The organism is Acidimicrobiales bacterium (assembly GCA_036491125.1).
Classification (GTDB): Bacteria; Actinomycetota; Acidimicrobiia; order Acidimicrobiales; family AC-9; genus AC-9.
In genome coordinates, this window is record DASXCO010000170.1 from 1 (window position 1) to 57,671 (window position 57,671).

General features: G+C 70.2%; 48 protein-coding genes (1 of these 48 running past the window's edge). 37 read left to right on the forward strand and 11 right to left on the reverse strand.

The window, feature by feature from the left end:
• Positions 1 to 270: 270 nt before the first annotated feature.
• Positions 271 to 1,344, reverse strand: a complete 1,074-nt coding sequence (locus VGF64_13260) for an acyl-CoA dehydrogenase family protein (protein HEY1635723.1) — start codon at positions 1,342 to 1,344, stop codon at positions 271 to 273.
• Positions 1,345 to 1,429: 85 nt separating this feature from the next.
• On the opposite strand from VGF64_13260, the gene VGF64_13265 reads away from it, so the two are divergent.
• From VGF64_13265 to VGF64_13280, 4 genes are read left to right on the forward strand one after another with little or no spacing between them, the layout of a single operon-like run.
• Positions 1,430 to 2,614 (forward strand): acyl-CoA dehydrogenase family protein, encoded by a 1,185-nt coding sequence (locus VGF64_13265; protein HEY1635724.1) that lies wholly within the window; start codon positions 1,430 to 1,432, stop codon positions 2,612 to 2,614.
• A gap of 45 nt (positions 2,615 to 2,659) precedes the next feature.
• On the forward strand, positions 2,660 to 3,508 hold the full coding sequence (locus VGF64_13270) for an enoyl-CoA hydratase (GenBank protein HEY1635725.1): 849 nt from the start codon (positions 2,660 to 2,662) through the stop codon (positions 3,506 to 3,508).
• Positions 3,508 to 4,695: a CoA transferase gene (locus VGF64_13275; GenBank protein HEY1635726.1), complete on the forward strand. Its 1,188-nt coding sequence runs from the start codon at positions 3,508 to 3,510 to the stop codon at positions 4,693 to 4,695. The genes VGF64_13270 and VGF64_13275 overlap by 1 nt, the downstream gene beginning before the upstream one ends.
• Positions 4,696 to 4,729: 34 nt before the next feature.
• On the forward strand, positions 4,730 to 5,113 hold the full coding sequence (locus VGF64_13280) for a cupin domain-containing protein (GenBank protein ID HEY1635727.1): 384 nt from the start codon (positions 4,730 to 4,732) through the stop codon (positions 5,111 to 5,113).
• An 18-nt stretch (positions 5,114 to 5,131) separates the two neighbouring features.
• On the opposite strand, the gene VGF64_13285 is transcribed toward VGF64_13280, so the two are convergent.
• Together VGF64_13285 and VGF64_13290 are read right to left on the reverse strand one after the other, a co-directional pair.
• Positions 5,132 to 6,880, reverse strand: coding sequence for a CoA-transferase (locus VGF64_13285; protein ID HEY1635728.1), 1,749 nt, complete (start codon positions 6,878 to 6,880; stop codon positions 5,132 to 5,134).
• Positions 6,835 to 7,929: an acyl-CoA dehydrogenase family protein gene (locus VGF64_13290; protein ID HEY1635729.1), complete on the reverse strand. Its 1,095-nt coding sequence runs from the start codon at positions 7,927 to 7,929 to the stop codon at positions 6,835 to 6,837. Before VGF64_13290 ends, VGF64_13285 begins: the two co-directional genes overlap by 46 nt.
• Positions 7,930 to 7,973: 44 nt before the next feature.
• Between VGF64_13290 and VGF64_13295 the strand changes: the two genes are divergently transcribed.
• The gene (locus VGF64_13295) at positions 7,974 to 9,176 is read left to right on the forward strand and encodes an acyl-CoA dehydrogenase family protein (protein HEY1635730.1); all 1,203 of its coding nucleotides are present in this window, start codon (positions 7,974 to 7,976) and stop codon (positions 9,174 to 9,176) included.
• 6 nt (positions 9,177 to 9,182) lie between these two features.
• Entirely contained in the window at positions 9,183 to 10,076 is an 894-nt protein-coding gene (locus tag VGF64_13300) for an LLM class F420-dependent oxidoreductase (protein ID HEY1635731.1), read from the forward strand.
• Here the strand turns inward: VGF64_13300 and VGF64_13305 are convergent.
• Together VGF64_13305 and VGF64_13310 are read right to left on the reverse strand one after the other, a co-directional pair.
• Positions 9,976 to 10,539, reverse strand: coding sequence for an SRPBCC family protein (locus VGF64_13305; GenBank protein ID HEY1635732.1), 564 nt, complete (start codon positions 10,537 to 10,539; stop codon positions 9,976 to 9,978). The two genes, VGF64_13300 and VGF64_13305, sit on opposite strands and share 101 nt — an antisense overlap.
• A 20-nt stretch (positions 10,540 to 10,559) precedes the next feature.
• Positions 10,560 to 11,777, reverse strand: coding sequence for a thiolase family protein (locus VGF64_13310; protein HEY1635733.1), 1,218 nt, complete (start codon positions 11,775 to 11,777; stop codon positions 10,560 to 10,562).
• Positions 11,778 to 11,824: 47 nt separating this feature from the next.
• Here VGF64_13310 and VGF64_13315 point away from each other — a divergent pair, with 47 nt between their 5' ends.
• From VGF64_13315 to VGF64_13325, 3 genes are all read left to right on the forward strand, one after another.
• Positions 11,825 to 13,987, forward strand: coding sequence for an acetate--CoA ligase family protein (locus VGF64_13315; GenBank protein ID HEY1635734.1), 2,163 nt, complete (start codon positions 11,825 to 11,827; stop codon positions 13,985 to 13,987).
• Positions 13,988 to 14,081: 94 nt separating this feature from the next.
• The gene (locus tag VGF64_13320; GenBank protein HEY1635735.1) at positions 14,082 to 14,930 is read left to right on the forward strand and encodes an enoyl-CoA hydratase-related protein; all 849 of its coding nucleotides are present in this window, start codon (positions 14,082 to 14,084) and stop codon (positions 14,928 to 14,930) included.
• A gap of 9 nt (positions 14,931 to 14,939) precedes the next feature.
• On the forward strand, positions 14,940 to 16,091 hold the full coding sequence (locus VGF64_13325; GenBank protein HEY1635736.1) for a hypothetical protein: 1,152 nt from the start codon (positions 14,940 to 14,942) through the stop codon (positions 16,089 to 16,091).
• Positions 16,092 to 16,101: 10 nt separating this feature from the next.
• Here VGF64_13325 and VGF64_13330 read toward each other — a convergent pair whose 3' ends face one another.
• Entirely contained in the window at positions 16,102 to 17,280 is a 1,179-nt protein-coding gene (locus VGF64_13330; GenBank protein ID HEY1635737.1) for an amidohydrolase family protein, read from the reverse strand.
• A gap of 118 nt (positions 17,281 to 17,398) precedes the next feature.
• On the opposite strand from VGF64_13330, the gene VGF64_13335 reads away from it, so the two are divergent.
• Positions 17,399 to 19,723, forward strand: coding sequence for a CoA transferase (locus VGF64_13335; protein HEY1635738.1), 2,325 nt, complete (start codon positions 17,399 to 17,401; stop codon positions 19,721 to 19,723).
• Between the two features lie 16 nt (positions 19,724 to 19,739).
• On the opposite strand, the gene VGF64_13340 is transcribed toward VGF64_13335, so the two are convergent.
• The gene (locus tag VGF64_13340) at positions 19,740 to 20,240 is read right to left on the reverse strand and encodes a MaoC family dehydratase N-terminal domain-containing protein (GenBank protein HEY1635739.1); all 501 of its coding nucleotides are present in this window, start codon (positions 20,238 to 20,240) and stop codon (positions 19,740 to 19,742) included.
• 140 nt (positions 20,241 to 20,380) lie between these two features.
• On the opposite strand from VGF64_13340, the gene VGF64_13345 reads away from it, so the two are divergent.
• The 3 genes from VGF64_13345 (at position 20,381) to VGF64_13355 (ending at position 23,505) form a co-directional block, all read left to right on the forward strand.
• Positions 20,381 to 21,313 (forward strand): SDR family oxidoreductase, encoded by a 933-nt coding sequence (locus VGF64_13345; protein HEY1635740.1) that lies wholly within the window; start codon positions 20,381 to 20,383, stop codon positions 21,311 to 21,313.
• A gap of 80 nt (positions 21,314 to 21,393) precedes the next feature.
• A complete protein-coding gene (locus tag VGF64_13350) occupies positions 21,394 to 22,311 on the forward strand; it encodes an SDR family oxidoreductase (GenBank protein HEY1635741.1) in 918 nt (305 codons plus the stop codon).
• Positions 22,312 to 22,314: 3 nt separating this feature from the next.
• Positions 22,315 to 23,505: an acyl-CoA dehydrogenase family protein gene (locus VGF64_13355; protein HEY1635742.1), complete on the forward strand. Its 1,191-nt coding sequence runs from the start codon at positions 22,315 to 22,317 to the stop codon at positions 23,503 to 23,505.
• A gap of 38 nt (positions 23,506 to 23,543) precedes the next feature.
• Here the strand turns inward: VGF64_13355 and VGF64_13360 are convergent, their stop codons facing one another.
• Positions 23,544 to 24,239 (reverse strand): TetR/AcrR family transcriptional regulator, encoded by a 696-nt coding sequence (locus tag VGF64_13360; protein HEY1635743.1) that lies wholly within the window; start codon positions 24,237 to 24,239, stop codon positions 23,544 to 23,546.
• A gap of 28 nt (positions 24,240 to 24,267) precedes the next feature.
• Between VGF64_13360 and VGF64_13365 the strand changes: the two genes are divergently transcribed.
• Genes VGF64_13365 through VGF64_13385 form a run of 5 tightly spaced genes read left to right on the forward strand, consistent with a single transcriptional unit; the run spans position 24,268 to position 32,311 of the window.
• Positions 24,268 to 25,776 (forward strand): class I adenylate-forming enzyme family protein, encoded by a 1,509-nt coding sequence (locus tag VGF64_13365; protein ID HEY1635744.1) that lies wholly within the window; start codon positions 24,268 to 24,270, stop codon positions 25,774 to 25,776.
• A gap of 36 nt (positions 25,777 to 25,812) precedes the next feature.
• The gene (locus VGF64_13370; GenBank protein ID HEY1635745.1) at positions 25,813 to 27,003 is read left to right on the forward strand and encodes an amidohydrolase family protein; all 1,191 of its coding nucleotides are present in this window, start codon (positions 25,813 to 25,815) and stop codon (positions 27,001 to 27,003) included.
• A gap of 46 nt (positions 27,004 to 27,049) precedes the next feature.
• A complete protein-coding gene (locus VGF64_13375; protein HEY1635746.1) occupies positions 27,050 to 27,475 on the forward strand; it encodes a hypothetical protein in 426 nt (141 codons plus the stop codon).
• A 25-nt stretch (positions 27,476 to 27,500) separates the two neighbouring features.
• On the forward strand, positions 27,501 to 29,162 hold the full coding sequence (locus VGF64_13380; GenBank protein HEY1635747.1) for an AMP-binding protein: 1,662 nt from the start codon (positions 27,501 to 27,503) through the stop codon (positions 29,160 to 29,162).
• A gap of 11 nt (positions 29,163 to 29,173) precedes the next feature.
• Complete coding sequence (locus VGF64_13385; protein HEY1635748.1) at positions 29,174 to 32,311, forward strand: alpha-mannosidase; 3,138 nt, start codon at positions 29,174 to 29,176, stop codon at positions 32,309 to 32,311.
• A 16-nt stretch (positions 32,312 to 32,327) separates the two neighbouring features.
• Here VGF64_13385 and VGF64_13390 read toward each other — a convergent pair whose 3' ends face one another.
• The gene (locus tag VGF64_13390) at positions 32,328 to 33,827 is read right to left on the reverse strand and encodes an AMP-binding protein (protein HEY1635749.1); all 1,500 of its coding nucleotides are present in this window, start codon (positions 33,825 to 33,827) and stop codon (positions 32,328 to 32,330) included.
• Between the two features lie 238 nt (positions 33,828 to 34,065).
• Here VGF64_13390 and VGF64_13395 point away from each other — a divergent pair, with 238 nt between their 5' ends.
• From VGF64_13395 to VGF64_13410, 4 genes are read left to right on the forward strand one after another with little or no spacing between them, the layout of a single operon-like run.
• Positions 34,066 to 35,394 (forward strand): ABC transporter substrate-binding protein, encoded by a 1,329-nt coding sequence (locus VGF64_13395; GenBank protein ID HEY1635750.1) that lies wholly within the window; start codon positions 34,066 to 34,068, stop codon positions 35,392 to 35,394.
• Between the two features lie 6 nt (positions 35,395 to 35,400).
• Entirely contained in the window at positions 35,401 to 37,485 is a 2,085-nt protein-coding gene (locus VGF64_13400; protein HEY1635751.1) for an ABC transporter permease, read from the forward strand.
• A 1-nt stretch (position 37,486) separates the two neighbouring features.
• Positions 37,487 to 38,245, forward strand: a complete 759-nt coding sequence (locus VGF64_13405; GenBank protein HEY1635752.1) for an ABC transporter ATP-binding protein — start codon at positions 37,487 to 37,489, stop codon at positions 38,243 to 38,245.
• The gene (locus VGF64_13410) at positions 38,242 to 38,991 is read left to right on the forward strand and encodes an ABC transporter ATP-binding protein (GenBank protein ID HEY1635753.1); all 750 of its coding nucleotides are present in this window, start codon (positions 38,242 to 38,244) and stop codon (positions 38,989 to 38,991) included. Before VGF64_13405 ends, VGF64_13410 begins: the two co-directional genes overlap by 4 nt.
• 9 nt (positions 38,992 to 39,000) lie before the next feature.
• Here VGF64_13410 and VGF64_13415 read toward each other — a convergent pair whose 3' ends face one another.
• Positions 39,001 to 39,498: a hypothetical protein gene (locus VGF64_13415; GenBank protein HEY1635754.1), complete on the reverse strand. Its 498-nt coding sequence runs from the start codon at positions 39,496 to 39,498 to the stop codon at positions 39,001 to 39,003.
• A gap of 93 nt (positions 39,499 to 39,591) precedes the next feature.
• Between VGF64_13415 and VGF64_13420 the strand changes: the two genes are divergently transcribed.
• A complete protein-coding gene (locus VGF64_13420) occupies positions 39,592 to 40,767 on the forward strand; it encodes an amidohydrolase family protein (protein HEY1635755.1) in 1,176 nt (391 codons plus the stop codon).
• Here VGF64_13420 and VGF64_13425 read toward each other — a convergent pair.
• Positions 40,764 to 42,266 (reverse strand): ABC transporter substrate-binding protein, encoded by a 1,503-nt coding sequence (locus VGF64_13425; protein HEY1635756.1) that lies wholly within the window; start codon positions 42,264 to 42,266, stop codon positions 40,764 to 40,766. The genes VGF64_13420 and VGF64_13425 overlap by 4 nt on opposite strands.
• 173 nt (positions 42,267 to 42,439) lie before the next feature.
• Here VGF64_13425 and VGF64_13430 point away from each other — a divergent pair, with 173 nt between their 5' ends.
• The 14 genes from VGF64_13430 to VGF64_13495 all read left to right on the forward strand — a co-directional run.
• The gene (locus VGF64_13430) at positions 42,440 to 43,987 is read left to right on the forward strand and encodes a hypothetical protein (protein HEY1635757.1); all 1,548 of its coding nucleotides are present in this window, start codon (positions 42,440 to 42,442) and stop codon (positions 43,985 to 43,987) included.
• 21 nt (positions 43,988 to 44,008) lie between these two features.
• Positions 44,009 to 44,683, forward strand: a complete 675-nt coding sequence (locus tag VGF64_13435; GenBank protein HEY1635758.1) for a hypothetical protein — start codon at positions 44,009 to 44,011, stop codon at positions 44,681 to 44,683.
• A gap of 10 nt (positions 44,684 to 44,693) precedes the next feature.
• Positions 44,694 to 46,853 (forward strand): ABC transporter permease, encoded by a 2,160-nt coding sequence (locus tag VGF64_13440; protein HEY1635759.1) that lies wholly within the window; start codon positions 44,694 to 44,696, stop codon positions 46,851 to 46,853.
• Positions 46,850 to 47,689, forward strand: coding sequence for an ABC transporter ATP-binding protein (locus VGF64_13445; GenBank protein HEY1635760.1), 840 nt, complete (start codon positions 46,850 to 46,852; stop codon positions 47,687 to 47,689). The genes VGF64_13440 and VGF64_13445 overlap by 4 nt, the downstream gene beginning before the upstream one ends.
• The gene (locus tag VGF64_13450; protein HEY1635761.1) at positions 47,667 to 48,389 is read left to right on the forward strand and encodes an ABC transporter ATP-binding protein; all 723 of its coding nucleotides are present in this window, start codon (positions 47,667 to 47,669) and stop codon (positions 48,387 to 48,389) included. Before VGF64_13445 ends, VGF64_13450 begins: the two co-directional genes overlap by 23 nt.
• A 4-nt stretch (positions 48,390 to 48,393) precedes the next feature.
• Complete coding sequence (locus tag VGF64_13455; protein ID HEY1635762.1) at positions 48,394 to 49,788, forward strand: MFS transporter; 1,395 nt, start codon at positions 48,394 to 48,396, stop codon at positions 49,786 to 49,788.
• A 44-nt stretch (positions 49,789 to 49,832) separates the two neighbouring features.
• Complete coding sequence (locus VGF64_13460) at positions 49,833 to 50,825, forward strand: NAD(P)-dependent oxidoreductase (GenBank protein ID HEY1635763.1); 993 nt, start codon at positions 49,833 to 49,835, stop codon at positions 50,823 to 50,825.
• Positions 50,822 to 51,457: a class II aldolase/adducin family protein gene (locus VGF64_13465; GenBank protein HEY1635764.1), complete on the forward strand. Its 636-nt coding sequence runs from the start codon at positions 50,822 to 50,824 to the stop codon at positions 51,455 to 51,457. The genes VGF64_13460 and VGF64_13465 overlap by 4 nt, the downstream gene beginning before the upstream one ends.
• The gene (locus VGF64_13470) at positions 51,457 to 52,506 is read left to right on the forward strand and encodes an alcohol dehydrogenase catalytic domain-containing protein (GenBank protein ID HEY1635765.1); all 1,050 of its coding nucleotides are present in this window, start codon (positions 51,457 to 51,459) and stop codon (positions 52,504 to 52,506) included. The genes VGF64_13465 and VGF64_13470 overlap by 1 nt, the downstream gene beginning before the upstream one ends.
• Before the next feature lie 14 nt (positions 52,507 to 52,520).
• On the forward strand, positions 52,521 to 53,009 hold the full coding sequence (locus tag VGF64_13475; protein ID HEY1635766.1) for a hypothetical protein: 489 nt from the start codon (positions 52,521 to 52,523) through the stop codon (positions 53,007 to 53,009).
• Between the two features lie 72 nt (positions 53,010 to 53,081).
• Entirely contained in the window at positions 53,082 to 54,734 is a 1,653-nt protein-coding gene (locus VGF64_13480) for a glycoside hydrolase (protein HEY1635767.1), read from the forward strand.
• A gap of 5 nt (positions 54,735 to 54,739) precedes the next feature.
• Positions 54,740 to 55,702: an NAD-dependent epimerase/dehydratase family protein gene (locus VGF64_13485; protein ID HEY1635768.1), complete on the forward strand. Its 963-nt coding sequence runs from the start codon at positions 54,740 to 54,742 to the stop codon at positions 55,700 to 55,702.
• Between the two features lie 125 nt (positions 55,703 to 55,827).
• Complete coding sequence (locus VGF64_13490) at positions 55,828 to 57,003, forward strand: NAD-dependent epimerase/dehydratase family protein (GenBank protein HEY1635769.1); 1,176 nt, start codon at positions 55,828 to 55,830, stop codon at positions 57,001 to 57,003.
• A gap of 11 nt (positions 57,004 to 57,014) precedes the next feature.
• Positions 57,015 to 57,671: the 5' portion of a glycosyltransferase family 2 protein gene (locus VGF64_13495; protein HEY1635770.1), read on the forward strand. Its footprint extends 117 nt past the window's final position; the window shows 657 of its 774 coding nt (coding positions 1–657); its start codon is at positions 57,015 to 57,017; its stop codon lies off the right edge, out of view.

Consider the following 57,671-nt stretch of genomic DNA (forward strand, 5'->3'; position numbering starts at 1 on the left):
GCGGACTCGGCGCGAGCGGCCACGGGCCGTGTCATCGGGAGCGTCACCGTCCGGCAGGCGGCGCCCCAACCTCCACTCGGTGAAGACTCCGGGCAACGAGAACCCGGCCAGCAGGCCGATCACGCCCACCAGCACCACCACCCTGACCACGGCGCTCACCGGCGATCGCGCTCCCCAAGTCACGTGCACTACGGCCCGATTCCCCGGTGCTTACCCTTCGCGCACGAACCACAACCGGATTGCCCCGGGCGATCGCGCTGCCGACTCCCCCTAGACGACGCTCCCTCCGGACTCGACCCGGGACCGCAGCAACCGGGCCAGCCGCTCGCGATGGAAGGCGGCGTCGCCGAAGCTGACCTGGTCGAGCTGGGCGCGCTTCAGGAAGAGGTGCAGATCGTGCTCCCAGGTGAAGCCGATGCCACCGTGCACCTGCAGACACGACGCCATCACCCTGGGCCCGGCATCGGAGCACCAGACCTTGGCCGCCGAGGCGGCGACCGCGGCGTCGGGATCACCGGCGGAGATGCACCACGCGCCGTGGTAGACGCTCGAGCGCATGCCCTCGACATCGACCAGCATGTCGGCACACCGGTGCTTGACCGCCTGGAAGCTGCCGATGGGTCGGCCGAACTGGACCCGGTCCTTGGCGTGCTCGACGGCCAGCTCCAGGGCCCGACCCGCACCCCCGAGCATCTCGGCGCCGTGGGCGACGGCCCCGCGGTCGATCATCGTCTCCACCGCATCGGGTCCCCCGAGTCGGACCGCCGGCACGTCCTCCAGCTGGACCCAACCGAGCTCCCGCGTCAGGTCCATCGCCGGCTGGCGACCCGGGCGACAGTCGGCGGGAGCTTCGGCACCGATGAGGGTGGAAACGCCGTCGTCGTCCCTGATGCAGGCCACGATCACGTCCGCCGAGGGTGCGAACAGCACCGGGGCGCGCGGCTCCCAGACCACGGCGCCGATCGCCTCGCCGCTCACCAACGCCTGCACCCAGCGCTCGGCCCAGGCGACGCCAGAAGCCGAGGCCCGGGCCAGAGCACCGATGGCCAGCAGGCTCGAGAGAAAGGGCGCCGGCGCCAGGTGGCGGCCGACCTCCTCCAGGAGGACGGCGGCCTCGACCGGTCCCAGGCCCAGACCCCCCTGGGTCTCCGGCACCTCGACACCCATCCAGCCCTGGTCGGCCATCGCCTTCCACAGACCGTCGTCGAACCCGCCGCCTCGGTCGACCACCGACCTGACCCGAGGCGGTGACGACAGGTCGTCGAGCAGCCCCCGAGCGGCCTGGCGCAGCGCGAGCTGATCATCCGACAGCTCGAAATCCATGGCCAGAGTGTCGAGGGTCACGGACCGGGCCGTCAACGTGACGGCCGGCGGCACCGGGCCGTGAACGGGCCCGCCCCCAGACCCCCTCGCCTACCATCGACCCTCAGTGAACCTGTCCCCTACCCCTTCCGAGGTGGAGTTCCGCGCCGAGCTGCGCGAGTGGCTGCACGACAACCTCCCCTGGGAGTACGGCACCGGGCTGCCGCCCCACTTCGAGAACCTGGCCGAGGAGGTCGCGTTCCTGCGGCGATGGCAGGCCAGCCTGGCCGCGGGACGGTGGATCGGCGTGTCCTGGCCGCCTGAGCTCGGGGGGCGGGGCACGGGCCCGGCCGAGCACTACATCGTGCAGGAAGAGCTGGCGCGGGCCCGAGCGCCCGAGCTGGTGGGACGCATCGGCATCAACCTGGTGGGGCCCACGCTGCTCGCCCACGGCACGCCCGAACAGCAGCGACGCTGGCTGTCCCGCATCCTGACGGCCGAGGAGCTGTGGTGCCAGCTCTTCAGCGAGCCGGGGGCGGGCAGCGACCTGGCCTCCCTGTCGACACGCGCCGAGCCGGCCGACGACGGCTGGCTGCTGACCGGGGAGAAGGTGTGGACCTCCTACGCCCAGTTCGCCAACTGGGGCGTGTGCCTGGCTCGCACCGACCCGGCGGCACCCAAGCACCGCGGCATCTCCTACCTGGTGGTCGACATGCGCTCACCGGGGGTCGAGGTGACACCGCTCGTGCAGCTGACCGGGGAGGCCGAGTTCAACCAGGTCTTCCTCAGTGACGTCTTCGTCCCACGGGCACAGCTGATCGGCGAGGAGAACCGGGGTTGGCAGGTGGCGAGCTCCACCCTGTCCCACGAGCGGGGCACCAGCCCGCGCCAGCTCGTGATCCACACCCAGCTGCTGGCGGAGCTGCTCCGCCTGGCGGCCGACTCGGGGGCCTACGACAACCCCCGGCTACGACCCCGGCTGGCGCAGGCGTTTGTCGAGCTGCGCCTCTTCCAGCTCCATAACTGGCGCACGCTGTCGCGGCTGGAGAAGGGACTCGAGCCGGGGCCCGAGGGCAGCCTGCTCAAGCTGTACTGGAGCGAGATGAGCCAGCGCCTGCACGACCTGGCCATGGCCGTCCTCGGCCCCGCCTCGTCACTGGGCCGCGGCGCCCGGGACAACCCGGGAGACGGGAGCTGGCAGCGCTCGTGGCTCTACTACCACGCAGCCTCGATCTTCGCCGGCACCAACGAGATCCAGCGCAACATCATCGCCGAGCGCGTCCTCGGCTTGCCGAGAGAACCGGTGGCCTGAGTGGTGCGCGCAGCTGGTGAGCAAGCGCTGAGAAGGAGGTAGGACATGGACCTGGCGACGGTCCTCTACGAGGTCGACGGACCGGTGGCGACGATCACCATGAACCGGCCCGAGGTGGCCAACGCCCAGGACACGGCGCTCATCGACGACTTGGACGCCGCCTTCGACGCCGCCGACGCCGACGACGCGGTGCGCGTCGTGATCCTCGCCGGTGCCGGCCGCCATTTCTCCTCAGGCCACGACCTCAAGGCGCTCGTGGGCCAGAGCGAGCCCGACGAGTGGGTGCGGATGCGGGAGACCCCGGAAGGAAAGCGCCGCCACGAGCAGGTCATGTACTTCGACCGGTGCGTGAAGATCTACCACTTCCGCAAGCCGACGATCGCCGCCGTCCACGGCAGCTGCATCGCCGCCGGCCTGATGCTGGCGTGCATGTGCGACCTCATCGTGGCCGCCGATGATGCGGTGTTCCAGAACCCCGTCCTGCGCATGACTGGCGCCGGGGTCGAGCTCCTCGTCGAGCCGTGGGAGCTCGGCATCCGCAAGGCGAAGGAGTTCCTCCTCACCGGGGACCGGATCGACGCCGCCGAGGCGTGGCGCCTGGGGATGGTCAACCGGGTCGTGCCGACCGACACGCTCGTGGAGGCGACGAGGGAGATGGCGGACAAGATCGCGCTCGTCCCTCCGGTGACCGCTCAGGTGGTGAAGGACTCGATCAACCACACCTTCGAGCTCATGGGCAAGGAGCAGGCCTGGAAGTACCACTTCATCGCCCATCACTGGATGCACAACACGGCGACGGCCCAGGGGGCGCTGGCCGAGCGCCAGAGCAAGGGCTCCATGAAGGACGTGTTCGCCGATCGCGACCGGGGCGACGTGCCCACGTCGGGCCAGTAGTGCCGGGGCCCCTGGAGGGCCTGCGGGTGATCGACGTTGGTACGCGCCTCGCTGCCCCCTTCTGCGCCGGGCTTCTCGGCGAGATGGGTGCGGACGTGGTCAAGGTCGAGCAGCCCTCGGGCGGGGACTTCATGCGCACCATCGGGCCCTTCGAGGACGGCTACTCGCTCTTCTGGGCGGTCGAGGGCCGTGGCCGCCGAAGTGCGACGCTCGATCTGCGCCAGCCCCGGGGACAGGAGCTGTTCCGCCGGCTGGCGGCGCACGCCGACGTGGTGTGCGAGAACTTCCGTCCCGGGACGATGGAGGGATGGCACATCGGGCCGGCGGACCTCGATCCCCGGCTGGTGATGGTACGCATCAGCGTGTTCGGCCAGGACGGGCCCAAGGCGCAGCGGCCTGGTCTCGATCGCATGGGCATCGGCTACGGCGGACTGATGCACCTCACCGGCTACCCGGACAGCCCGCCCGTGCGGCCGGGGGTCACGGTGTCCGACTACTTGACCGGAGCCTTCTGCGCTCACGCCGCGGTCGCCGCGCTCTACGCCCGCGACGCCCGCCGCCAGGGCACGGGCGCGGTGATCGACGCCTCGTTGTACGGCTCGATCCTGCGCATCCTCGAATGGACCATCGCCGCCTACGACCGGCTGGGCATGGTGCGCCAGCGCGAGGGCAACCGCCTGGCCAACTCGGCACCGCTCGACAACTATCCGACGGCCGACGGCAGCTACATGTGCATCGTCGCCGGTTCGGACGCCAACTTCGCCCGCTTGTGTGGGGCCATGGGCCGACCCGATCTCGTCGAGGATCCGAGGTTCACGACGCTCGCCGAGCGAGCGGCGAACGCGGATCTCATCAACGGCATCGTGGCCGAGTGGACCTCGTCCCGGCCGGCGGCCGAGGTGGAGAGGATGTGCGTCGAGGCCGATGTCCCGGTCGCCAGCGCGTACAGCGTGGCCGACATCGTCGCCGACGAGCAGGTGGCGGCGCGCGGTGACCTCGTCACCGTCGACGATCCGGTGGTGGGCGCGGTCCGCCAACAGGCTCCGTTCCCCCGGGTGGTCGGGACGCCCGCGGTCGTGCCAACGGGCGCGCCCCGCCTCGGCGAGCACAACCGGGAGATCTGGTGCGAGCTCGTCGGCCTGTCCGAGGGCGAGCTCGCCGAGCTCGAAACGAGCGGCGTCGTGTGAGACTGTCCCCGATCGCCGCAGAGGAGGCCGGTACATGGATGTCAGATCGATCGTCGACGTGGCGCCGGAAGTCGAGCACAACGGCACGGTTCCGGTGTGGTGGCTCGTCCGTCCCCAGGAGATGAAGGAGATCACCGACGGTGGCTATCTCGAGCTGGTGAACGAGTTCGAGGTCGCGGGCGGCGGCGCCGTGTATCCCCACACGCACCCGACCCACGAGTTCTACTACGTCACCTCGGGCCGGGGCATCATGACCATCGAGGGAGACGAGGCGGAGATCGCCCAGGGCGACCTCGTGCACATACGGCCCGACGCCGTGCACAGCCTGAAGCCCGTGAGCGACAATGCCTCGATCCACTGCTTCTGCTTCGCCGTCGGGGTCAAGGGCGCCGGACCGATCGACTACACCACGCACTGAGCGCGAAGAGGAGCGCCCTCAGCCGCGCGCGCGGAGAAACCAGCCGTGCGGATCCCACGACCGGAGGGCGAGGATCTCCTCATCGGTCGGAGGTGGGAGCTCGGCCACATCGTCTGCGACCTCGAGGCCCCAGCCGCATGCAGCCCGGGCCGCCTCGATCCGGTCTCGCACCGGCGTCGGCCCCGACGCCACTGCGGTCAGCACGAGCTCGTCGCCGCCCGCCTTCTCCAGCAGCCCGAGATCCGTGGCCACGGCGCTGACCCGATCGCCGGGCGAGGTCACGTAGCCGAGCTTCTCCGGCGTCCTCGCCGGGCTCAACGTGGCCACGATCACGGCGTCGGAGCAGCCGCTGGCCACGTCGTTGCCCCCGCCCGAGCCCACAAGGAACGGGCCGCCGGGGATCATCGTCGAGTTGATGCTCCCCCACCGATCGAACTGGGCGGCGCCCAGGCAGGCCACCGTCGTCGTCTCAGCTCCACCGACCAGCATCCCCAGCACCGTCGAGGTGTCCGCCGCCATGGTCGCGGTCGGGAAGTTGCGGTGGTTGAAGACGTAGGGGTCGGCGGGTCGGGGCTCGTAGCCCCACAGCCCCAGCTCAGCGACGAGCTGGACACCCGAACCGGCCTCCCGGGCCTGGGCCACCCCGAGCCAGGCAGCCAGGTTCGCCACGCCGGCGCCGGCCAGCACGGCGTGCGCCTCCTTCGCCCGCACGGACTGGGCGATCCGGCGGGCACCGTGGACGGCGGCCACCTCCCAGCCGTTGGGCGGCGCCGACGAATCGGGAGAAGCGGCGTCGCGCTCCACCTTCCACGACGAGGGATCGGCCTTGCGGCGCAGCGCGGCGATGCGTTCGTCGCCGAGCCGGGCCAGGTACTCCTGCTGAGTGGCGGGCTCACGCACCCAGTGGCGGATCCAGTCGTCGAACTGATCGCCACGCGACGCCGCCCGCGCCTCCACCCAGAACTCGTAGTCCTCGCCGTAGCCGTCGACGGGCAGATTCGGGGCGTAGAGCCCGCCGGGGTGGGCGCCCATCGGGGTCTCGGCCACGGCCAGGACGCGGTGGGCAGGCAGCAGCACGAGATGGGCCCAGGGCCGGATGTCGTCGACGATCCGCTCGACCGTCACCACCGCTCCCCGCCTGGCGGCCAGCGCGCCCCAGACGCCCTCGAGAAGCGGCGGGTTGAGGGCGACGTTGCCATCACGGTCGGCCACGACCCCGTGAAGGAGGGCCACGTCAGGTACCAGCGGAGCGAGCACACCAATCTCGCCAAACGGTGAGCTCACCCTGGCATACCCGTCGTTGCTAGCCATCGATGATCCGCCGAGGGACCGGGTCACCACCGCCGGAAGCCCGCGCGCCGCGCACTCCAGGCGCTGGGCAAAGGTGAGGAACGACCAGTGCTCGACCTCCACTTCGCCGCTGGCGTAGGCGCGGGCGAAGACGGGGTTCGGGGTGAAGTTCGGGAAGGTGTCGCCCGAGTACCCGGTGATCACCTTGCGCACGAGTCCGCCGCGGAACAGCACCGCCCCCAGGCTCGACAAGCTCAGCATGCACACCGTGAAGCCGGGATCCCGGCCCCAGAAGTGGCGGGCCAGCGCCCGGGTGGCGGCTGTCCAGCGACTGTGGCCCACCATCACGTGGACGACGTCGCCGGGCACGACGTTGTCGGCGACCGCCCGCTCGAGGTCCACGAGCTTCGACCCGCCGGCTGTCACGACGATCAGCCGGAGGCGAGCATCAGGTCGGCCAGCCGTCGGCGCTGCCACGCCTGGTGACCGAAGAGGAGATCGTTCTGCTTGACGCGGCGATAGAAGAGGTGGGCGTCCACGTCCCAGGTGAATCCCATCCCGCCGTGGATCTGAATGTCCTCCTCGGTGATGAACACCGAGGCCTCCCCGACGTAGCCCTTGGTCATGGCCACGGCCATCTCCCGCTGAGGATCATCGACGTCAGATGCCCACGCGGTGTACAGGATCCCCACCCGGGCCAGCTCCAGCTGGTGCAGCATGTCCACGGCCTTGTGCCTGATGACCTGGAACCGCGCGATGGGCCGGTCGAACTGCACCCGGTGCTGGGCGTAGTCCACCGCCTCGCGGAAGGCCTGATCGCAGGCGCCCACGGTCTCCGCCGCCAGGGCGACGGTGGAGTCGTCGAGAATCCGTCGCAGCAGGCTGGTCTGGTCGCCTTCCGGACCCAAGCGCCGGGCGGGCGTCTCGTGGAGCGACAGCCGGGCGACCTTCCGGGTCACGTCGAGGGTCGGGACGAGCTCCGCCGCCGGCTCTTCGACGAGGAACGCGGCGAGGCCTCCCTCCCCGTGGGCGACGACGATCGCCCAGTCGGCCGTGTGGCCGTCGACGACGATGGGCTTGACCCCGTCGAGCACCCACCGGCCGCCCGACCGCGCGGCCGTCGTCGTCAGTCCGAACAGGGGATCACCCTGGCCCAGCTCCTCGACGGCGAGCGTCCCCCGTGCCTCGCCGGCGGCCAGCCCCGGCAGCAGGTCCGTCGCCCCGAGCGCGGCTGCGGCGGACGTCGCCATGACCGCCGAGGAGAGATACGGGCCCGGGAACAGCGCCTTGCCCATCTCCTCCTGGACGACGACCAGGTCCACGAGGCCGAGCCCCAACCCGCCGTGGGCCTCGGGGACGAGCAATCCCAGCCAGCCCAGATCGGCCAGCTTCGCCCACAGGTCGTCGGTGAAGCCGCGCCCGTCGTCGATCATGCGTCGCACGTAGGCCATCGGCGCCTCGGCGCCGAGCGTCGTCGCCACTGCGTCGCGCAGCGCCTCCTGCTCGGCCGAGAGGGCGAAGTCCACGCTCGGAAGACTAACGCCCGTGTCAGGTTCTAGGATCGGCGTCCGTGGATTTCGCCTTCACGCCCGAGGACGACGCCTTCCGGGCCGAGCTGCGGGCGTGGCTCGAACAGCACCTCGCCGAGTTCCGGGAGGGAGAGCAGGAGGGTGCCCGGAGCGACAGCGCCGCCCTCATGTCCACCATGGAGCGGCGGCGGGCATGGCAACGCCGGCTCAACGAGGGGCGGTGGGCGGCGATCAACTGGCCGACCGAGTGGGGCGGGCGCGAAGCCACGATCATGCAGAACGTCATCTACTCCGAGGAGATGGCGCGGGCCCGCACGCCCGGGATCTACAACGCCAACGGGATCTGGCAGATCGGTCCCATGATCATCCGGTGGGGTACCGACGAGCAGCAACAGCGGTGGCTACCGGGCATCCTCTCGGCCGACGAGCACTGGTGCCAGGGCTTCTCGGAGCCCGAGGCCGGCAGCGACCTGGCCAACCTGCGCTGCGCGGCGACGCGAGACGGTGACGAGTACATCCTCGAGGGGCGCAAGATCTGGATCTCCACGGCCCACATCGCCCAGTGGGGTCTCTTCCTCGTGCGCACCGATCCCACCGCCATCCAGCGCAAGGCGAAGCACGAGGGCATCACGGCTCTCGTCGTCGACATGCGGGCGCCCGGCATCGAGTGCCAACCGCTGCGCGATATCACCGGCGACGCCATGTTCAACGAGGTGACCTTCACCGGCGCGCCGGTCCCGGTGGCCTACCGCCTGGGCGAGGAGGGCCAGGGGTGGCAGGTCGCGATGGGGACCCTCGGACACGAGCGGGTGGGCACCTCCGGCCTGTCCATCACGCTGGCGACCGAGCTCGAGCGGCTGATCGCCACGACCCGCAAGCACAACCCGGCGGCCCTCGACGATCCGTCGATCAAGGACCGCCTGGCCCGGGCCTGGACCCAGATCACGCTCACCCGTCTGCTCAACTATCGGGCCCTCTCGAAGGTCCTGAAGGGCGAGAGGACCTGGCCCGAGGTCCCGCTGGCCAAGCTGCAGTGGAGCAGCCTGTCCCAGACGCTGGCCGAGCTCGGCTGCGACATGCTGGGCCCGGCGGGCATCCTCGCCCGCGGGGGAGCCGACACCGTCGACAACGGGCACTGGACCCACCAGTACTGCTGGCAGCGCTACACGTCGATCGGCGCCGGCACCACCGAGGTGCAGAAGAACATCCTCGCCGACCGCGCCATCCAGTTGCCCCGTCACTGAGCACCCGTGCGGTTCGGGCTCGTCACCCCGGTCGTCACGCTCAATCCACGCGTCCACAACTCCTGGGAGGAGACCGCAGGTCTCGAGGCGGTCGCAGCCGTGGCCGACGCGGCGGACCGGCTCGGCTATCACCATGTGACCTGCAGCGAGCACGTGGCCGTGCCGACCGACGCGGTGGCCCGCCGGGGCGGACGGTACTGGGATCCTCTCGCCACCTTCGGTTACCTGGCCGCCGGGACCACCCGGCTGCGCCTCGCCACTCATGTGCTCGTGCTCGGCTACCACCACCCTCTCGACATCGCCAAGCGTTACGGCACGCTCGATCTGGTCAGCGGGGGGCGGCTGGTGCTGGGCGTGGGCGTGGGCACGCTGGCCGAGGAGTTCGAGCTCCTCGGCGCCGAGCTGGAGGGCCGGGGCGCCCGCGCCGACGATGCGATCCGCGCCCTGCGCGCCTCGCTGTCACGTCGGGAGCCGGTCTACCAGGGCGATCACTTTCGCTACGACGGCTTCGTCATCGATCCCTGTGCCCTGCAGGAGCGGGTGCCGATCTGGATCGGGGGCCGCACGGCGCGATCGCTGCGCCGGGCCGTCGAGCTCGGCGACGGCTGGGTACCGTTCGGCGTGGGCGAGGGTGACCTGGCGGCCATGCTGGCCCGGGCCCGCCAGTCGGCAGCCTGGACGGACCGGTCTACGCCGCTCGAGCTCGTCCTCCACCCCGAGCCACCTCTCGATCCGGGCGCCGCGCCCGAGCAGGCGCGCGAGGTGGTCGCCCGCTACGAGCAGCTCGGAGCGACCGTTCTCAACCTCCGCCTCCAGCACCGCTCTCTTGCACACTGCCTGGAGCAGCTCGAGGCGATGGTCGAGGCTGTCCCGCCTGAGCATGGCCCGCCTTCTCCCTGAGGGCGCGAACACCGGCCTCGATGGCCGAGGCCAGGTGGCGGTCGTTGCCCTTCGAGATGCGGTCGTGCACCCGGCGTTCCAACAGCGCGCGCAGTACCGGGTTGAAGGCGTGATACGTCTCACGAAAGTGGATGCGCGTGCGACCATCGCCCAGGTCCTCGAGGCGGGTCCAGCCACTGGCCTTGGACCACAGCGGCTTGCCCACGGCGTCGTAGCGCCACGAGACGCCGGGCTCCATCTCGCTGATCCACTCCCACGAGACGCCGGCGCCACCGGACAAGAGGTACCCCGGAACCGGGAAGGTGCAGTGACGGACCAGGCCCAGCCCGTGCTCGTCACCGGGAAGGAGGATCTCGATGGTGACGTCGCCATGGCGGCGTCGCCCGGAGCGGTGGGACCAGAAGACCCGCCACACCTCCGCCGGGGTGGCCTCGACCTCGATCGAGAAGCTGTGGTCCTGCACGGGAAGGCCCCGCGCCCCTCTCAGCCCAGCCGCTCGATGACGGTGGCGTTGGCCTGACCGCCGCCCTCGCACATCGTCTGGAAGCCGAAGCGCCCGCCGATCGACTCCAGCTGGTTGAGCAGTGTGGTCATGAGCCGCACCCCGCTGGCCCCCAGCGGGTGGCCGATGGCAATGGCCCCGCCCCTCGGGTTGAGCCGTTCGAGCTCCTCGGGGTGGGACCCGGGCCCCGCCGCCTCGGGGAGGAACTCACGGGCCCACATGAGAGCGATGGCCGCAAAGGCCTCGTTGCACTCCACGGCGTCGAAGTCGCCGATCGTCATGTTCGATCGGGACAGCAGCTTGCGGGTGGCCGGGTTGGGGGCCGACAGGACCAGGATCGGGTCCTCGGCCGCCACGACGAAGTGCACCAGCCGGGCCCTCACCGGCAGGCCCAGCCGGTCGGCCGCCTGGCGGCTGGTGATCAGCATGGCCGCGGCCCCGTCGGACATCTGCGAGGAGTTGCCGGCGGTGATGTCGGGCGCCAGCGACGGATCCCAGCTGGCCGCGCTCGGAAGGCCGGCCAGCTTCTCCATCGAGGTGTCGTGCCGTATTCCCTCGTCGGCCTCGAGCACGGCGCCGGTGGGCCGGCCCTCCTCGTCCTTGACGGGCACGGCCACGAGCTCCCGGGCAACCTGGCCGGCCTCGGTCGCCCTTGCCGCCCTCCGGTGGCTCTCCAGGGCGAAGGCGTCCATATCCTCCCGGCTGATCTTCCACTGGTCGGCGAGGATCTGGGCCACCTCGAACTGCGTCTTGAGCTGGTTGTCGATCACGGCCATGAAGTCGCCGCTGAAGGGGCCCTTGCCGCCCTTGGCGTTGGAGGCCAGCGGCGTCCTCGTCATCGATTCGACACCACAGGCCACGGCGACGTCGTAGGCGCCGGCCATCACTCCCTGTGCGGCGAAGTGCACCGCTTGCTGGGACGACCCGCACTGGCGGTCGACCGACGTGGCCGGAACGTGCCACGGCAGGCCCGCACCGACCCAGGCGTTGCGGGTCACGTTCGTGCTCTGCTCCCCGACCTGGGTCACACAGCCCCCGACGACGTCGTCGACGATCCCGGGGTCGACACCCGAGCGCTCGACGAGGCCGCTGAGCACGTGGCCGAGCAGGTCAGCCGGATGCCAGCCAGAGAGGGCGCCGTTGCGCTTGCCGATGGGCGTACGCACGGCGTCGACGATCACCGCCTCCCGGGTCTCCATCAGCGTGCCTCCTCCCGGCCGAAACTGACATGATAGTCAGCAACCGCATGCCCCGGACCGCCCGACACCCGACAGCCATACGCCTCGACGTGACCGGGCGCCCGGTCGAGTCGCGCTCGGTCGACCTCGACACGTTCTTCCACCCTCGGAGCGTCGCCGTGGTCGGGGCGTCGGACACGCCCGGCCGCCCCAACACGGTCATGACCCGGAAGATCCGGGATTGGGCCGAGCAGGCCGGCGCCTCCATCTATCCCGTCAACCCCAACCGGACCGAGGTCGACGGGCTGCCCAGCGTCGCCAGCGTCCTCGACGTCCCCGTGGACGTCGACCTGGCGGCCATCCTGGTGGGCGAGGCGGTCGACGCCCTCGAGGAAGCTGTCGAGAAGAAGGCACGGTTCGCGGTCATCTTCGCCGCCGGCTTCGCCGAGGTGGGCGGCGAGGGCACGCGGCTGCAGGCGCGCCTCGCGAAGCTGGTGCGGTCAGGCGAGCTCCACCTGCTGGGACCGAACACCAACCTCAACGCCTTCGAGACCTTCCGTGACGACCTGCAGCCGCCGAAGATCGCCCTCATCACCCAGAGCGGACACCAGGGTCGTCCAATCTTCCAGGGCCAGGAGCTTGGCATCGCCCTCTCGCACTGGGCGCCGACCGGCAACGAGGTCGACCTCGAGGTCGCCGACTTCATCCGCTACTTCGCCGATCAGGAAGAGGTTGGCGTCATCGCCGCCTATGTCGAGGGCTTCAAGGACGGACGGACTCTCATGCTGGCGGCGGATCACGCCGCCAGTCGGGGGGTCCCCATCGTCGTGGTCAAGGTGGGCCGGACCGAAGAGGGCAGGTCGATGGCGATGGCCCACACCGGACACCTGGCAGGATCCGACGCTGTCATCTCGGCCGCGCTGCGCCAGATGGGTGTGGTCCGGGTCGATGGCCTCGACGAGCTGCTCGACACCTCGGCCATGCTGGCCCGGGCCAAGCCGCCATCACGGTCCGGGGGCGCGGCGTCGGTCGGCGTCTGCGTGTACTCCATCTCGGGCGGGACGGGGGCCCACATGGCCGACCTGGTGGCCACGGCCGGGCTCCGACTTCCGACCCTCGCCGCGGCCACCCAGCAACAGCTGCGCCAGTGGATCCCGTCGTACCTGAGGGTCTCCAACCCGGTCGACAACGGGGGACATCCGGCGAGCGACTGGCGCGGGCGCAAGATCCTCGACGCCATCGTGGCCGATCCCCATGTCGACGTTGTCATCTGTCCCATCACCGGCGCCGTGGCCTCGATGAGCAGCCGTCTGGCCCGGGACCTGGTGGACGTGGCCGCAGCTACGGACAAGCCCGTGTGTGTGGTGTGGGGCTCTCCCATCGAGGACGATGTCGCCTACAAGGAGATCCTCCTCGGCTCCCAGGTCCCGGTGTTCCGAACGTTCGCCAACTGTGTGCGGGCGGTGAGGTCCTACGTCGACTACCACGAATTTCGCCAGCGACATGTGTCGCCGTTCTCGCGGCCCGCGATGAAGCCCTCGGCCGCGGCGCGCCGGGCCCGACCGCACCTGCAGCCCGGGCGGGCCCTCTCCGAGCACCTGTCCAAGGCCGTCCTCTCCGACTACGGCATCCCCGTCACGCGCGAGGCGCTGGTGACCAGCGCCGCGCAGGCCACCCGGGCCGCCGCCGAGCTGGGGCCGCGGGTGGTCATGAAGATCAGCTCGCCCGACCTCGCCCACAAGGCCGACCTCGGGCTCGTGGAGGTGGGTGTTGCGGGGGCGGGCGAAGTCCGGGCCACCTACGGTCGCCTGCTCGAGCGGGCCCGAGCGGCTGCGCCCGCGGCCGTTCTCGACGGGGTGCTCGTGTCGGAGCTGGTGACCGACGGGACAGAGACCGTCCTCGGCGTCACCGACGACGAGCTTTTCGGGCCGACCGTGATGCTCGGGATCGGCGGGATCTTCGTCGAGGTCCTGCACGACGTCACCTTCCGGGTGCCACCCTTCGACCGGGCCGAGGCCCGCCGGATGGTGACCGAGCTCAAGGGTTCGGCCCTCCTGACCGGTGCGCGCGGCCGGCCACCGGCCGATGTCGGTGCCCTGGTGGATGTCATGATGCGGCTCCAGCGACTGGCGGTCGACCTCGCCGGCGAGGTCGCCGAGTTGGACATCAACCCCCTCGTCGTGAGACCAAAGGGTGCGGTAGCCGTGGACGCGCTGGTCGTGTGCAAGTAACCCGGCCCGGGAGGCCGGTCAAGGAGGCAGCGCGCGCCGAGCGCCCCGAGAGAGAAGGCCGGCCGGGGAGGCCGGCCCACGGAACAGGAGAGGCATGAGCGAGGACGAGCGGCCGGTCGACGAGCTGGTGCGCTACCAGGTCGACAAGGGCGTGGCCCGCATCACCATCGACCGAGCGGAGGCGGGAAACGCCCTCACCACGCCCATGCGAGACCGGCTGGCCGAGCTCTTCGAGTCGGTCTCGGGCACGCTGGCCGTGCGGGCGGTGCTGCTCTCGGGGACGGGCCGTGCCTTCTGCACCGGCGCCGATCTGCGGGGACCCCGGGTCCAGGCGCCTCCGATCCCGGGCAACGAGCCACCGCCCGGCGCGCCTGAGCGCTCGACCGGTGACGGCGCCCGCACGATCCGCAAGGGATGGCAGCGCCTGATCGCCGCCATCCTGGACGCCGAGAAGCCGGTCGTGTGCGCGCTGAACGGGACGGCCGCCGGCGGCGGCGCCCACCTCGCCCTGGCCTGCGACCTGATCGTCATGGCCGAGGAGGCCCGCCTCATCGAGGTGTTCGTGCGGCGGGGCATCATTCCCGACGCCGGTGGCTGCTTCATCCTCCCCCGCATCGTGGGCGTGCAGCGGGCCAAGGAGATCATGTTCTTCGGCGACGACGTCGACGCAGCCACGGCCGAGCGAATCGGCCTGGTCAACGCGGTCGTGCCCACCGCCGAGCTGGACAAGACGGCGAGCCAGTGGGTGGAGCGCTTGGCGGCGGGGCCCACCAAAGCCGTCGGCCTCACCAAGTGGCTGCTCAACCGATCGCTGGACTCGGACCGGCTGACCGCCTTCCAGGAGGAGTCGTGGGCCCAGGAGGCGGCCAGCGGCACCGAGGACTCCAAGGAAGGGGTGGCCAGCTTCATCGAGCGCCGCCCGGCGGAGTTCAAGGGCTGGTAGGGCTCGCCTGTGTTGAAAGATCGGGCCGCCATCGTCGGCATCGGCCAGACCGCGTTCGCCAAGTCGCTCCCCGACTCCGAGCTCTCCATGGCCTGCCAGGCCATCACGGCGGCCCTCGACGACGCGGGCATCCGCCCGTCAGACGTCGACGCCCTGTCCTCCTACGCCATGGAGGCCAACGTGGAGGTGGAGGTCGCCCGCAACGTCGGCCTCGGCGACATCACCTACTTCAGCCAGGTCGGCTACGGCGGGGGCGCCGGGTGCGCCGTGGTGGGTCACGCGGCCATGGCGGTCACCAGCGGCCAGGCCGAGGTGGCCGTGGCATGGCGCTCGCGCAAGCGGGGCGCCGCCGCCAGTCGTCCCTGGTCCCAGGTCTCGCGGCGGGTGTCCGGCCCCGGCCAGTGGTCTCGACCCTGGGGGCTGCTCCGTCCGGTCGACGAGATCGCCATGCTGGCCCGGCGCTACATGTACGAGCACGGGGCGACGCGGGACCACCTGGCCAACGTGGCCCTCGCTTTCCGCAAGCACGCCAACCGCAACCCGGCCGCAACCATGCGCGACAAGACCATGAGTCGCGAGGACTACATGGCCGCCCGATGGGTGTCGGAGCCTCTGTGCCTGTTCGACAACTGCCTGGAGACCGACGGGGCCGTGGCCTGCGTCGTCGTGCCGGCCGAGCGTGCGGCCGACCTTCGCCAGCCGCCCGTCTACATCCACGCCTTCGGCCAGGGTCTCAACACCCAGCATCAGACGATGACCAACTACCACCGGGACGACCCGCTCACCGGTCCCGCCTGGGCGTGCAGCCGGGTGCTCTGGCGCAACGCCGACGTCGGGCCCGCGGACGTCGACGTGGCCCAGCTCTACGACGCCTTCAGTCCGTTGATCCCGTTGTCGCTGGAGGGTTACGGGTTCTGCAAGCGAGGCGAAGGCGGCGACTTCACCAACGACGGCAACATCGAGTGGCCCGATGGTGACCTCCCGGTGAACACCTCCGGCGGCGGCATGTCCGAGGCCTACGTCCACGGCTTCAACCTGATCGCCGAGGGCGTGCGCCAGATGCGAGGCAGCTCCACCTCACAGGTCGCGGGGGCGGAGACCTGCCTGGTCACGAGCGGCGAAGGCGTGCCGACCAGCGCCCTCCTGCTGCGCCGGGCCTAGCCCCTCGGCGTCACTCGCCCAGGCCGAAGATGCGGGCCGCGTTGGCGCCCACGATGCGACGGCGCTCGTCCCGGTCGATGCTCGACATCATCGAGTCGATCGTCATCCGCGAGTACGGCCAGTCGTTGCCGTGATGGGGGTAATCGGACGACCACATCATGTTGTCGACCCCGACGCCGTAGCGGTTCTCCACCCCGTTGCGGTCCGTGATGAAGGTAGCCGACATGTTGCGGAACCAGTAGAAGCTGGGCGGCTCCTTGATGGGGATGTTGCCCCACGACCGGTTGCGCCAGTAGCGATCGTCGATCTGCTCGAGGAAGTGGGGGATCCACCCCACGCCGGTCTCGATCATGGCCACGTGCAGATCGGGGAAGCGCTCGAAGGTGCCGGTGAAGATCAGCTGGCCGATCGTGCTGGGCACGGTGGAGAACACGCTCCCGAGCCCGGCCACGGCCTTGGCGTTGGCCTTGGCCGCCTTGCCGCCGTAGATGCCGCCGCCGCCCTTGGAGGCGGCCGCCTCCGCCGCCCGCCGCTGGCTCTGACGGGCGCGCCGTGACGCCAGATTGATGTGGATGCACACGGGGATACGCTCGTCGGAGGCGGCCGACCAGAAGGGGTCGTCGGCGTCGGAGATCGAGTCGCCCCCCGAGGGCCAGCACGACGTGACGACACCCTTGAAGCCGCGGGCCTTGGCCTTGCGCAGGGCGTCGACCGCGTCGTCGATCCCCGTGGAGGGCATCTGCGCCATCCCGATCAACCGGTCCCGGTCGGGCGCGCAGAACTCCTCCCACAAGAAGTTGTTGTAGGCCGCGATGCCGGCCAGGACGAAGGCGTCGTCGTCGTCGCCGAGGAAGTGGCCGACAGTGCGTTGAGGCGGGAACAGGATCTCGGCGTCGACGCCGTCGATGTCCATGTCGGCCAGCCGCTCGGCCCCGACGTAGCAGCCCCGCCTGGCGTCCTCGTAGGTGACGCCGGTCCAGCGGAACTCGTCGAAGGGCTTCCCCGGCGTCGACACGAGGCCAATCGGATCAGGGTCGGCGCCGCCCGCGAACTGCCAGGCGTCGCCACCGTCGACGTCCTTGACCAGCCTCGGCGCCTTGTCCTGGAGCTCCTTTGGCAGCCAGTTCCGCCAGATGTCAGGAGGTTCGAGGATGTGGCAGTCGCCGTCGACGATGTCGTAGTCGGCCATGATCGGTGACGTCCTCCCGGATCGACGACCTCGCCCTTGCAGTCTTGCAGCGAGGATCCCCACCAAGTGTCGGTCTGCCTGACGCACGTGTCAACTTTCTGCGCCTATCGTGGCGTCCATGGCCGAGCGTCTGCTGGACGGGATCCGGGTGGTCGACCTGGCCGCCGCGCCAGCCCAGATGACGGGGCGGATCCTCGCCGATCTGGGCGCCGAGGTGGTCAAAGTCGAGCCCCCGTCGGGGGACCCGGCGCGCGCCGAGCCCGTCCGCTTCACGGCGTGGAACGCCGGGAAGGCCTCCCTCGTCCTCGGCCCCGACGACACCGAGCTCTCCCAGCTGCTCCGACGCGCCGACGTGGTCATCGAGACGCCCGGATGGCTGGGCGGTCCGTCGCTCGACCGGGGACTGGCACCGTCGGCCGTCTGGGTCAGCATCACGCCTTTCGGCCTGCACGGACCGCGAGCCGGGTGGTTGGCGAGCGACCTGGGCATCATGGCCGCCAGCGGCAACATGTACGCCACCGGGGACGGTGACCGGCCCCCGGTGCGCTGCACCCAGCCGTCCGGCTACGCCCACCTCGGCGCCGAGGCGGCCATGGCGGCCCTCACCGCTCTGGCGTCGGGTCGGCCCCAGCTGGTCGACGTCGCCGGTCAGGAGGCGGTGATGGCGGCCGACATGTGCGCGCCGGCGACGTTTGTGCGGAGTGGCGCGCGTGGCGCCCGTCGTGGCGCCAACATCGGCCGCAGCCGGGAGATCTGGCCCTGCCGTGACGGCTTCGTGTCGTTCGGGTTACGCGGTGGCAAGGCGCGGGTGCCGAGCCTCCAGACGCTCACCAGGCTGGTCACCGAGGCGGGCCTGGCAACTCCGGCGCTCACCGAACGGGACTGGACGACCTTCTCGCACGTCACCGCCACGGACGAGGAGCTGGCGGCCATCCAGGCGCCGGTCGCGGCCTACTTCGCCGGCCGCACCATGGCCGAGCTGTACGAGATCGCGTGCGAGACCAATCTCATGCTCGCCCCGGCCAACACCCCGCCCCAGATCTACGACAGCGCCCAGCTCAAGGCCCGGGAGATGTTCGGAGCAGTGGGGACCGACGAACGGTTCCCGATGCGGTTCGTCCTGGCCGGGAGACCCGATGGCGCCGCAATCCCAGCGACGGCTCGGGGTCCTGCGCCGGCCGAGCCCGGCGCGGGTCGTCGACCCGATTGGCCCGAGCGCCGGTCGCCGGTGCCGGCCCAGGGCCACGAGCCGGCGTGGGCGGGGACGAAGATCCTCGAGCTGGGCTCGGGCGCCGCCGGTCCCATCGCCACGCGGTACTTCGCCGAGCACGGCGCCACCGTGATCCGCATCGAGTCCCCCAGCCGGCCCGACTTCCTGCGGGTCTACGCGCTCGGGCCCGACAATCCCCACGGGCTCGAGGGCTCGACGCTGTTCGACGGGCTCAACCCGGGCAAGCTCAGCGTCACCTTGAACCTGAAGCACCCCGATGGCCTCGCGCTGGCCCGCCGTCTGGTGGCCTGGTCGGACGCGGTCGCCGAGAACTTCGCTCCGAAGGCCATGCGCGCCTTCGGGCTGGACTACGGGCGCCTGGCCGCCGATCGCCCTGACCTGGTCATGGTCAGCGCCTGCCTCAACGGCCAGACCGGCCCCCACCGGGACTACCCCGGCTTCGGCGGACAAGGGGCCGCCCTGTCGGGCTACAACGCCCTCACCGGGTGGCCCGACCGCGAGCCGGTGGGGCCCTTCGGCACCATCACCGACTCGCTCTCGCCCCGCTTCGTGGCGACGGCCCTGGCTGCGGGGCTGTTGTATCGGCGCCGCACCGGTCGCGGCGTCTACCTCGACGTGTCGCAGGTGGAGGCGGCCGTCTACACCCTGTCGCCCTGGCTGCTCGAGTATGCCGACACCGGCGTGGTCACCGAGCGTGACGGCAACCGGTCGGCACGGTCGGTCCCCCATGGCGCCTTCCCGTGCCTCGGTGACGACCGCTGGGTCGCCCTGGCCGCCTGGGACGACGGCGGGTGGGCCCGGCTAGCCGACCTCATCGGCGTGCAGGACCCCTCCTTGGCGACGCTTCAAGCTCGCCTGAGCCGCGTGGACGAGGTGGAGGCCGCCGTGGCGCGGTGGACGACCCGGCGGGCGGTCGACGAGGTGGTCGACACCCTCCAGGGGATGGGCATCGAGGCGGTGCCGGTGCAGGACTTCGGCGACGTGGTGGCCGACCCTCAGCTCACCGCCCGCGGGCACTTCGTCACCCTGACCCATCCGGCAATGGGCGAGGGCGTCTACGAGCGCAACGGCTTCCGCCTGAGCGATGCCTCATCGGGCTACACCCGCACCGGGCCCACCCTCGGCCAGGACAACGACCACGTGCTGCGGGAGATCCTCGGGCTCAGCACGGGAGAGATCGACAAGCTGGCCGCCGACGGCGCCCTCGACTGAGAGCGGCCCGGTCGGCTCAGGCCGAACGGTGGATGAGGTTCATCCTCGAGGTGAGCACCGGCTCGCCCGTCCGCTCGTCGGTGTAGCGGGTCTCGGAGACGAGGAAGGTCATCGTCTTCCCCCTGCTCTCCTTCTCGTAGACGTCGGTGATGCGCCCCTCGCTCGCCAGGACGTCGCCGACCACGACCGGGCGGTGGTACTCGAACTCCTGCTCGCCGTGCAGCACCAGGCCACCCTTGGCCATCAGCCCGCCGATCACCTTCATGACAGCGCCACCGTCCGCCTCGGGATCCGGCGGCGGCTGGTTCTCCGGGAAGGTGCCCCAATGCGCCATGGCGAACCCGAACGTCGGCGGGGCCGGGATCGAATCGAACCCGGCGTCGACCGCGATCCGCACGTTCTGGTACACGGGGTTCTCGTCCTTCACCGCCTTGGCGAAGTTCGAGACCGGTCCACGCTCCACGGCGAGGCGAGAGGACCCGGTCTTCTTCCCGATGACGCTCGTGTCAACTGCCATGCCGTGACGGTAGGGGCCGCCCCGCGCCCGCCGCAAGCCCGCCGCGAGCCCGGTGATCAAAGTCGGACCAGGTTGCTCACCTTCGGGGACCCGCCTACGTTTGTGACGTACGCGTCAGGTTTGAGCCGGAGGGTTTCGTGATGCCGCTGCTCGAGGACAAGGTCGCCATCGTCACCGGTGCTGGCCACGGGGTAGGGCGCGGTGAGGCGCTCGAGCTCGCTGCCGAGGGGGCCCGGGTGGTCGTCAACGACCTGGGTGGCTCGGTGGGCGGTGGGGGCGCCGACAAGCGCCCGGCGGAGGAGGTCGCCGAGCTCATCCGCCGCCGAGGCGGCGACGCGGCGGTCAACTACGACGACGTCGCCGACTGGAATGGCGCCGCCAGCCTCGTCCAGCAGGCGGTGGACACCTTTGGCCGGCTCGACGTGCTGGTCAACAACGCCGGCATCCTCAGGGACAAGATGATGTTCTCGATGAGCGAGGACGACTTCGACTCGGTCATCAGGGTCCATCTCAAGGGCACCTTCGCGACCACCCACCACGCCTCGGTGTACTGGCGGGAGCAGTCGAAGGCGGGATCCCAGCCGCGGGCGGCCGTCGTCAACACGGTCTCCAGCGCCGGCCTCCAGGGCAACGTGGGCCAGGCCAACTACGGCGCGGCCAAGGCCGGCATCGCCTCCCTCACCATCATCACCAGCCTCGAGCTCGCTCGCTACGGCGTCCGGGCCAATGCCATCGCCCCGGGCGGGATGACCCGGATGTCGGGGGCGGTCGTGAAGGACATGGAGCTCAAGGAGCCGGAGGAGTACGAGGAGTTCGACCCCATGAACCCGGGCAACTCGGCGCCCATGGTCGCCTGGCTCGCGTCGGACGAGGCCCTGCACGTGACCGGCCAGGTGTTCCGGGCGGTGGGATCGACGATCACCCACTACGTCCCCTGGACGCTCGGCGAGGGCATCGACACCCCGGGAGAGCCGACCAAGTGGAGCCCGGATGGCATAGGCCCGGCCCTCAACGCGTCGGTCTTCCATTCCCGCCATCCCGGGCTCCAGATGGGTCGGGCGCGAGGCAGATAGCCTCAGGGCGGCCGGCCCGGGAGGCCGGCCCAGATGACGAGGCCGGCCCGGGAGGCCGGCCCACGAGACAGGGAGGACGAGTGGGCCTGCTCGACGGGAAAGTAGCGATCGTCACCGGCGCTGGTCGGGGTATCGGCCGGGCCGAGGCGCTACTGCTGGCATCCGAGGGCGCCAGCGTGGTCGTCAACGACCTCGGCGGCGACTGGACCGGCGAGGGCAAGGACGACCGTCCGGCCCAACAGGTGGTCGACGACGTGGAGGCGGCCGGCGGCACCGCGGTCGCCAACTACGACGACGTTGCCAGCTGGAAGGGCGCCGAGAGCCTCGTCCAGCAGGCAGTGGACACCTACGGCGCCCTCGACGTGCTGGTGAACAACGCCGGCATCCTCAGGGACAAGATGTCGTTCAACATGACCGAGGACGATTGGGACGCGGTCATCAAGGTGCATCTCAAGGGCCACTTCTGCCCGTCCCGCGTCGCCGCCGCCCATTGGCGCCAGCGCTCCAAGGAGGCCGGCGCCCCGGTCGGGGCCGCCATCGTCAACACGTCGTCCGAGTCCGGCCTCTACGGCAACGCCGGCCAGCTGAACTACGCGGCCGCCAAGGCGGGCATCGCCGCCATGACGATCGTGCTGGCGCGCGAGCTCGAGCGCGTCGGCGTGCGGGTCAACGCCATCGCACCCGTCGCCCGGACCCGGCTCACCGAGTCACTCGGGGGCGGCTTCATGGAGCAGAAGGAAGGGGACTTCGATCGCTTCGCGCCGGACAACGTCGCCCCGGTCGTGGCCTGGCTCGCCTCCGACCTCGCAGCCGGTGTCTCGGGCCAGGTCGTGAAGGTCCAGGGCGGCGTGCTCCAGCTGGTCGAGGGCTGGCGTCCCGTCACCCAGGTCAAGGCGGACAAGCCCTGGACCGTCGACGCCGTCGACGAGGCCCGCTCTGCCCTCTTCGCCCGCTCCGAGCCCGGAGTGCCGCCGTTCATGTTCGACGTGGAGGGCTAGCCCGTGCGCCTGGCGTGGGGGCCCGAGGTCGACGAGTTCCGCGCTGAGCTGGTCGGCTTCCTCGAGCAGCACGCTCCCCCCGAGGCCAAGGCCCTCAAGAACGCCGGCACCCTGTCGGACAGCGGCGACGACGATGGGGCGTCGATCATCCCCGACTGGGCGCGGCGCTGGCAGGCGACGCTGTTCGACCACGGCTGGATGGTCCCCGGGTACCCGCCCCACCTGGGGGGCCGTAACGCCACACCCGTGCAGACGCTGGTCTACCTGCAGGAGCTCGCGGCGCGGGGCATCCCCCGCTCGGTGCACTTCCCCGGCTACGCAATCGTGGCGCCGAGCCTCCTCGAGTTCGGGAACGAGGACCAGCGCCGACTGGCGCCCGCCGCCATCCGGGGTGACGACGTGTGGTGCATCGGTATGAGCGAGCCCAACGCCGGCTCCGACCTCGCCGGCCTCCAGACCCGAGCCGTGCTCGACGGCGACGCCTTCATCGTCAACGGCCAGAAGGTCTGGACGTCCTACGCCATGGTGGCCGAGCGCTGCTTCTGCTACGTCCGAACCGACCCCACCGCGCCACGGCACAAGGGCATCAGCGTGCTCATCATCGACATGGCGACACCAGGGATCGAGGTCAGGCCGCTCCGGCAGTTCTCGGGGGCCGCCCATTTCGCCGAGGTCTTCTTCACCGATGTGCTCGTGCCCGCAACCAACCTCGTCGGCGAGGTCAACGACGGGTGGCGCATCACGATGGGATCACTGGCCCACGAGCGCGGCGGGCTGTGGGTCCAGTCGGTGTCGCTCGTCGAGTCCAATCTGGACGACCTCGTCTCCCTCTGCCGGCGTCGGGGGCTGACGGCCGACGCAGGCGTCAGGCGGCGACTGGCCGAGGCCTACGAGCAGGTGTCGAGCCTACGGGCGCTCGGCTACAAGGGCTTCACCAGCTTCGCCAGTACCAGCTCGGCGCCCGAGCACTCCTACCTCAAGCTCGCCACCTCGGAGCTGGGCAAGTCTCTCTACGAGCTGGGCACGGAGCTCCTCGGCCCCGACGGCGTGGTCGTCGACGCCGAGCGCGGCGAGGAGGGAGGCCGCTGGGTGCGGGGCTTCTTCCTGAGCTTCGCCAACACCATCGCCGGCGGCAGCTCGGAGATCCAGCGCAACATCATCGCCCAGCGGGTCCTCGGCCTCCCGAGGAGCTGAGCAGCGAGAGGTCTGTCAGCGCGGCGAGGCCGGCTCGCTCAGCGGCGACCGGCGGCCGCCCGGCGTCCCGGGCGCCCGCCGAATATCCCGGTGTGCAGCACCGCCGTCAGTGTGTCCACGGCGGCATCGTCGTCGACGGGTACGGCGCGGGACGTCACGAAGTAGTTGACGCGCTCGAGCATGCCGATGAAGGCGAACGCCGCGGGCTCGGGATCCACGCCCGGCGGGCGCGACGCCTCGCCGATCCGGTGGGTCAGCTTGGAGGTGATCGTGCGCAACGAGCGCTGCCCCAATCGGGCGAGGGCCGGATCCGACACCTGGCTCTCGTTCCACGCCCGGACGACCGGCCCATAGCGGCGGTACACCTCGACGAAATGCTGCACCCATGCCCGCAGCTGGGCCCGCCCATCGGCGCCGGGTCCAACGGGGCCGAGCGCGTCCGCCAGCGCCTCCATCTCGGTGGCGCACTCCTTGGCCAGCGCCGCCAGCAGATCCTCCTTGCTGGCGAAGTACAGATAGAAGGTCCCGTGCGAGGTGTCGGCCATGCGCACGATGTCGTCGACCCTCGTCGCCGCGTACCCGATCGTCTCGAAGGCTCTCAGCCCGGCGTCGAGCAGCCGGACCACCGTGCGCCGACCCTGGGCCCGCAGGTCGCGCTGTTGCGCCGGTGTGCCGCCAGGGCGGACGCCCGCCTTTCGCCGTGGAGTCTGTCGATCCGGATAGTCTGACGTCACATCACCCGTGCGCCCGCACGTCACCAGGATGCTCGACGAACTCCCTCACGAGGCGGCGAAGCGCTTCGGCGATGCTACCGCCTACGTCTCGGCCGCCGGATGGGGCGTCTCGTACCGAGCGCTCGACCGGCTCTCCGACGAGGTCGCCGTCGGGCTGGCCCGCCGTTCGATCGGGCCCGGAGACGTGGTGGCGCTGGCCATGCCGTCGCTTCCGGAGTACATCGTCGCCTACCTGGCGCTGGCCAAGCTGGGGGCGGTCACGGCTGGTGTGAACGATCGTCTGTCCGAAAGGGAGCGCTCCGCCGTCCTGTCGGTCGCCCACCCCCGTCTCGTGCTCGCCACCCCTGGAGCCGTGCCCGACCGCCCGCCGGAAGGGGCGGAGCTGCTCGAGGTGCACCCGGCCGAGCACGAGGACGGCGTCTTGACAGACCTCCGCCAGCCGGGCGAGTCGCCCCCATCGCTGCCGCCCGATCCCGACAGGCCCGTGGCCATCGTCTTCACGTCGGGGACGACTGGCACGCCCAAGGGAGCCGTCTATGGCAACCGCCAGCTCCACGCGATCACGGCGGCCGACGTGGGCGACCGGTGGGGAGGCGGAGGGCGCGCCCTGGCAGGTACGTCCTTCGCCCACTTGGGCTTCATGACCAAGCTGGCTGGCGCGCTTCGATCGGGGGGCACGACCTTCCTGATCAACCGCTGGCGCGCAGCTGAGGCGCTCGAGCTGACCGAGCGCCACCGCCTCACCAACATCGGTGGCATCCCAACCCAGATCGCGCTCATGCTCCAGGCACCGGCGTTCGACTCCTGCGACCGCTCGAGCGTGCAGCTCATCGTCATGGGCGGCGGGCCGGCCACGGCGGCGCTGGTGCGTAGCGCTCGGGCCGGCTTTGCCGCTCCCGTGTGCGTCCGCTACTCGTGCACCGAGACGGGCATCGGCCTCGGTACCGGGCCCGACGACCATGACGAGGACGCCGAGGTCAGCGTCGGCCGAGCCCGCCCCGGCATAGAGCTCACTGTCCGCGACGAGGAGGGCCGACGCACCGCGCCGGGCCAGGTCGGCGAGGTGTGCCTGCGCTCGGCCGCCGTCATGTCGGGCTACCACCGAGATCCCGACGCCACCCGGGCCGCGTTCACCGCCGATGGTGCGGTTCGCACCGGCGACCTCGGCTGGGTGGACGACCGGGCCCGTCTGCGACTTGTCGGCCGGACCAAGGAGATGTACGTACGCGGGGGCTACAACGTGTACCCCATGGAGGTGGAGGGCGTGCTGGCCGAGCACCCCGGCATCGCCGAAGTGGCGGTGGTACCCCGGCCCGACGCCGTCATGGGAGAGATCGGAGTGGCGGTCGTCGTGCCCCGCGAGCCCCGCCGAGAACCCGAGCTCGAGGACCTCCGCGCCTTCGCCGCTCCCCACCTCGCCGCCTATAAGCTCCCCGAGGCCCTGAACGTCGTCGACGCCCTCCCCCGTACGCCCATGGAGAAGCTCGACCGCCGCGCCCTTCAGCAAACGGCGGAGCGGGCGGACGAGCTACGCTGACACCAACGTCAGAGATCCGAGACGAGGGAGACGCCGATGCGCACCGAGGACCTCATCCTGGTCAGCGTCGACGACCACACCGTCGAGCCGCCGGACATGTTCGCCAACCACCTCCCGGCCAAGTGGAAGGACCTGGCCCCGAGGAGCGTGAAGAAGCCCGACGGCACCGACGTGTGGGTCTACGAGGGCAACGAGATCCCCAACATCGGCCTGAACGCCGTGGCCGGGCGGCCCCCCGAGGAGTACAACATCGAGCCCACCCGCTACGAGGAGCTGCGGCCCGGTTGCTACCAGATCGACGAGCGCGTCAACGACATGAACCGCAACGGCGTCCTCGGCTCGATGTGCTTTCCGTCCTTCGTGCAGTTCTGCGGTCAGCTCTTCTCGAAGTCCAACGACCTCGACGTCGGCCTGGCCATGCTCAAGGCGTACAACGACTGGCACGTGGACGAGTGGGCCGGTAGCCATCCCGGACGCTTCATCCCCCTCTCGATCCCGCCCATCTGGGACCCCGAGGAGATGGCCAAGGAGGTGCGCCGCATGGCTGCCAAGGGCTGCCATGCCGTCACCTTCTCCGAGGACCCGGCCAAGCTCGGGTGGCCGCACATCTTCGGTGACCACTGGGATCCGTTCTTCGCCGCCTGCGAAGAGGAGGGCACGGTCATCTGCCTGCACATCGGCTCCTCCTCGACCATCCTCGGGCTCGCGCCCGGCGCGCCGATCGACATCATGATCACCCTCACGCCGCTCAACGCCATGCACGCGGCGACGGACCTCCTCTGGTCACCGGTGCTGCGACGGTTCCCCAACCTGCACTTCGCCCTCTCCGAGGGCGGGATCGGCTGGCTGCCGTACTGGCTGGAGCGGATCGACTACGCCTACCAGCAGCACCGCTATTGGACGCACCAGGACTTCGGTGACCAGCTGCCGAGCCAGGTGGCCAAGGACCGCTTCACCTTCTGCTTCATCAGCGACGCCGCCGGCCTGGAGACCAGGCACCTCATGGGCGTACACAACATCACCTGGGAGTGCGACTACCCCCACTCGGACTCGACCTGGCCCCACTCCCCCGAGACCCTGATGAAGCAGCTGGCCGGGGTCCCCGACGACGAGATCAACATGATCACGTACCAGAACGCCATGAAGGTGTTCAACTACGATCCGTTCACGCACCGGCCGCGCGAGAGGTGCACGGTGGGCGCGCTCCGCGCTGAAGCCCCCGCCTGATCAACGCTAACGTGACCCGATTCCCAGCGAGACCACTGGAGCAGGCGTGACCGACGAGATCCTGGTCGACAACGGCAAGCGCACGATGACCCTGGACGAGCTGGGGATGACCCAGCCTGGCCTGGCCCGCATCATGCCCGAGATCAGCATTCGTATCTGGAAGCTCTACTACGCAGGCAAGGCCCGTAACTGGCCCTTGGCCCGGTTCCAGCTCAAGGAGGCCATCAACCTCATGGAGGTCGGGGCCTTCGTCAGGCCCAAATACGAGGTGAACATGGCCAAGTTCATCGACGAGGACGCCGGCCCCGTGAGCAAGGCCATCGAGGCGGCTGACTGGGAGGCGTTCGACGCCGCCTTCGCCGAGATGGTGGACAAGGCCAACGCGTATCACGACGAGTACGACAAGCCCTTCATCCGCTGGCGCATCCCTGACCATCCGCCGCCCGATCTCGACATGACGCCCCGGCAGTAGCCAGACCAAGGGGCCGAGCGGCGCCATGCCGGCCGACTGGAAGCTGCGGGAGGTGGACCCCGGGCTGGTCCGCCGGTACCTGCGAAACGGATGGTGGACCGACGAGACGCTCGGCTCGGTGCTGGCCGACGGGCTGACGAGGAGCGCCGGCCTCACCTTCCGCATCCACTCCCGCACCAGGCCCTGGTCGGGCACCTTCGGTGGCGTCGAAGAGCTGGGCCTGCGGATGGCAGGGGGCCTGCGGGCCCGCGGCCTCGGCCCTGGTGACGTGATCGCCTTCCAGATCCCCAACTGGATCGAGGCGGCCGTGACCTTCTACGCCACGTCCTTCCTCGGGGCGGTGCTGGTGCCGATCGTCCACTTCTACGGGCGCAAGGAGGTCGGCCACATCCTGCGCCAGTCGGGCGCCCGCGCCCTCGTCACGGTCGACCGGTTCGGGCACCTCGACCACCTCGCCGATCTCGACGGGCTTCGCGCCGGCCTCCCCGACCTCGAGCTGATGGCTGTCGTCGGCGGCGACGCCCCGCCGCTCTCCCGCTCTCAGGTCCCGAGCTGGGCCGTGCCTTTCAGCGACCTCCTCGACCACCCGCCCCTCGACGGCCCGATCGCCGTCGACCCCGCGACCCCCGCGGCCGTCGCCTACACCTCGGGCACCACCGCCGACCCCAAAGGGGTCGTCCACGTCCACCGCACCCTCGTCTTCGAGGTGCGCCAGCTGGGCGATGTCCAGGCGAGCCGGGAGCTGCCGTTGCTGACCGGGGCGCCGGTCGCCCACGGCATCGGCATGCTGTCGGGGCTGCTCCTGCCCCTGTACCGGCGACAGGCGGTGCATCTGACCGACGTCTGGGATCCGGCACAGGTGCTGGCGGACATGCTCGAGGACGGTGTCGCGGCCGGAAGCGGCGCCACCTTCTTCTTCACCAGCCTCCTCGACCATCCCGACTGCGGTCCCGACCACCTACGCCTGATGCGGGAGACGGGGCTCGGGGGATCTTCCGTGCCCGTGGCGGTCGCGGACCGGGCGACCTCGCTCGGGATCTCGATCACGAGGGCCTTCGGCTCGACCGAGCATCCGTCGACCACCGGCTCGAGGCACGACGTGCCCCTCGACAAGCGCACCCGCACCGACGGCCGCCCGCTGCTGGGCGTGGAGCTGCGGGTCGTCGACGAGTCCGGGGCCGACCTCCCGACCGGCGAAGCCGGAGAGGTGGTCAGTCGGGGCCCCGACTGCTTCTGGGGCTACACCGACCCTGCCTTGACAGCCAGCGCCTTCGACGCCGACGGGTGGTATCTGACCGAAGACGTCGGCCGGCTCGACCCCGAGGGCTACCTGACCATCACCGACCGCAAGAAGGACATCATCATCCGCGGTGGTGAGAACGTCAGCGCCCCTGAGGTCGAGGGGCTGTTGATGCAGGTGCCCGGCGTGGCCGAGGCGGCAGTGGTCGCCGCTCCCGACGCGCGCCTGGGCGAGCACGCCTGCGCCTTCCTGCGGCAGGTGCCGGGAGCCCGTCCGCCCGACCTGGACACCATCCGCGGCATCCTCGAGGCCGAGGGGATGGCCAGGCAGAAATGGCCCGAGGAGCTGCGGCTGGTGGACGATTTCCCCCGGACGCCTTCGGGGAAGGTCCAGAAGTTCGTCCTCCGCCAACGGCTGGCCGAGGAGGCCCGCTCGGCACTCTCCTGACAGGAGGTCCGATGCACGAGGAAGACGCCATCACCGACGCCCGCATCCGCCGGGTGGTCAACCAGCACATCCGGCCGGCGCTGAGCGGCCCCACCGCCGCCCTCGAGGTGGCCGCCTACCACGTGCACGGTGAACCCGTCTCGATCTCGGAGGCCCTGAACGCCCCCTACGAGCAGTTCCCCATTGGCGGAGCGTGGGGACCGCCGTGGGGCACCACGTGGTTCCAGCTGCGCGGGCGGGTGCCGGCGCAGTGGCGCGGCGAGGAGGTCGCGCTCCGCTTCGAGATCGGCAACGCCGGCGACACCGGGTTCGGAGCCGAGGCCCTGATGTGGGCCGACGGCCACCCCGTCCAGGGCCTGTCGCCGAACCACCGCGACCACGTGCTGACCAGAGCCGCTGAAGGGGGCGAGGCGATCGAGCGCCACGTCGAGGCGGCCGCCAATCCCCGGCCGCCCCTCGGCGCGCTCACGTGGCCGCTGCTCGGACCCGAGCCCCACGGCGCACCCCTGTTCACCCTCGCCCGGGCCGAGCTGGGCGTCGTCCGCCGTGACCTGATGGCCTTCTGGCAGGACCTCCGCCTCCTGCTCCAGCTGCTGCCCCAGATCGGAGAGGAGCCGCGCCGCTCCCAGATCCGGGCCGGGCTCGACCGGGCCTGCACCGCCCTCGACCTGGAGGACGTGGCCGGGTCCTTCCCCGCCGCCCACCCCCTGCTGAAGGAGCTCCTGGCCCGGCCGGCGGCCGCCAGCGCCCACCGCGTCAGCGCCGTCGGCCACGCCCATATCGACACCGCCTGGTTGTGGCCATTGCGGGAGACAGTGCGGAAATGCGCCCGCACGTTCTCCACGGCCGTCACGTTGATGGACGAGTACCCGGACTACCGGTTCGCGTGCTCCCAGGCTCAGCAGTACGCCTGGATGAAGGAGCGGTACCCGGACCTCTACGAGCGCATGAAGGAGAAGGTCGCCCGCGGTCAGCTGGAGCCGGTGGGGAGCATGTGGGTCGAGGCGGACTGCAACATCCCTTCGGGGGAGTCACTGGTGCGCCAGGTCCTCCACGGCAAGCGCTTCTTCGCCCAGGAGCTCGGACGGGACACGACCGAGGTGTGGCTGCCCGACGTGTTCGGCTACCCGGGCAGCCTGCCCCAGATCATGCGCCAGGCCGGCATCGACCGCTTCCTCACCCAGAAGCTGTCGTGGAACCAGTACAACGTGCTCCCCCACCACAGCTTCGTCTGGGAGGGGATCGACGGGTCGCGCGTCTTCACCCACTTCCCGCCGGCCGACACCTACAACGGCGATGCCAGCGTCGCCGAGCTGGTGCACGCCGTGGGCAACTTCAAGGACCACGACCGGGCCACGCGGTCGCTGTACGTCTACGGTCACGGCGACGGCGGCGGAGGTCCGACGGCGGGCATGATCGAGCAGCTGCGGCGGCTGGCGGACCTCGAGGGCGCGCCACGGGTCGAGCTCGAGACGGCGTCGTCGTTCTTCGACAAGGCGGCGGCCGATATCGACGACCCTGCGGTGTGGGTGGGCGAGCTGTACCTGGAGCTGCATCGCGGCACCTACACGACCCAGGCCGCGACCAAGAGGGGCAACCGCGCCGGTGAGCTGGCGCTGCGCGAGGCCGAGCTGTGGGGCAGCCTGGCCCCACGGCCGTGGTCGGCGTACCCCGGTGAGCGGCTCGACCGGGCCTGGAAGACGCTGCTCCTCCATCAGTTCCACGACATCATCCCCGGCTCCGGCATCCACTGGGTCTACGAGGACACCGCCCGCGACCACGCCCAGGTGGCGGCGGATGCCGGAGCGGTGATCGACGACACCACCGCCGTGCTGGCCGGGGCCATCGACACCGCCGGCCTGTCGGCCCCGGTCGTGGTGCTCAACCCCCTTGGCCACGACCGCACCGGGATCGTCAACCTCTCTGGGGACGACCACGACCAGCCGCTCGTCGCCGTGGGGCCCGACGGCGACCGGAGCCCGGTGCAGGTCGGCGACGACGGCTCGCTGCTGTTCGAGGCGTCGGTGCCATCGTGCGGTTACGCCGTGTACGACCTGGTGACCGGCGCCGGCGACCAGAGGCCCGGTTCCGAGCTGGCGGTCGACGAGCGCGGCCTCGAGAACAGCCGCCTCCGCGTCCGCTGGGACGACGAGGGGCTGCTCACATCGGTCTGGGACAAGTCAGCGGACCGTGAGGTGCTGGCTGCCGGCGCCAGGGGCAACGTGCTCCAGATCTTCGAGGACTACCCCAACTTCTACGACGCCTGGGACGTCGACCGGTTCACCCTCCAGCACCCGGTCGACATGACGACGCTCGACGAGCTCGTCGTCACCGAGCGAGGGCCGAACCGGGCGTCGGCGCGCATGACCCGCTCGTTCGGCGATTCCCGGGTCACCCAGACGATCTCGCTGTCGGCTGGCTCGACCCGGCTCGACTTCTCCACCGCGGTGGACTGGCACGAGTCACGGCGACTGCTCAAGGTGGCGTTCCCTGTCGACATCCGGTCCCACCGGGCCACCTACGAGATCCAGTACGGCCATGTCGAGCGACCGACTCACACCAACACCAGCTGGGACCTCGCCCGTTTCGAGGTGTGCGCCCAGCGCTGGGCCGACCTGTCGGAGGCCGGTTACGGGGTGGCCCTGCTCAACGACTGCAAGTACGGCTACGACATCCAGGGCAACGTGATGCGGCTGTCGCTCCTGCGCGCGCCGGGATGGCCCGACCCGCTCGCCGATCGCGGGACGCACCACTTCACGTACGCGCTCCTGCCGCACAACGGCGACCTCCGCGACGGTGGCGTGGTGGAGTCCGGCTTCGAGCTCAATGTCCCCCTACGAGCCGTCCCCACTCCCTCCCACGCCGGAGAGCGGGCGAGGCGGGCGTCGTTCCTCCGGGTCGACCGGCCAGGCGTGGTCATCGACGCCGTCAAGAAGGCCGAGGACACCGACGCCATCGTCGTGCGCCTCTACGAAGCCTGGGGCCAGCGCGGACCGGCCCGGCTGACATGCGCCGCCCCCGTGGCCGAGGCCCGGCGCACCGACCTCCTGGAGCACGAGCAGAACCGGCTCGAGCCCGACGACGACGGCTCGATCCCGCTCCACCTCCGCCCCTTCGAGATCTTCACGGTCCTTCTCCGGCTGGGCTGAGCGACAAGGCACCCGGTCAGGCTTCGGTCGCGCGCAAACGGTGCTTGGCGATCTTGCCGTTGGGATCGCGCGGCAGCTCGTCGACGAAGGCCACCAGACGGGGGCGCTTGTAGTCGGCCAACCGCTCCCGGCACCAGGCCACGACGTCGTCGGTGCTCAGGCTGGCCCCGGCGCGCGGCTGGACCACGGCCTTGAGCGCCTCCCCCCAGCGCTCGTCGGGCAGACCGTACACGGCGCAGTCCGCCACGTCGGGGTGCAGATAGAGCACATCCTCGATCTCGCGGGGATAGACGTTGACCCCGCCCGTGATCACCATGTCGGCCCGCCGGTCGGTGAGAAAGAGGTACCCGTCCTCGTCCAGGTAGCCCATGTCACCCACGGTGAAGCGCTCGCCCTTGAAGGCGGCCGACGTCTTCTCGTTGTCACGGTGGTACCGGAAGGGCGCCGACTCCGGGCGCACGTACACCAGCCCCACCTCGCCCGGACCGAGGACCCCGCCCTCGTCGTCGAGGATCACGATCTCGTTGCCGCCGATAGCCCGCCCCACGCTGCCGGGGTGCTCCAGCCACTCCTGGGGCGAGATGGCAGTGCCGCCTCCCTCGGTGGCGCCGAAGTACTCGAAGACCTTCTCCGGCCCCACGAGCTCCATGAACGCCCGCTTGACGGGGACCGGACAGGGAGCGGCGGCGTGCAGCACCACGCCCAGCGAGGACAGGTCGTAGGACGCCCGGACCCCCGCGTCCAGGTCCAGGATGCGTATGAAGTTGGAGGGGACCATGTGGGTGTTCGTCACCCGATGATCCTGGACGAGGGCCAGGCAGGACTCGGCGTCCCAGCGAGGCATGATGACCACGGTCGCGCCGAGGGCGAGGTGGGCCTGGGCGAAGGCGGCCGGTCCGGAGTGGTAGGCGGGACCCACGAGCAGATGGACGTCGCCCGGACCGAAGCCCCACCGGGCGGCCATCCCCGCCATCCCCGCCGCCGTGCGGCGCAGGTCGTCACCGCCGGGCACGACGCCCTTGGGTCGTCCCGTCGTGCCCGACGTGTAGACCATGGTGGTCGGCCACCCGTCGCCTCCCTTCTCCACGACGTCATCGGTCCCGGGCCCCTGGGCGGCGAGGGCTTCCTCGTAGCCGTCGCCCACCACCAATCGCGGGAGGTCCGCCACGTCGGCCAGGCTCCCGACGAGCTCGGAGGTGACGACCGCAGCCTTGCAGCCCGAGTCGGTCAGGACCCAAGCGGTCTCGGCCGCCTTGAAATGGATGTTCACCGGGACCGCCACGGCGCCCAGCCGCCCGGCGCCGTGGACGACCTCGAACCACTCAAAGGAGTTCGGCAGCATCACGCCCACGCGGTCGCCTCGCGCCACCCCAAGGCGCGACAAGGCCAGGGCGGCCCGGTGGGCCCGATCGTCCAGCTCGGCGAAGGTACGCTGCCCGGACCCCAGGACCAGGGCCGGGTGGCCGGGGCGTCCGGCGGCGGCAGCCGAGATGCCGTACCGGGTTTCAGCTGCCATCGTCAGCGTGCGAGGGTGGCCCGTTCTCCATGATCCTGACAACGATGTCATACTTGCGCCCAGTGCGACCAGGGACGGGGGGCATCAGTGCTCGTCGCGACGGTGTCGGCCATACGGCCGGGATCATCTCGCGGTATCGGGCCGGTCGACTGGGGCGATCAGATGTCACGCGGCAACGCGCGCAAGTTCGTAACCTGACCGCAGTGCCGCCGACCGCACTCTCCCAACGGAGGTCGCCATGCCCCGACTGGCCACCAGGGCCGTCCGACTCGTCGCCCTTCCTGCCATCCTCAGCCTGATACTGGTTGCGTGCGGCAACGCCTCAGGCGGAGGCGGCGGCGGCAGCCAGACGCAGGGAGTGACGTCCAACGAGATCGACATCGGCGCCATCGCCGCCAAGACCGGGCCCCTCGCCAACCAGTACGGGCCGATCACACAGGGTGCCCAGGCCTACTTCGACCAGGTCAACGCGGCCGGGGGCGTGAACGGCCGCAAGATCAAGTACGTCGCCCAGCTCGACGACCAGACCCTGCCCTCTCTCGACGTGTCACAGGCCCGGGCCCTGGTCACCCAGGACAACGTGTTCGCGGTCGTGGGTGTCGCCACACCGATCTTCGCCGCCGGCAAGTACCTCGCCCAGAACAACATCCCCACGTTCGGATGGAACGTCAACCCAGAGTGGTCCGACGGGCCCAGCCTCTTCGGCGAGAAGGGCTCCTTCATCAACTTCACCCATCAGGGCCCCCTGATCGCCTACCTGGCCAACAAGGTGGGGGCCCAGAAGGTCGGCGTGGTCGCCTACACCGTCTCCCAGTCGGCCGACTGCGCCACCGGCTCGATCAACACCTTCCAGAAGTTCGCCCCCCAGACGGGCCAGCAGGTGGTGCTCAAGGACACCAGCCTGCCCTTCGGGTTCACCGACATCAGCGGTGACATCACCCAGCTCAAGAACAGCGGCGCCCAGTTCGTCGGTACCTGCATGGACCCCACCGGCAACACGGTGCTCAGCAAGGGCCTCCAGGAGGCCGGCCTCAACAACCAGGTGAAGCAGTACTGGCCCAACGGCTACGACCAGTCGACGCTCAGCCAGTTCGCCCCCCTGATGGAAGGCGTGTACTTCGAGACCGGCTTCGTCCCCTACCAGTACGGGTTCACCCAGGGCATGGACAACTACCTCAACGCGATGAAGGCAGTCGGTGCCCCCGTGAGCGACGTCACCCTGGCGGGATGGATCAACGCCGACCTCTTCACGACCGCTCTTCGCCAGGTCGGCCCCAACGTGACCCGCCAGAACGTCATCAACACCATCAACAAGATGACCCACTACACGGCGAACGGTATCTCCCCCGGCATCGACTGGACCCAGCAGCACACCAACTCGGGGCCCAACGACTGTGACGCCTTCCTGCAGGTCCAGCAGGGGAAGTTCACCTCGGTCTTCGGGAACGGCAAGAACCCCTTCGTGTGCTTCCAGGCACCGAACGCCACCACGATGAACCCGGTCCCGTTCCCCAACGACCCGACCACCTTCTTCAACTCCACCATGCCGACGCCCAAGACCAGCTGACCTGGCTTGACGCACTTCCTGTCCTTCGCCATACCGGGGATCCCGTACGGCTTCGTCTACGCGCTCGTGGCCGTGGGGCTCGTCCTCACCTACAAGACCTCGGGCGTGTTCAACATGGCCTTCGCCGCCCAGGCCTACGTGTCGGCGGCCATCTACTACGGCGTCGTCTCCCAGCACCACATGTCCAAGTGGGTGGGCTTCGTGCTCGCCGTGGTCATCGCCGGACCGGCGCTTGGCTACTTGTTAGATCGCTTGCTGTTCCGCCATATGCGCACCGCGCCAACGGTGGTGAAGCTCATCACGGGCCTGGGCTTGCTGATCGGCATCCCGTCGATCGTGCAGTTCTTCTGGCCCGGCCAGCACCAGAACCCGCCCAGCTTGTCCCCCAAGCCGAACGCCGTCTACCACTTCGGTAGCTACCACATCGACGGCAACCAGCTGGTCGTCATCGTCGCCGTGCTCGTCGTGATGGCCGCGCTCGGCGTACTGTTCCGGTTCACCGCCCTGGGCCTCAAGATGCGAGCCGTCGTCGAGAGCCCCCGCATGGTCGAGCTGGCGGGCATCAACGCCGACCGGGTCAGCTCCTTCGCCTGGATGCTCTCCGGCTTCCTGGCCGGCCTCGCGGGCGTCCTGCTCGCGCCCTACTACGCCAACATCGATGCGACGAACTTCATCCAGCTGCTGGTCGCCGCCATCGCCGCCGCGGTGTTCGCGGGGTTGGCGAGCCTGCCCCTCGCCCTGGCCGGCGCCCTGTTCCTCGGCATCTTCCAGCAGGTCCTCACCGGCTACCTGCCGCTCAACAGCATCTGGGCCACGGCGCTGCGGCCTTCGTTCCCCTTCATCGTCCTGGTGCTCCTGCTGCTGTTCTGGCCGCTCGTGCGGCGGCGCCGCGAAGCCGGCGACCCACTGGCGGGCGTCGATCCACCTCCCCCCGCCCTGGCCGCCTCCTTGCGCGGCGCGACCCTGGACCGGCTGACCAGGATCATCTTCCCGATCTTCATCGTGGCCTACATGGGGATCACGCTCTTCCTCGTCCCCAGCCACTGGCTGTTCCTGCTCACCCAGGGCATCGTCTACGCCACGATCTTCCTGTCCATCACGGCCCTCACGGGCATGAGTGGCCAGATCTCGCTGTGCCAGGCCAGCTTCGCCGGTCTTGGCGCCTTCACCGCCGGCCAGCTGGCCAGCGAGTTCAACATCAACGTGATCGTCGCCCTGCTCATCGGGGGGGCAGTGGCGGCCGCCGCCGGCGCCCTGGTCGCCATCCCCACTCTCCGCCTCAGGGGTCTCTACCTGGCCCTGGCCACCCTGGCCTTCGCGCTGCTCGCAAGCAATCTGCTGTTCCCCCAGACCTGGCTCGGCAACGGCGACACCGGGGTGGACGTGCCCCGGCCGGCCGGCTTCAGCGGCAACCGCGCGTTCTTCCTGCTGGCCATGGCGGTGTTCGCCATCTGCGCGGTGGTCGTGATCCTCGTGCGCAAAGGCACAGTCGGCAGGTACCTCTCCGCCATGCGAGGCAGCCAGGTGGCAGCCGAGACCATCGGCATCAACCCGGTGCGCGCCAAGATCACCATCTTCGCCCTGTCGGCGGGCATCGCCGGTGTCGGGGGGGCGATGTTCGGGTCCCTCCAGGGGACCACCTCCGGGGGCGACTACAACGTCTTCTTCTCGATCCTGTGGATCGTGCTCGTCCTCACGACCGGCGTTCGCACGGTGGAGGGCGCGGTGAACGCCGGCATCGCCCTCGTTCTGGTGCCGGAGCTGCTGAGCGATCTCGGCGGTACGTCGGCCTTCAGCTTCCTCGGCAACCGGGTCACCGCTCTGGCCTTCTTCCTGTTCGGGATCGGCGCCCTCACCTACGCCAGGCATCCCGAGGGGGCCGTGGAGTTCAACAAGCGTCGCATCCTGCTGCGGGTCGCAGCCTGGCTGGATCGCCGGGCCGGGCGGGAGCCCACGGCCGGCATCGCCGATGCCGCCACCCTGGCCCGAGGCCAGGCGCCGGCCCTCGAGCTGAGCGGCGACGGCCAGGTCCAGGCCGACGGGGCCGCTCCTGCCATTCCCGAACACTTGCCGCACCCGGGCAGGCCCTGACATGGCCCTCCTGCAGGCGAGCGGGATCTCCAAGCGCTTCGGCGGTGTCGTGGCGCTGTCCGAGCTGTCGATCGGCGTCGAGGCCGGCGAGGCGGTGGGCCTGGTCGGCCCGAACGGGGCGGGCAAGACGACGTTGTTCAACTGCCTGCTCGGCATCCTCCGCCCCGACACGGGCACGATCACCTTCGACGGTCACGATCTCAGCCGCATGCCGGTCTACCGGCGGGCGCGCCTCGGCATCGGACGTACCTTCCAGCGCATCGAGCTGTTCACGGAGATGACCGCTCGCGACCATCTGCTGGTGGCCGAGCGGGCCCGTCGGGGCAAGGGGTCCCTCTGGAAGGACCTGCTCAACCGGGGCGACCCCACGACTGACGAGCAGGTCCGGGCGGCCGCCGTGCTCACCCTGCTGGGGATCGACGACGTCGCCGACCTCCCCGTCGAGGCGCTGAGCCTCGGTCACGGGCGACTCGTCGAGCTCGGCAGGGCGCTGATCACCGAGCCCCGTCTGATGCTGCTCGACGAGCCGTCGTCGGGGCTCGATCGCATGGAGTCGCTTGCCCTGGCCGGGGTCCTGAGCCGCGTGCAGCAGGAACGAGGGACCGCCATTCTCCTCGTCGAGCACGATCTGGAGATGGTCCAGCGGTGCGTCACCCGCCTCTGCGTCCTCGAGCTCGGTCAGCTCATCGCCGACGGGCCCACCGGCACTGTGATGGGCGACGCGAAAGTACGTCGCGCCTATCTGGGGGAGGCGGTGTGACCACCATTGGCAACGGCTCAGGCGGGCCTGGCTCGAAGCTGCTCGAGCTCGTCGACGTCTCGTCGGCGTACGGACCCTTCCGGGCCATCTTCGACGTCTCGTTCGCGCTCCCCGAAGGCTCGGCCACGGCGCTCCTCGGGCCCAACGGCGCCGGCAAGTCCACCGTGGCCCGCATCTGCACGGGCTTGGTCCCGGTGACGTCCGGTGAGGTCTGGTTCGCCGGGCGCAAGATCACCGGACTGCCGGCGTGGCGCATCGCCCGGATGGGGATCGCCCACGCGCCGGAGGGTCGCTCGGTGTTCTCGTCACTCACGGTCGAGGAGAACCTGGAACTGACCTTCCGCCAGGCCCTTGGTCGCAGGCACATGCAGGAAGGGATCGATCGCGCCTACGAGGCCTTCCCCCGTCTGGGCGAGCGCCGGCGCCAGAGCGCAGGAACGCTCTCGGGCGGCGAGCAGCGGATTCTCTCGCTGGCCAAGGTGCTGGCCAACCCGCCGCAGCTGCTCGTGGTCGACGAGCTGTCGCTCGGACTGGCCCCCATCGTGCTGGACGACGTGTTCCGCATCCTGGGCGACATCCGTCGAGCGGGAACGACACTGCTCATCGTCGAGCAACACGTGGGTAGGGCCCTGCAGGTGTCCGACCACGCCGTGCTCCTCAACCAGGGCCGGGTCGTGCACTCCGGACGCGTCGACGAGCTCGGCGACGCCATCGATCAGCTGCTGCCAGGAACCCCAGCCCGCTGAGCTACCGGTCTAGGCGGGGCACTGCGTTCCCTCGAGACCGATCAGGGCGCAGAACGTGTTCTGGGAAACGAGCCACTTGCCGTTCAGGTTCACCGCGTAGCCGGTCTGGCCGGCCAGCAGGGGGGCGCCAGTCTGCCTGTTGATCAGGTCGTAGCTGACCTTGGCGCACGGCGACGGAACGGCCGCCTGCTGACACTGGCTGGCCGGCAGCACGGCGACACTGGTGACCTTGGTCGAGGTCATGGCCGCGAGCGGCGTGGCGTAAGCCTTGTTGTAGACCGCTGTCAGCTTGCCGTTGTTCTGGAGCAGCAACAGCTTGGCCTTGCTGTCGGGGTTGCCGCCGTCGAAGAAGCCTGTCCAGCTCGTGGTGATCGCTGCCGTCGCCTGCGCAGGGTTCTGTGTTGTTGTCGTGGAGCTGCTGGAGCTGCTCCCGCTGCTGCAGGCAGCCAGCGTCACGGCGATCCCTGCCGCGACCGCACCTACCGACAGGGGCCTCAACGTCCGCATCTGGTGCCTTCCCTTCCGACCGACCAACCAGTGAAGAGTACACCTGACACCGGTGTCAGCGAGGGACCGCTCACCGAGCTACCATCCGCCCTGGTGGCGACCCTCCTGCCCGACCCCGAACCCCGGCCCCGCCCGTACACGATCATCTCGGTCGACGATCACCTGATCGAGCCGCCCGACCTGTTCGAGGGGCGCATGCCGGTGGCGCTGTCGGAGGAGGCGCCGCGGGTGGTCGAGACCGACGACGGGGCCGAGATGTGGCGGTACGAGGGCAGCCACTATCCCAACGTCGGCCTCAACGCCGTCGTGGGACGACCCCAGGACGAGTGGAGCATGGAGCCGGCCCGCTTCGATGAGATGCGCCGAGGGTGCTGGGACATCCACGAGCGGATACGGGACATGGACATCGGTGGCATCCAGGCCTCGCTCAACTTCCCCTCGCTGCTCGCCGGGTTCGCCGGCACCGTGTTCTCCCGCAGCAAGGACCAGGAGCTCGGAATGGCGTGCGTCCGGGCCTGGAACGACTGGCACCACGAGGTGTGGGCGGGGACCTTTCCAGAGCGCATCATCCCCCTGCAGATCCCGTGGCTGTGCGATCCCGCGGTGGCCGCCGAGGAGATCCGCGCCAACGCGGAGCGCGGCTTCAAGGCCGTGAGCTTTACCGAGAACCCAGCGAACGTGGGCCTTCCCTCCGTGCACACCGATCACTGGGACCCGTTCCTCCGGGCGTGCGAGGAGACCGGGACCGTCGTGTGTCTGCACACGGGATCGTCGGCGTGGACCGCGGCGACCTCGCCGGGCGCACCGCTCGAGCTGCTCACGACGCTGTTTCCGGCCAACGCCCTGGCCAGCGCGGCCGACTGGGTCTGGGCCCGGATCCCGCTGCGCTTCCCGAGGATCAAGATCGCCATGGCCGAGGGCGGCATCGGCTGGGTACCGATGCTGCTGGACCGCCTCGACTACGTGGTGCACCACTCGGCTCAGCAGGGCGGCGTGTGGGACGGGAAGCTGCTGCCATCCGAGGCGCTCCGGCGCAACTTCTGGTTCTGCACCATCGACGACCCGTCGACCATGGAGCTGCGCGACCGCATCGGGATCGATCACATCATGCTCGAGAGCGACTACCCGCACGCCGACTCGACCTGGCCCGACACCCAGCTCGTGGCCGAGCAGCGCCTCCGCGACCTGTCCGAGGTCGAGGTCCGCAAGCTCACCTTCGAGAACGCGTCGCGACTGTTCCGCCATCCGGTGGCGGCTGCGGGCGCCTAGGACCCGTCGTCGCTGGCGGGATAGCCGATCCAGCCGATGTTGTAGCAAGTGTTGAGCGGCGCCCTCGTGACATATCCGTTGGCCGAGTCCTGCCACTGGACGACAGTGAAGCACTGCTGGTGGGGCGCGTTGAAGTTGTAGGGGTGATAGTCCAGCGGCGCCCACAGCCCGTGGTTCGTGTAGTTGTTCAGGCCGTTCATCCACCCCTCGAAGCCGGCCCGGGTGGGAGCACCGCCCATGGCGGCGAGGGCGTCGCCGAACATCTGCCCGGTGGCGTAACCGTCGAGGCTCCACTCGTGCAAGGGGCAGCCCTTGCAGTAGGTGTCGAGGTCGTGGCGGAACTGTGCCACCGACGGGTTGGCCATGTTGTTGTACGAGTCCTCGGTGCCGGCGACGAACACGGAGTTGCGACACGGGGCGCTCCAGCTCCCGACCTCCTGACCCCACACCTCGATGGTCGACACCTTGGCCTTGGGGTGGAACTGGTTGCGGTCGAAGGCCTGGCACAGCTTGGAGTTGGCGTTGGTATCCAGGGCGTCCCAGACGCCGTCGACGCCCTTGGCCTTCATGTTCACGGCGTCGGTGTCGAACGTGGGAGCAGCGGGGTTGGCGCCGGCGTTCGAGCCCCCGCAGTCGTAGGTGTTGTTGATGCCCGACGCCTGGGCCTGCTTCTCCTCGGCGATGCCCTGCTGCTGGGACACGGCGATGCTGTAGAAGCAGAAGGCGCCGTTGCTGATCCCCATGTTCTGGTGGAACCACTGGAACTGCCACGGCTGCTGCTCGAGCGTCCCGTTGTTGCCCACCTGTTTGCCGTTGCGGGCATAGCCGCCGCCCCCCAGGTAGGAGAACATGTTCGGGTACTTGTAGTAGCCGTTGTTGAGCGGGAAGCCGAGGTCGGGGACGTTGTGGCTGTTCTCGTAGCTGGCTGACCGCGCGCTGGCATCACTGTTGTTGCCGATGAGAGCGAACACATGGTCCTGCTCGACCAGCTTGGTGGTGCAGGCGAGGTTCTGCGAGCCGTCTTCGGCGTCGTCGCAGGTGTCCAGGTTGATCTTGCGCCCGTTGATACCGCCCTTTGCGTTGGTGGCCTGGACCCAGGCCTTGAGCCCGTTGAGGCTGACGCCGAAGGCCTCCGGGCCGAACGAGCCGCCCGTCGCGGTGACGTTGCCGATCGTGATGCTGTTGGGCGTCACTCCGACGTCGCTGGCCGTGTTGCCGGGCGCGCCCGCACCGCCACCCCCGCCAGCGCCGCCGCCGGCCGCCGCACCCGCTCCGCCCGTCCCCCCGCCGGTCGACGCACCGGGGCCACCCTGGGTCCCGGCGGTGCCGGCGGAGCCGTTGGCGGCCGTGGTCCCCTGATCGCCCGCCGAGAGGTCTCCCGAGGTGCCCGAGCCCCGTTGTGCCTGGAGGAAGGCGGCGTTGGGCAACCGGGTGCCACATGCAGAGAGCATCAGCGCCACGACGGTCGCTCCGATCGCCCCAAGTCTCGAACGACGCATCCCCCAACTCCCGTCAAACGGTAGAAACCGACAAAGTGTACTAACCTGACATGAGCGTCGGGAAACTCCAGAGTGTCATAAAGCGGACGAGTCGGACATGCCAGGGCAAAGGATTCGGCAGCGGGGTCGTCGAATCCTGGCCAGTGGGGGCTCCTTGCCGGGGAGAGTAAACCGTGAGCCAGACGAGAGCGCTGAGGTGGGTGCGTCGCTCCTGCCTCGGGGGGGCGGCTCTGTTCGGCATGGTCGCCCTCGTCGGCCCCACGGTCGCCGGCGCTGACAGCGTGTCGGGCTCTGCTCGCCCGGATGTGTTCTCCGGTGTGGCCGCAGCCACCGCCATCCACCAGGAGGCCAACGGCCAGTTCGGGATCGGCCCGACGTCGCAGCCGTTCTACGGCAGCTTCCCTGACGGCCTGAGCCAGTTCTCCGCCAGCGGGACCCTCGTCCGCGGCTCCACCTACTGGCCGGGCGCCACGGTCAACGGGCTCGGCGGCCTGCTCTGCGTGGCCGGCTTCACTCCGGGGTGTGGACTCCCGCCTTTTCCCTTGAGCGCCCAGACCAGCGGCTCACCTCCCGACGCCCACACGGCCGCCTCCCAGAACCTCGGAGGCGGCGGCGCGCCGGTCAGTCTCACGGCGCTCAGCGCTGCCGCCCACGCCGACCCGAACATGGTTTCGACCGACGCCGTCGACGGCGGGTACACGCTCGGTACCGGAGGCGGGGGGGCGTCCTCGGCCCAAGCGGGCCAGGCCCTGGCCGCCGCGAGCCTCGCCTTCCGCCGCCAGGTGGCGGGCATCACCGGCAGTCCTCAGGCGGCCGCCTCGGTCAAGCCCGGTGCGACCGACGGCGCTGTCGCGCAGGTCGCATCGTCGGAGTCCCACACCAAGCAGTCCTTCGCCGCGAGCGATCCTTCCACCTTGGTCGTGCACGCCGAGAGCCGTCTCTCGGACGTTGATCTGCTCGGGGGCATGATCCACGTCGACTCGATCCTCACCACGTCCGACTACCAGGCCAACGACCACGGCACCGACAAGCACGTCGACCACGTCACCCTGCACGGTGTGACCGCCGGAGGTCAGCCCGCCACGATCGATCAGAACGGGATCACGGTCGGGAGCACCACGCAGGGCGGCCCCATCCTCGACGCCATCAACAGCGCCCTCCAGACGGCCCTCCAGGCGTCCGGGTCCCAGGTCCACCTCCTCGGCAACACCACCAATCCGCCCCAGCCCATCGGCGGGACCGGATGCGGCAAGGGTGAGGCGGACGGCCTGTCGCTCCACCTCCAGGCCGACGCGTCGCAGGTGCCCATGGGTGACGTGTATTTCACCGACCTCACCCTGGGCAGTGCGTGCACGGCGGCGACGACCAGCAGCCAGCTCGCCTCCGACCTCGGCGGTGTCGGCGCGACCGACCTGAGCGGCGGCTCGTCAGCGGGGACGACCGGATCGGCCGACCAGGGCGCAGCTCTCGCCAGCAGCTCCGGCGTGCCTGGGACCCCCGGCACCCCCGCATCGGCCGGCTCGCTCGCCGCCTCCTCGCCCGGCCGCGGCGGAGCGCACGCCACGCGCCGGGGCGGCTCCGGCTTTCTCGGCGAGATCATCGACCAGGCGCTCGTGGCCCATCGCCTCGACACCGTCTATCTGGCGTTCACGCTGGCGTTCGCCGGCCTCTTCCTCGGTTCGCGCCTGCTGCTACCCGCCCGGCTGCCTCGCGGCCGCTGATGTCCGAGCTCTGGAGTACCAATGGCCAGTGAGCACACCGAGATCGTCGACCGGCCCGGACGTACGGCCCTGGAGGCCAACCCGAGCGCCGAGGCCGTCGGCGACGGCAGGCGCCCGGCGGCCCTCCCCGAGGACCTGATCGATCCGGCGCAGTTCTGGAGATGGGTCGTCCGATCGCTCGGCAAGACGAGCCGGCCCGTGGTGGGTTGGGTGCTCACCGGTGTCGGGCTCCTCGCCATCTTCCTGGGTTGGTTCGGCATCTCGGGCCAGGCCCTGGTGGCCAAGCAGCTCCCGTTCCTGATCTCGGGCGGGATCGGCGGCATCGCCCTGGTCGCCATCGGTGCCGTCATCCTGGGGACCGAGGACCTGCGCAACGACTCGGGTCGACTCGACCGACTCGAGAAGCAGATCGCCCAGCTGCACGCCGTCCTGCTCGCGCGCGCCGACGCACCCGACGTCAGCCTGGGCGAGCGAGACTCGCCTCGCCAACCCAACGGCAAGCACGAGCGTGATCTCCACGGCACCGATGGCAACCCCGAGGAGCTGGTCGCTCTGCCCGGAGCGACCACGTTCCACCGCCCCGAGTGCGCCATGGTCGACGGCAAGACCCAGGCGGAGCCGCTCACCGCCGACGTCGCCCTGAGCGAGGGCCTCAAGCCGTGCCGGCTGTGCGATCCGGTTCCTTCCGCTACGTGATGGAGCCCAGGTGATCCTGGCGGCGGTGAGCCAGGGGTCGAGCGGGGTCACCTTCTGGCTCCAGGTCGTCATCGCAGGCATCGCCACCGGTTGCATCTACTCGCTCGCCGGCATGGGCGTGGTCCTCACCTACAAGGCCACCGGGGTGTTCAACTTCGCCCACGGGGCGGTGGCCATGATCGTGGCCTACTGCCTGTGGCAGCTGGCCAGCGGATGGCACGTGCCCCTGATTCCGGCGGCCCTCATCGCCCTCCTGGTGGTGGGACCGGGCATCGGCCTGATCCTCGAGCGCGTCGTGTTCCGCCCCCTCGAGCGGCGCGGGGCGGGCCAGACCGAGAAGCTGGTCGCCACGCTGGGCATCTTCCTGTTCCTGCTCGGTCTGGCCTACGCGGTATGGACGGGCACGGTGCGCCAGGCCCCCGCTCTGGTCAGCTCGCGCTCCATCGACCTGGGCGCCGGGCTGTACATCGGGACCGATCAGCTCACCGTCGTGGTGCTCGTCGGGGTGATCAGCGGGGCCCTGTGGCTACTGTTCCGCTTCACCCGCATCGGCATGGAGATCCGGGCCGTCGTCGACCGGCGGGAGCTGGCGGAGCTCTCGAGCATCCCCGCCAATAGGGTCGCCGGCCTCTCGTGGGCGCTCGGCTGCGGGCTGGCGGGACTGACCGGGGTGCTGCTGGCCCCGCAGTTCGGGCTCGATCCCTTCCACCTCACGCTCCTGGTCATCGAGACCTTCTCCATTGCCGTGGTCGCCCGTCTGGTGAGCCTGCCCATCGCCGCCGGCGCCGGGGTGCTGCTGCTCGGTGTCCTCAACAGCCTGCTCACCGAGCTCCACCTCGTCACCCTGCCCGTGGTCGGAGTGAAACTGCCTTCAGGGGTGAGCACCGGCTTCGATCAGCTGAAGCCCAACTTGTCGGTCGTCATCCTCTTCGTCGCCCTGTTGGTGCTGCGCAAGCTCGACGAGGTGGGGGGCGCCGGCGGCGGGCCCGGGCTGTTGCTCCAGCAGGTCGGGCGCCTCCGGCGCTCGGCCCGGACCGGGGTCAGCACCCCGCGTGTCGTGCTGCTCGTGGCCGCGGCGTTGATCGCCGTCGTCGCCCCGCTGCCACTCGGCACGATCAGGCTGGGGGACGCCCAGGAGGTGCTGGCCCTCATCGTGGTGTTCACCTCGATCGTCTGCATCACCGGCTTCTGCGGCTACATCACACTCGGTCAGGCCGCCTTCGCCGGCATCGGCGCCTACGTCGCCGCCCGCGTCGCCAACGCCCTCGGTCTCCCGGTGATACTGGCCATGCTGGTAGGCGCCCTCGCCGCGCTCGTCCTCGGTCTGATCGCCGGTTACCCGGCTCTCAAGCGTCGAGGACTGTTCCTCGGTCTCACCACGCTCGCCATCGGTCTGCTCGCCTACCAGTTCGTGTTCTCGAGCAACGTCTTCGCCGGAGGGTCGGGCGGGCTGACGGCCCACCGTCCGAGCGTGCTCGGGCTGTCGTTCGCGGGCGACCGGGCGTTCTACTGGTTCGAGCTCTTCTGGGTGGTCCTGATGCTCGTGCTGGCCCGCAACCTGCGCAGCGGGCGGCTCGGTCGCATCCTCGCCGCCATGCGCGACTCGGAGACCGCAGCGCGCTCCGTCGGCATCGACCTGCGGAGGTACAAGCTCTTCATCTTCGCCGTCAGCGCCTTCATCGCCGGTATCGGCGGCACCCTGCTGGCCCAGCAGGCCCAGGTCTTCACCCCCTTCGCCTTCGACCCGTTCACCAGCCTCACGTGGTTCCTCGTCGTGGTTGTGGCGGGCGTGGGCAGCCTCGGGGGGGCGGTCGTAGGCGCCGTGCTGTTCGTGATGCTCAACACCTTCGTGCACCAGTCGGGCTTCTCCGACCTCATCTTCGCCATCCTGGCCCTGTTCATCGGCTACCTTCCCGGTGGATCCCTCGCCGGCATGGTCATGCAGCTCGCCGCACGGGTGCGCGAGCCGCGCCGCGTGATGGCGGCCTTCGCCAGGGCGGCGGCGACGGGCGCCCTGGCGCCGCAGTCGCCCGCGCCGGTCGGTGCGACGGGCAACGGGGCCCGACGTCCCTTGTCGCTCGGATCGGTCACGGCCAACGGCTCGGGGGGCGACGAGGCCCTGGTTGCCTCGCCGTTCGCCGAGCGGGTGCTGCGGGACGAAGCCGGGTGAGCCTTCTCGAGGCGAGCGATCTCGTCAAGCGCTTCGGCGGTCTCCTCGCCGTCGATCACGTGAGCCTCGCCGTGCCCGAGGCGGCGATCACGTCCCTGATCGGTCCGAACGGCGCCGGCAAGACCACGGTCTTCAACTGCCTCACCGGCCTCCTCGAGCCCGACCAGGGGTCGGTGCGACTGGCCGGCGGGGACATCACCCGCATGGAGACCCACCTGCGGGCGCGCCTCGGTCTGGGTCGGACCTTCCAGCGCCTCGAGATCTTCACGGGCATGACGGTGTTCGAGAACCTCCAGGTGGCGGCGGAGGCGGCTCGCCCGGGCCGGACCTTCCGCGGCGTCCTCCGGCTGCGACATCCGGACGAGCCCGCCGTCGTGGCCCGGGTGGAGGATGTCCTCGACCAGGTCGGGCTGGGCTCGTTTCGCGACGTCATGGCCGGGGACCTGCCAACAGGTGCGCTCAGGATGGTGGAGCTCGGTCGGGCGCTCTGCACCGATCCCACCGTCCTGTTGCTCGACGAGCCCGGCAGCGGTCTCGACTCGGCCGAGACCGACCACCTCCAGGCCGTGTTGGGCGACATCGCCCGCCGCGGCGTGGGCATCCTGCTCATCGAGCACGACGTGGACCTCGTCATGGCCGTGTCCGAGACGATCTATGTCGTCGACTTCGGCCGGGTCATCGCCGTCGGCAGTCCCGGGGAGATCGCCAGGAACGACGCCGTCCGCGCCGCGTACCTCGGAGCCGAGACCGACGGCGACCTGTCCGGGGGGGCCAGCCTGGGGGGCCGGCCCGAGGAGAGAGAGGAGGGCGTTCGTGCCGACTCAGCTCGAGGTTGACCACGTGACCACGGGCTACGGCAAGGTGGAGGTCCTCCACGACGTCAGCGTGTCGGTGCCGCCGGGCTCGGTGGTCGCCCTTCTCGGGCCCAACGGCGCCGGCAAGACGACGACCCTCCGGGCCATATCGGGCACCCTCCCGGTATGGCGCGGGCGCATCCGCCTCGACGGACGCACGATCAGCGGCCGCTCCGCCTACGAGATCGCTGTCCGCGGGCTGACCCTGATCCCCGAAGGGCGAGGCATCTTTCCGGGCCTCGACGTAGGCGACAACATCGCCATCGGCGCCAACGCGGCCCGCGGGCTACGCGGCGACGAGCGGTCTCGCAACATCGAGCGGGTGCTCGAGCTGTTTCCCCGGCTGCGGGAGCGGATGGACCAGCGGGCGGGGACGCTGTCGGGAGGCGAGCAGCAGATGCTGTCGCTGTCGCGCGCCTTCCTGGCCTCGCCGCGGGTCCTCATGATGGACGAGATCTCGATGGGCCTGGCGCCCACGATCGTCGAACAGCTCTTCGACAGCGTCGCCACCCTCAAGGCCGAGGGTCTCACGATCGTCCTCGTCGAGCAGTACCTCACCTACGCGCTGCGTTTCGCCGACGTTTGCTATGTGATGGCCAAGGGAAGCGTCGCCTTCGTGGGCGAGCCGGCCGAACTGAGGGGAAGTAACGCCCTCACGAGCTCCTATCTCGGGGTGGGCTGAGCCGGTGGCCGGGGCCGTCGGGGCAAGTGACGCGACCGAGCTCGCCGAGTCACCCGTCGCGAGCACGACGACGCTTGCGGTCGCCAAGCGCTACGGATGGTTCCCGATCTTCGCCCTGGCCACGACCCTCGCCATCCAGAACGGCGAGACGTCATCCTTGTCGCAGGCCATTCCCGGGATCGAGCACACCTTCGGGGTCTCGGACGCGGCCGTGGGGTTCATCCCCTTCGCCATGGCCGGGGTCGGCATCCTCGGTGCGGTCCCCATGGGCATCCTGGCCGACCGGCTCCGCCGGACGCGCCTGCTGGCCGCGGCCACCGCTCTGTGGACGGGGTGCATGGCCTTCAACGGGGCCGCCGCCTCTTACGTGATGGTGTTCGCCGCTCGGCTCGGTGTCGGCGGGCTGGAGGCGACGAGCCCGGCCGCGACCTCGCTCATCGGCGACCAGTACCGGGTCCAGGACCGGGGCCGCATGATGGGCTTCTACCAGGCTGGCTCGCTCGGCGGCTCGCTCATCGGCTTCGTCGGCGGCGGCGTCGCGGTCGCCGTCGGGGGGTGGCGGTGGGCCTTCTGGATGTGGGTGCCCGCCGGCCTGCTCGTGTGCTGGCTCATGCTCCGCTCCCCCGAGCCGGCGCGGGGTCACCAGGACGCCCAGTTCCTCGACGAGGTGGACGGAGCCAACCCCACGGCCGCCCTCATGACCACCCAGCTCGACGTCCCGCACCGGGTCGGCACCCTCGACTACGAGCGGGCCAGCGTCGGCCAGGTGGCGCGGGAGTTCCTCCACATCCGCACCATGTGGCTGGGCATCCTCTCGCTCACCGTCTCCGGGTTGCTGCTCAACGGCCTCAGCTTCTGGGCCGTGCCGTACTTCCGGCGGATCCATCACATGGGGCCGGCCCAGGCGGGTCTCGTCACCAGCGTGCTCGGCGTCAGTGCCATCGTGGGGATCCTCGGTGGCGGGTTCCTGGCCGATCGCCTCATGCGCCGGGGTGTCATCTGCGCCCGGGTGTACGTCGTGGCCTTCGCCTCGATCGCCGCCAGCGCCCTGCTCGCCCCCGCGTTCGCCAGTACCTACCTGCCGGTGACCGTGCCCCTCTTCGCTCTCGGCGGCGTGGCAGTCACGCTCCCCGTCGCCCCCGCCGAGGCCATGCTCACCGATGTCGTGGTGGCCCGATTGCGGGGACGGGCAGCCAGCGTGCGGTCGGCTGTGCGCTCGTTGTCGACGGGCGGCCCGGTCGTGATCGGGTTCGTGTCGACGCTCATCGGCCTCCGACTGGCGCTCGTGGCACTCACGCCCATCTACGCCATCGGAGGGGTCCTGGTGCTGCTCGCCCTGCGCACGTACCCGCGCGACCTCGCCTTCGTGCTGGCCGAGTCCCGTCGCCAGCCGATCTGACGGCACCGGCCGCTTTCTGACAGCTGCGTCATACTCTTGCCAAGATGGCGACCGTGAGCTCCGATCCCCGCCCGCGCGCCCTGGTCACCGCCCCCTTTCGGGGAGAGGGCCTCGATCGGCTCCGCACCGTCGCCGACGTGGTGCTGGACCCGTGGATCGACCACGAGCCGCTGCGCATCTACTCCGCCGAGCAGCTGGCCCAGCGGGCCGACGGCGAGGGAGCTTCGATCATCGTCTGCGAGGCCGACCGCTGCGCCGGCCCGGTGTTCGATCTGCCGCTGGCAGCCATCGGTTCGACGCGCGGCGACCCCACCAACGTCGACGTGGCCGGCGCTACCTCGGCCGGCATACCGGTGCTGAGGGCACCGGGCCGCAACGCCGACGCCGTCGCCGAGCTCGCCGTCGCCCTGCTGCTCGCCGCCGGTCGACGGGTGCTTCCTGCCGACCGGGATGTCCGCACGGGCCAGATCTTCAGAGACGGCACCATCCCGTACCAGCGGTACCGGGCCTGGGAGCTCAACGGCCGCACGGCGGGACTCGTCGGCCTCGGCGCGGTCGGCCGGGCCCTGCGCTGGCGCCTCGAGGGCCTGGGAATGCGCGTACTGGCCTACGACCCGTACGCCGAGGACGCCACGAGCTCGCTCGACGAGCTGCTCGAGCGCTCCGACGTGGTCTCGATGCACGCCGTCGTGACCCCGGAGACGACCGGTCTCGTCGGCGCCGAGCAGCTGGCCCGGATGAAGGACGGGGTCATCTTCCTCAACACGGCCCGGGCGGCCCTCCACGACACCGAGGCCCTCGTGGCGGCCCTGCGCTCGGGAAAGGTGGCGGCGGCCGGATTGGACCACTTCGAGGGCGAGATGCTGGCCGTCGACCACCCCCTGGCGTCCATGGACAACGTCGTCCTCACCCCGCACATCGGCGGGGCGACCTACGACACCGAGACCAACCACTCCCGCCTCATCGCGGAGGACCTCGCTCGCCTCCTGGCCGGCGAGCCACCGCTCCACGTCGTCAACCCGGAGGTCCTCAAGTGAAGCAACTCGTCCTCGACACGGCCAAGGAGATGTACCGCAAGGGCCTCGTGGAAGGCACGTCCGGCAACGTCTCGGCCCGCATGCCCGACGGGTCCGTCTGCGTCACCCCGTCGTCAGTGCCCTACGAATCGATGGTCCTCGAGGACCTCGTCGTGGTCGACCTCGACGCCAACGTGGTCGAAGGCCACCGCTCGCCGACGTCGGAGAAGGACCTCCACCTGGCGTGCTACCGGGCCTTCGAGGAGGTCGGAGGCGTGATCCACTCCCACCCCGTCCACGGCTCGATGTTCGCCTGCGCCCGCCAGCCCGTCCCCGCGGCGATCGAGGAGTTCGTGGTGTTCGTGGGCGGCGACGTCCCGGTCTGCGACTACACGCTCACCGGCACGGCCGACCTGGGAAAAGAGGCCGTTCGCAACCTGGAGCAGACCAGCGCCGCCCTGCTCGCCAGCCACGGCATGATCACCATCGGGCCGACCCCTACCGAGGCCCTCCACGTAGCCCTGGTTGTCGAGCGCGCCGCCCAGATCGTGCACGGCGCCCGCGTCCTCGGCGGTGAGCATCCGCTACCGGAGAAGACGAACAAGAACTTCCGCGGCGTCTACGAGTACCTGCGCAAGAACCCGATGCCGTGATGGCTCCCCTTCCCGCCACCATGCCCGTCGCCGTGTTCGGCCGGCGGGAGATCACCGTCGAGGACCGGCCGGTGCCCGCCCTGGAGCCGCACGACGTGCTGGTCGAGGTGGGCCATTGCGGCGTCTGCGGGAGCGACCTGCATTTCGTCATCGACGGGTGGGGGCGCCCGGGCTCGATCGGAGGCCACGAGTGGTCCGGGGTCATCGCCGCCGTCGGCAGCGAGGTGAGCCGGTGGTCGGTCGGCGACCGCGTGGTCGGAGGTGTCCACTCCTGCGGCGAGTGCCGCTACTGCCAGGCCGGCCGGCCGACCTTGTGCACCGGACGGGGACGGGTGGGGAGCGGCGAATGGCAGGGCGCCTTCGCTGGCTACGTGCGCGAGCACGAAGAGGCCCTCAACCGCGTCCCCGATGGCTTGTCGGCCCGCGTCGCCGCCCTGGCCGAGCCGCTCGCCGTGGCCCTGCACGGGATCACACTCAGTGGCGCCCGACCCGGCCAGCGTGTGCTCGTCACTGGCGCCGGGCCGATCGGGAGCCTTGTCACCGCAGCCCTTCTCGCCCGCGGCGTCACCGACGTCACGGTCAGCGAGCCCGGCGAGCGACGCCGCCAGCTGGCCACCGCCCTCGGAGCGGCCACGGTGACCCCCGATCAGCTGGTCGCTCCGGACTGGCCCTCATCGGTGGTCGAGGAGCCGTTCGACGCCGTCCTGGAATGCTCGGGCCGGGCCAGCGCCATGGAGGCGGCCCTGGGCCAGTTGGTCGCAGCCGGCACCCTGGTCCTCGTCGGAGCGGGCATCGACCCGCCCCGCTTCGACCCGAACCGGATCATTCTCAACGAGCTGATCGTCACCGGCGCCTTCTGCTACGACGCTGACGGGTTCACCGACGCCCTCGACCTCCTCGCCGGCGGCCGGTTGGCCACCGACCTGCTCATCGAGGACAACGACATCGCGCTCAGCGGTCTGCTCGACGCAATGGAGGGCCTGGCCGCGGGCGACATCGCCGGCAAGGTCATGGTCGCCGGTCCGATGGGCCGGCACGACGATCCCTGACTCGAGGGAGAGAGATGACAGATACCGACACGTCCACTGGACCGCCGTCACCGCGGCGCCAACCGCGCTTCAACCACGTTGCCATGAGCATGCCGGCCGACGCGCTCGACGAGACCGGGCGAAAGGAGATCGTCGAGTTCTATCGGGAGGTCTTCGGTTGGGAGGAGCTGCCCACCCTGACCGAGGATCGCCACCGGCTGGTGCTCCAGGCGTACACCTATGAGCAGTTCGTGTTCCTCATCGCCGACGAACCACCCATGACCTGTCCGGGACTCGACCACTTCGGCATGTCGGTGGGCACCGGTAGGGAGCTGGACGAGATCCTGGCCCGGAGCAAGGCGTTCGCCGCTCGCGACGAACGGGTCGAGATCATCGACCGGAAGGTCGATGACTACGGCATGCTCAAGCTCCATAGCTTCTACGTGCGCTACCTGCTCCCCCTCATGATCGAGGTCCAGCACTTCGAGTGGACGGAGGGCCACGCTCCGGCTGCGGCCGACTGACGTCTCACCCCGCCCGGATCCCCCGACCGGGGTACGAGTTGCCTGCCCGGTCATGCTCTACCCTCATTGACCGTGGGGGTGCGGACGAGATCGGTTTGGACACGGCTGTCGAGGCCGAGGCGGCTCACGCGGCTCGGCACCGGCGCCGCGGTGGCGTTGAGTCTGCTGGGCCTGGGCAGCCTTGTCGTGCCGTCGCTCGACGCCGACACCGTCCCTGCGGGCGCCACCGTGAGCAGCCAGCCGGGGCAGCCGATCCAGGGGTTCGGCGCGTCCGGGGCCTGGTGGCCGAACGACCTCCAGCACTTCAGCCCGGCCGGCCAGCAACAGGTCGCCAGTCTCCTGTTCGATCCCTCGGGGCTCGGGCTCAGCCAGTACCGGTACAACATCGGCGGTGGCGGCGTCGGCGTGACGACTCCGGAGAAGAAGGCGCCGACGTTCTTCGCCGGCCCCGGCAGCTACAACTGGTCGGCCGATCCGGGTGGCGTCGGCTTCCTGCTACTGGCGGCCCAGCACGGTGTGCGCACGCTCGTGGGCTTCGTCAACAGTGCGCCCGCGGCGTGGACCACGGACGACAAGAGCTGTGGAGGTGCCCTCGTGCCGGGCTCCGAGGCCGCCTACGCCAACTACCTGAGCACGGTCGTGGCCCATCTCCACGACGTCGATCACGTCACCCTGTCCTACGTCAGCCCCATGAACGAGCCCGACGCGTCACAGTCGACCTGCCGGCAGGAGGGCATGAGGGTGCCGGTCGCCCAGCGCGCCCCGCTGGTGAAGGCTCTGGCCAGCGCGCTCGCCAAGCGGGCGCCCTACGCCCACGTGATCGCCGACGAGTCGAGCCTGGTGGCGGCCCAGCTGTTGCCCGAGGCGCCCCGTTGGCTCTCGGTTCCCGGCGCCGCGTCGTCGGTGGCAGCCATCGCCCACCACACCTACGACTATCCACCCCCGGCCGTCCTCCAGCAGGTTGCCCAGCTGGGCCAGCAATTCCATAAGCCCCTCTGGGCGAGCGAGATCTGTTGTCACAACAACCGTGGATTCGGGTACCAGTTCGACCCGACGATGACCAGCGGCATGTGGCTGGCCAACACCATATGGGCCGATCTCACCCAGGCCCACGACTCCGCCTTCGACTGGTGGACGGCGCTCTCGCCGAGGCTCGGGTGCAATCCCGTCGCCGACCCCGCCTGCGCGACCAGGGTCAACCCGCTGGGTCGGAACGACGGCCTTCTCTACTACGACCCGGCCGCCACCGTCGACCACAACGAGACGATCTACACGACGAAGCGGTACTGGGCGCTGGGCAACTTCAGCCGCTACGTCCGTCCGGGGGCCGTGCTCCACGAGGTCACCGGCGCCCCTCCGGGCACCCGGGCCGCGGCGTTCAGCTCCAAGAGCGGGTGGTCGATCGTCGTCATCGACGACTCGCCAGCGGGCACCCCGCCGACCCCCTTCACGCTGCACATCCCGACGGGCGGGCACGCCCTGGCGCCGGTCACCGCCGCGCAGACCAGTGAGACGCTCAACCTGGCCCCGGTCCCGTTGCCGCGTTACCGGAGCGGGACGATGACCGCCTCGATCGCACCGCATAGCGTCACGACCTATGTGTTCTCCAGCTCACCTTCGCGTAGCCACGTGACCACCGCCGCCCTGCGGCAGCCAGGACGGGGCCCCAGCGAGTCCAGCGGGCGAGGCAGCCTGGTCCAGACCCGGAGGACGGCGCGAGCCTGACCGGGATGAGCACGCCCGCCGAACACGTCCTGGTGACCGGCGGCGCCGGCTTCATCGGCACAGCCATGGCCGGCGCCCTGCTGGAGCGCGGTGCAGAGGTGACCGTCGCCGACACCAGGCCCTTCACCGATCCCCGCGCCCACTCCGTCCTCGGCGACCTTCGTCGGCCCGAGATCCTCGATCGGGCGATGGCCCGACCCGTGACGACGATCATCCACTTGGCGGCCGAGACATCCGTGCTGGCGTCCATGTCGCGCCCCGTCGAGGTCTACGACACCAACGTGGCCCTCACTCTCTCGCTCCTCGAGCGATGCCGCGCCCAAGGCGTCGGCCGCTTCGTGCTCGCCTCGACCAACGCCGTGGTCGGCGACGTCGGAAACGCCGTCATCGACGAGGAGTCGCCGCTGCGGCCACTGACCCCCTACGGCGCCACCAAGGCGGCGGCCGAGATGCTCCTGTCGGCCTACTCAGCGTCCTACGGCCTCGTCGCGTCCGCCGTGCGCCTCACCAACGTCTACGGCCCGGGGATGCAGCAGAAGGACAGCCTCGTCGCCCGCCTGATGAGAGCCTGCCTGGACCAGGGATCGGTGAGCATCTACGGCGACGGCGACCAGGTGCGCGACTACCTCTACGTCGACGACGCCGTGCAGGCCCTCCTCCTCCCCCTCGAGGCCGGCGTGGTCGGGCCCCTCACCATTGGCTCGGGCACCTCGATCTCGGTCAACGAGCTGCACGACGTCCTGCGGACGATCACCGGTGTCAACCTGCCGCTCCCGCACGTGGCCCCCCGCCCCGGCGAGATGCGCGGGGTGAGGGTGAGGATCGACCGAGCCCGCCAGCTCGGTTTCGAGCCCCGCGCCAGCCTGCGCCGAGGGCTCGCGGCCACGTGGGACGCCTTCGCTGACCGCGGCCAGCCCGGCGGGGCGGATGGCGACGACTGTCACGGAATACCCTCGGGGCGGGGGTAAGCTGCCGGCCGGCTTTTTGGATTCGGGCTGTCGAGGGCCCGGGGTTTAGCAAAGTGGCCCCTTGGTCACGAACGATATCGAGGCATCGACCGGTAACACCTCCCACCGAGAAAGGATCGGCCCCGATGAACCTTCTCGTCCTGGGGGGCGACGGGTACCTGGGCTGGCCGACGGCGCTGCGGCTGTCGGCGCAGGGCCACAACGTCGGCATCGTCGACAACCTCGTACGCCGCCAGTACGACGGGGAGATGGGGGTCGACAGCCTCGTCCCGATCCGAGATCTCGAGTCCCGGGTGAGGACCTGGAGGCGGGTCTCCGGCTTCCGCGTCGACACCTACGTGGGCGACCTCACCGATGCCAGTTTCGTCGAGCGCACGCTGGTCGAGTCGGCCCCGGCCGCGGTGGTCCACTTTGCCGAGCAGCGCTCGGCTCCCTACTCCATGATCGACCGGGCCCACGCCGTCTACACCCAGGTCAACAACGTCGTAGGGACCCTCAACCTCCTCTACGCCATCGCTGAGGTCGATCCCGACATCCACTTGGTGAAGCTCGGCACCATGGGCGAGTACGGCACGCCCAACATCGACATCGAGGAGGGGTTCATCGAGGTCACGCACCGGGGGCGGACCGACGTCCTGCCGTTCCCCAAGCAGCCGGGCTCCTTCTACCACCTGTCCAAGGTCCACGACAGCCACAACATCGCGTTCTCCTGCCGCAACTGGGGCCTGCGCTCGACCGACCTCAACCAGGGGGTCGTCTATGGGCAGGAGACCGAGGAGACGGCGCTGCATCCCGACCTGGCCACCCGCTACGACTACGACGCCGTCTTCGGCACGGTGCTGAACCGCTTCATCGTCCAGGCCGTGGTCGGCCATCCGCTCACTGTCTACGGCAAGGGCGGCCAGACGCGGGGAATGCTCGACATCCGCGACACCCTGGCGTGCGTCGAGCTGGCCCTCCTCAATCCGCCGGCGGCAGGCGAGTACCGCGTCTTCAACCAGTTCACGGAGTCCTTCTCGGTCGGCGACCTGGCCGAGCGGGTGGCGGCACTGGTCCCCGGGGTGGAGATCGAGCACCTCGACGACCCCAGGGTCGAGCAGGAGAGCCACTACTACCGGGCGGCCCACACCAAGCTCCTCGATCTCGGCCTCGCCCCCCACCTGCTGTCGGACAGCCTGATCACGTCCCTCCTGGCCCTGGTCGAGCGACACCGGGCGCGCGTGGACGCGAGCGCCATCCGTCCGACGGTGGAGTGGCGACGCACGCAAAGCCACCTGGGCGCCATCGCCGGGCGTCGCTAGCCGCAGGGCGGGTGCGCCGTCGAGCCTCGTCGGACACGTCACCGGTCGACGCCGAGGCCGAGGCGGATTTCGCTGCCCATCACGGGTCACCCCAGCTGTCCCCGCTCACGGTTCTCGTCCCTGCCTACAACGAGGCCGGCAACATCGGCCGGGTCCTGGACTCGATCCCCGAGCACGTCTGCGGGCTGGCCGTCTCGGTGCTGGTCGTGGTGGACGGCGGCCACGACGGCACCGAGGAGATCGTGCGGGCCCGCGGGGACTACGCCTGTGTGGCACCCGTCAATCGGGGCCAGGGGGCGGCCCTGCGACTGGGGTACCGGATGGCACTCGCCCACGGAGCCCGCTACCTCGCCACCATCGACGCCGACGGGCAGTACGACCCCGGCGAGCTGGCCGGGCTCGTCCAGCCGCTGATCGACGACGAGGCGGACCTCGTCACCGGCTCGCGCCGGCTCGGGTCGTCGGAGGTCGGCGACCGGACGCGGGCCGCGGGCGTGGTCGTCTTCGCCCGCCTCATCACCGTCCTCACCGGCCAGCGCATCACCGACCCGGCCTTCGGCCTGCGAGCGATGAAGGCGGAGGTCCCGGCGGCGCTGCTCCTCGAGCAGTCCCAGTACCAGGCGGCTGAGCTGCTGATCGCCGCCATCCTGGCCGGCTACCGGGTGGCC

Bases quoted from the DNA above. Each gene is read 5' to 3' on its own strand.
- VGF64_13270 (HEY1635725.1), top strand. From the start codon at position 2,660: ATGGACCTGGCGACGGTCCTCTACGAGGTCGACGGACCGGTGGCGACG.
- VGF64_13280 (HEY1635727.1), top strand. From the start codon at position 4,730: ATGGATGTCAGATCGATCGTCGACGTGGCGCCGGAAGTCGAGCACAAC.
- VGF64_13310 (HEY1635733.1), bottom strand. From the start codon at position 11,777: ATGGAGACCCGGGAGGCGGTGATCGTCGACGCCGTGCGTACGCCCATC.
- VGF64_13315 (HEY1635734.1), top strand. From the start codon at position 11,825: ATGCCCCGGACCGCCCGACACCCGACAGCCATACGCCTCGACGTGACC.
- VGF64_13320 (HEY1635735.1), top strand. From the start codon at position 14,082: ATGAGCGAGGACGAGCGGCCGGTCGACGAGCTGGTGCGCTACCAGGTC.
- VGF64_13330 (HEY1635737.1), bottom strand. From the start codon at position 17,280: ATGGCCGACTACGACATCGTCGACGGCGACTGCCACATCCTCGAACCT.
- VGF64_13335 (HEY1635738.1), top strand. From the start codon at position 17,399: ATGGCCGAGCGTCTGCTGGACGGGATCCGGGTGGTCGACCTGGCCGCC.
- VGF64_13340 (HEY1635739.1), bottom strand. From the start codon at position 20,240: ATGGCAGTTGACACGAGCGTCATCGGGAAGAAGACCGGGTCCTCTCGC.
- VGF64_13345 (HEY1635740.1), top strand. From the start codon at position 20,381: ATGCCGCTGCTCGAGGACAAGGTCGCCATCGTCACCGGTGCTGGCCAC.
- VGF64_13365 (HEY1635744.1), top strand. From the start codon at position 24,268: ATGCTCGACGAACTCCCTCACGAGGCGGCGAAGCGCTTCGGCGATGCT.
- VGF64_13370 (HEY1635745.1), top strand. From the start codon at position 25,813: ATGCGCACCGAGGACCTCATCCTGGTCAGCGTCGACGACCACACCGTC.
- VGF64_13380 (HEY1635747.1), top strand. From the start codon at position 27,501: ATGCCGGCCGACTGGAAGCTGCGGGAGGTGGACCCCGGGCTGGTCCGC.
- VGF64_13385 (HEY1635748.1), top strand. From the start codon at position 29,174: ATGCACGAGGAAGACGCCATCACCGACGCCCGCATCCGCCGGGTGGTC.
- VGF64_13390 (HEY1635749.1), bottom strand. From the start codon at position 33,827: ATGGCAGCTGAAACCCGGTACGGCATCTCGGCTGCCGCCGCCGGACGC.
- VGF64_13395 (HEY1635750.1), top strand. From the start codon at position 34,066: ATGCCCCGACTGGCCACCAGGGCCGTCCGACTCGTCGCCCTTCCTGCC.
- VGF64_13405 (HEY1635752.1), top strand. From the start codon at position 37,487: ATGGCCCTCCTGCAGGCGAGCGGGATCTCCAAGCGCTTCGGCGGTGTC.
- VGF64_13415 (HEY1635754.1), bottom strand. From the start codon at position 39,498: ATGCGGACGTTGAGGCCCCTGTCGGTAGGTGCGGTCGCGGCAGGGATC.
- VGF64_13425 (HEY1635756.1), bottom strand. From the start codon at position 42,266: ATGCGTCGTTCGAGACTTGGGGCGATCGGAGCGACCGTCGTGGCGCTG.
- VGF64_13435 (HEY1635758.1), top strand. From the start codon at position 44,009: ATGGCCAGTGAGCACACCGAGATCGTCGACCGGCCCGGACGTACGGCC.
- VGF64_13460 (HEY1635763.1), top strand. From the start codon at position 49,833: ATGGCGACCGTGAGCTCCGATCCCCGCCCGCGCGCCCTGGTCACCGCC.
- VGF64_13470 (HEY1635765.1), top strand. From the start codon at position 51,457: ATGGCTCCCCTTCCCGCCACCATGCCCGTCGCCGTGTTCGGCCGGCGG.
- VGF64_13475 (HEY1635766.1), top strand. From the start codon at position 52,521: ATGACAGATACCGACACGTCCACTGGACCGCCGTCACCGCGGCGCCAA.
- VGF64_13485 (HEY1635768.1), top strand. From the start codon at position 54,740: ATGAGCACGCCCGCCGAACACGTCCTGGTGACCGGCGGCGCCGGCTTC.
- VGF64_13490 (HEY1635769.1), top strand. From the start codon at position 55,828: ATGAACCTTCTCGTCCTGGGGGGCGACGGGTACCTGGGCTGGCCGACG.